Source organism: Rhizobium sp. LjRoot98, from assembly GCF_964252935.1.
In the GTDB taxonomy this organism is placed as follows: domain Bacteria; phylum Pseudomonadota; class Alphaproteobacteria; order Rhizobiales; family Rhizobiaceae; genus Pararhizobium.
Window position 1 is genome coordinate 1070294 of the sequence record NZ_CAXUPW020000001.1, and the last position, 53420, is coordinate 1123713.

General features: G+C 56.3%; 68 protein-coding genes and 1 riboswitch (2 of these 69 running past the window's edge). Of the genes, 20 read left to right on the plus strand and 48 right to left on the minus strand.

The genetic code is table 11. The annotated features are described in order from the left end of the window. Window positions 1-286, plus strand: partial view of a hypothetical protein gene (locus ACSQ3J_RS05270; protein ID WP_436038811.1) — the 3' portion only. It extends 185 nt beyond the left edge of the window; only the last 286 of its 471 coding nucleotides appear in the window; its start codon lies off the left edge, out of view; its stop codon occupies window positions 284-286. A gap of 34 nt (window positions 287-320) precedes the next feature. Next, on the plus strand, window positions 321-812 hold the full coding sequence (locus ACSQ3J_RS05275) for a hypothetical protein (protein ID WP_436038812.1): 492 nt from the start codon (window positions 321-323) through the stop codon (window positions 810-812). 20 nt (window positions 813-832) lie between these two features. On the opposite strand, the gene ACSQ3J_RS05280 is transcribed toward ACSQ3J_RS05275, so the two are convergent. The 5 genes from ACSQ3J_RS05280 to ACSQ3J_RS05300 all read right to left on the minus strand — a co-directional run bounded on the left by ACSQ3J_RS05280 (window position 833) and on the right by ACSQ3J_RS05300 (window position 2775). After that, the gene (locus tag ACSQ3J_RS05280) at window positions 833-1066 is read right to left on the minus strand and encodes a hypothetical protein (protein ID WP_436038813.1); all 234 of its coding nucleotides are present in this window, start codon (window positions 1064-1066) and stop codon (window positions 833-835) included. Continuing rightward, window positions 1063-1389, minus strand: coding sequence for a hypothetical protein (locus tag ACSQ3J_RS05285; RefSeq protein ID WP_436038814.1), 327 nt, complete (start codon window positions 1387-1389; stop codon window positions 1063-1065). Before ACSQ3J_RS05285 ends, ACSQ3J_RS05280 begins: the two co-directional genes overlap by 4 nt. A 134-nt stretch (window positions 1390-1523) precedes the next feature. Next, the gene (locus tag ACSQ3J_RS05290) at window positions 1524-1757 is read right to left on the minus strand and encodes a hypothetical protein (RefSeq protein WP_436038815.1); all 234 of its coding nucleotides are present in this window, start codon (window positions 1755-1757) and stop codon (window positions 1524-1526) included. Continuing rightward, window positions 1754-2047 (minus strand): hypothetical protein, encoded by a 294-nt coding sequence (locus tag ACSQ3J_RS05295; protein ID WP_436038816.1) that lies wholly within the window; start codon window positions 2045-2047, stop codon window positions 1754-1756. Before ACSQ3J_RS05295 ends, ACSQ3J_RS05290 begins: the two co-directional genes overlap by 4 nt. Continuing rightward, window positions 2047-2775, minus strand: coding sequence for an N-acetylmuramidase family protein (locus ACSQ3J_RS05300; protein ID WP_436038817.1), 729 nt, complete (start codon window positions 2773-2775; stop codon window positions 2047-2049). The genes ACSQ3J_RS05295 and ACSQ3J_RS05300 overlap by 1 nt, the downstream gene beginning before the upstream one ends. Before the next feature lie 69 nt (window positions 2776-2844). On the opposite strand from ACSQ3J_RS05300, the gene ACSQ3J_RS05305 reads away from it, so the two are divergent. Both ACSQ3J_RS05305 and ACSQ3J_RS05310 read left to right on the plus strand, forming a co-directional pair. Further along, on the plus strand, window positions 2845-3132 hold the full coding sequence (locus ACSQ3J_RS05305) for a hypothetical protein (protein ID WP_436038818.1): 288 nt from the start codon (window positions 2845-2847) through the stop codon (window positions 3130-3132). A gap of 47 nt (window positions 3133-3179) precedes the next feature. Further along, window positions 3180-3578 (plus strand): hypothetical protein, encoded by a 399-nt coding sequence (locus tag ACSQ3J_RS05310; RefSeq protein ID WP_436038819.1) that lies wholly within the window; start codon window positions 3180-3182, stop codon window positions 3576-3578. A 1-nt stretch (window position 3579) separates the two neighbouring features. Here ACSQ3J_RS05310 and ACSQ3J_RS05315 read toward each other — a convergent pair whose 3' ends face one another. The 27 genes from ACSQ3J_RS05315 to ACSQ3J_RS05445 form a co-directional block, all read right to left on the minus strand. Beyond that, window positions 3580-3960: a hypothetical protein gene (locus ACSQ3J_RS05315; protein WP_436038820.1), complete on the minus strand. Its 381-nt coding sequence runs from the start codon at window positions 3958-3960 to the stop codon at window positions 3580-3582. A 14-nt stretch (window positions 3961-3974) separates the two neighbouring features. Beyond that, complete coding sequence (locus tag ACSQ3J_RS05320; RefSeq protein WP_436038821.1) at window positions 3975-4523, minus strand: hypothetical protein; 549 nt, start codon at window positions 4521-4523, stop codon at window positions 3975-3977. Continuing rightward, window positions 4498-6216 (minus strand): hypothetical protein, encoded by a 1719-nt coding sequence (locus ACSQ3J_RS05325; protein ID WP_436038822.1) that lies wholly within the window; start codon window positions 6214-6216, stop codon window positions 4498-4500. The genes ACSQ3J_RS05320 and ACSQ3J_RS05325 overlap by 26 nt, the downstream gene beginning before the upstream one ends. A 150-nt stretch (window positions 6217-6366) precedes the next feature. Continuing rightward, complete coding sequence (locus ACSQ3J_RS05330) at window positions 6367-6687, minus strand: hypothetical protein (RefSeq protein ID WP_436038823.1); 321 nt, start codon at window positions 6685-6687, stop codon at window positions 6367-6369. 79 nt (window positions 6688-6766) lie between these two features. Then, entirely contained in the window at window positions 6767-7288 is a 522-nt protein-coding gene (locus ACSQ3J_RS05335; protein WP_436038824.1) for a hypothetical protein, read from the minus strand. A gap of 616 nt (window positions 7289-7904) precedes the next feature. After that, window positions 7905-8108 carry a hypothetical protein gene (locus ACSQ3J_RS05340; RefSeq protein WP_436038825.1) on the minus strand — a complete coding sequence of 68 codons (204 nt, stop codon included), beginning with the start codon at window positions 8106-8108 and terminating at the stop codon, window positions 7905-7907. Next, window positions 8105-9997, minus strand: coding sequence for a hypothetical protein (locus tag ACSQ3J_RS05345; protein WP_436038826.1), 1893 nt, complete (start codon window positions 9995-9997; stop codon window positions 8105-8107). Before ACSQ3J_RS05345 ends, ACSQ3J_RS05340 begins: the two co-directional genes overlap by 4 nt. Further along, a complete protein-coding gene (locus ACSQ3J_RS05350) occupies window positions 9997-10539 on the minus strand; it encodes a hypothetical protein (RefSeq protein ID WP_436038827.1) in 543 nt (180 codons plus the stop codon). The genes ACSQ3J_RS05345 and ACSQ3J_RS05350 overlap by 1 nt, the downstream gene beginning before the upstream one ends. A gap of 13 nt (window positions 10540-10552) precedes the next feature. Beyond that, complete coding sequence (locus tag ACSQ3J_RS05355) at window positions 10553-13021, minus strand: hypothetical protein (RefSeq protein ID WP_436038828.1); 2469 nt, start codon at window positions 13019-13021, stop codon at window positions 10553-10555. Window positions 13022-13252: 231 nt separating this feature from the next. Next, window positions 13253-13816: a hypothetical protein gene (locus ACSQ3J_RS05360; RefSeq protein WP_436038829.1), complete on the minus strand. Its 564-nt coding sequence runs from the start codon at window positions 13814-13816 to the stop codon at window positions 13253-13255. A gap of 60 nt (window positions 13817-13876) precedes the next feature. Continuing rightward, on the minus strand, window positions 13877-14683 hold the full coding sequence (locus ACSQ3J_RS05365; RefSeq protein ID WP_436038830.1) for a hypothetical protein: 807 nt from the start codon (window positions 14681-14683) through the stop codon (window positions 13877-13879). Window positions 14684-14699: 16 nt separating this feature from the next. Beyond that, complete coding sequence (locus ACSQ3J_RS05370; RefSeq protein ID WP_436038831.1) at window positions 14700-15170, minus strand: hypothetical protein; 471 nt, start codon at window positions 15168-15170, stop codon at window positions 14700-14702. Next, window positions 15157-15519 carry a head-tail joining protein gene (locus tag ACSQ3J_RS05375; RefSeq protein ID WP_436038832.1) on the minus strand — a complete coding sequence of 121 codons (363 nt, stop codon included), beginning with the start codon at window positions 15517-15519 and terminating at the stop codon, window positions 15157-15159. The genes ACSQ3J_RS05370 and ACSQ3J_RS05375 overlap by 14 nt, the downstream gene beginning before the upstream one ends. Before the next feature lie 120 nt (window positions 15520-15639). Beyond that, a complete protein-coding gene (locus tag ACSQ3J_RS05380) occupies window positions 15640-16683 on the minus strand; it encodes a major capsid protein (RefSeq protein WP_436038833.1) in 1044 nt (347 codons plus the stop codon). Between the two features lie 37 nt (window positions 16684-16720). After that, a complete protein-coding gene (locus ACSQ3J_RS05385; RefSeq protein WP_436038835.1) occupies window positions 16721-17242 on the minus strand; it encodes a hypothetical protein in 522 nt (173 codons plus the stop codon). Continuing rightward, window positions 17160-18257: a hypothetical protein gene (locus ACSQ3J_RS05390; RefSeq protein WP_436038836.1), complete on the minus strand. Its 1098-nt coding sequence runs from the start codon at window positions 18255-18257 to the stop codon at window positions 17160-17162. Before ACSQ3J_RS05390 ends, ACSQ3J_RS05385 begins: the two co-directional genes overlap by 83 nt. A gap of 445 nt (window positions 18258-18702) precedes the next feature. Then, a complete protein-coding gene (locus ACSQ3J_RS05395; protein ID WP_436038837.1) occupies window positions 18703-19026 on the minus strand; it encodes a hypothetical protein in 324 nt (107 codons plus the stop codon). Next, complete coding sequence (locus tag ACSQ3J_RS05400; RefSeq protein ID WP_436038838.1) at window positions 18983-20272, minus strand: phage portal protein; 1290 nt, start codon at window positions 20270-20272, stop codon at window positions 18983-18985. Before ACSQ3J_RS05400 ends, ACSQ3J_RS05395 begins: the two co-directional genes overlap by 44 nt. Further along, window positions 20272-20520 (minus strand): hypothetical protein, encoded by a 249-nt coding sequence (locus ACSQ3J_RS05405; protein ID WP_436038839.1) that lies wholly within the window; start codon window positions 20518-20520, stop codon window positions 20272-20274. Before ACSQ3J_RS05405 ends, ACSQ3J_RS05400 begins: the two co-directional genes overlap by 1 nt. Before the next feature lie 15 nt (window positions 20521-20535). Further along, window positions 20536-22713 (minus strand): terminase gpA endonuclease subunit, encoded by a 2178-nt coding sequence (locus tag ACSQ3J_RS05410; protein ID WP_436038840.1) that lies wholly within the window; start codon window positions 22711-22713, stop codon window positions 20536-20538. Window positions 22714-22715: 2 nt separating this feature from the next. Beyond that, window positions 22716-23360 carry a hypothetical protein gene (locus ACSQ3J_RS05415; RefSeq protein ID WP_436038841.1) on the minus strand — a complete coding sequence of 215 codons (645 nt, stop codon included), beginning with the start codon at window positions 23358-23360 and terminating at the stop codon, window positions 22716-22718. Window positions 23361-23539: 179 nt separating this feature from the next. Beyond that, complete coding sequence (locus ACSQ3J_RS05420; RefSeq protein ID WP_436038842.1) at window positions 23540-23893, minus strand: hypothetical protein; 354 nt, start codon at window positions 23891-23893, stop codon at window positions 23540-23542. Then, window positions 23890-24150: a hypothetical protein gene (locus ACSQ3J_RS05425; RefSeq protein WP_436038843.1), complete on the minus strand. Its 261-nt coding sequence runs from the start codon at window positions 24148-24150 to the stop codon at window positions 23890-23892. Before ACSQ3J_RS05425 ends, ACSQ3J_RS05420 begins: the two co-directional genes overlap by 4 nt. 8 nt (window positions 24151-24158) lie before the next feature. Further along, window positions 24159-24413 carry a hypothetical protein gene (locus tag ACSQ3J_RS05430; protein WP_436038844.1) on the minus strand — a complete coding sequence of 85 codons (255 nt, stop codon included), beginning with the start codon at window positions 24411-24413 and terminating at the stop codon, window positions 24159-24161. Beyond that, entirely contained in the window at window positions 24410-24754 is a 345-nt protein-coding gene (locus ACSQ3J_RS05435) for a hypothetical protein (RefSeq protein WP_436038845.1), read from the minus strand. Before ACSQ3J_RS05435 ends, ACSQ3J_RS05430 begins: the two co-directional genes overlap by 4 nt. A gap of 64 nt (window positions 24755-24818) precedes the next feature. Beyond that, complete coding sequence (locus tag ACSQ3J_RS05440) at window positions 24819-25079, minus strand: hypothetical protein (RefSeq protein ID WP_436038846.1); 261 nt, start codon at window positions 25077-25079, stop codon at window positions 24819-24821. 39 nt (window positions 25080-25118) lie between these two features. After that, window positions 25119-25379 carry a hypothetical protein gene (locus tag ACSQ3J_RS05445; protein ID WP_436038847.1) on the minus strand — a complete coding sequence of 87 codons (261 nt, stop codon included), beginning with the start codon at window positions 25377-25379 and terminating at the stop codon, window positions 25119-25121. A gap of 170 nt (window positions 25380-25549) precedes the next feature. Here ACSQ3J_RS05445 and ACSQ3J_RS05450 point away from each other — a divergent pair, with 170 nt between their 5' ends. Both ACSQ3J_RS05450 and ACSQ3J_RS05455 read left to right on the plus strand, forming a co-directional pair. Next, window positions 25550-26065, plus strand: a complete 516-nt coding sequence (locus ACSQ3J_RS05450) for a hypothetical protein (protein ID WP_436038848.1) — start codon at window positions 25550-25552, stop codon at window positions 26063-26065. Between the two features lie 29 nt (window positions 26066-26094). Continuing rightward, a complete protein-coding gene (locus ACSQ3J_RS05455; protein WP_436038849.1) occupies window positions 26095-26676 on the plus strand; it encodes a hypothetical protein in 582 nt (193 codons plus the stop codon). A 12-nt stretch (window positions 26677-26688) separates the two neighbouring features. Here the strand turns inward: ACSQ3J_RS05455 and ACSQ3J_RS05460 are convergent, their stop codons facing one another. Further along, window positions 26689-26991 (minus strand): hypothetical protein, encoded by a 303-nt coding sequence (locus tag ACSQ3J_RS05460; RefSeq protein ID WP_436038850.1) that lies wholly within the window; start codon window positions 26989-26991, stop codon window positions 26689-26691. 137 nt (window positions 26992-27128) lie between these two features. Here ACSQ3J_RS05460 and ACSQ3J_RS05465 point away from each other — a divergent pair, with 137 nt between their 5' ends. The 5 genes from ACSQ3J_RS05465 to ACSQ3J_RS05485 all read left to right on the plus strand — a co-directional run bounded on the left by ACSQ3J_RS05465 (window position 27129) and on the right by ACSQ3J_RS05485 (window position 30230). Next, window positions 27129-27446 (plus strand): hypothetical protein, encoded by a 318-nt coding sequence (locus tag ACSQ3J_RS05465; RefSeq protein ID WP_436038851.1) that lies wholly within the window; start codon window positions 27129-27131, stop codon window positions 27444-27446. A gap of 18 nt (window positions 27447-27464) precedes the next feature. Continuing rightward, window positions 27465-28046: a hypothetical protein gene (locus tag ACSQ3J_RS05470; protein ID WP_436038852.1), complete on the plus strand. Its 582-nt coding sequence runs from the start codon at window positions 27465-27467 to the stop codon at window positions 28044-28046. A gap of 27 nt (window positions 28047-28073) precedes the next feature. Beyond that, window positions 28074-28466 carry a hypothetical protein gene (locus tag ACSQ3J_RS05475; RefSeq protein ID WP_436038853.1) on the plus strand — a complete coding sequence of 131 codons (393 nt, stop codon included), beginning with the start codon at window positions 28074-28076 and terminating at the stop codon, window positions 28464-28466. Window positions 28467-28470: 4 nt separating this feature from the next. Then, entirely contained in the window at window positions 28471-29178 is a 708-nt protein-coding gene (locus ACSQ3J_RS05480; protein ID WP_436038854.1) for a hypothetical protein, read from the plus strand. A gap of 197 nt (window positions 29179-29375) precedes the next feature. Then, window positions 29376-30230 (plus strand): DUF3800 domain-containing protein, encoded by an 855-nt coding sequence (locus ACSQ3J_RS05485; RefSeq protein ID WP_436038855.1) that lies wholly within the window; start codon window positions 29376-29378, stop codon window positions 30228-30230. Window positions 30231-30428: 198 nt separating this feature from the next. Here the strand turns inward: ACSQ3J_RS05485 and ACSQ3J_RS05490 are convergent, their stop codons facing one another. The 5 genes from ACSQ3J_RS05490 to ACSQ3J_RS05510 all read right to left on the minus strand — a co-directional run bounded on the left by ACSQ3J_RS05490 (window position 30429) and on the right by ACSQ3J_RS05510 (window position 34820). Beyond that, complete coding sequence (locus ACSQ3J_RS05490; protein WP_436038856.1) at window positions 30429-31487, minus strand: RNA ligase family protein; 1059 nt, start codon at window positions 31485-31487, stop codon at window positions 30429-30431. A 90-nt stretch (window positions 31488-31577) separates the two neighbouring features. After that, complete coding sequence (locus tag ACSQ3J_RS05495; protein ID WP_436038857.1) at window positions 31578-32615, minus strand: nucleotidyl transferase AbiEii/AbiGii toxin family protein; 1038 nt, start codon at window positions 32613-32615, stop codon at window positions 31578-31580. 81 nt (window positions 32616-32696) lie between these two features. Further along, window positions 32697-33575: a hypothetical protein gene (locus ACSQ3J_RS05500; protein ID WP_436038858.1), complete on the minus strand. Its 879-nt coding sequence runs from the start codon at window positions 33573-33575 to the stop codon at window positions 32697-32699. Window positions 33576-33699: 124 nt separating this feature from the next. Next, a complete protein-coding gene (locus ACSQ3J_RS05505) occupies window positions 33700-34620 on the minus strand; it encodes a hypothetical protein (protein WP_436038859.1) in 921 nt (306 codons plus the stop codon). Next, window positions 34620-34820, minus strand: coding sequence for a hypothetical protein (locus ACSQ3J_RS05510; protein ID WP_436038860.1), 201 nt, complete (start codon window positions 34818-34820; stop codon window positions 34620-34622). The genes ACSQ3J_RS05505 and ACSQ3J_RS05510 overlap by 1 nt, the downstream gene beginning before the upstream one ends. A 1352-nt stretch (window positions 34821-36172) precedes the next feature. On the opposite strand from ACSQ3J_RS05510, the gene ACSQ3J_RS05515 reads away from it, so the two are divergent. The 7 genes from ACSQ3J_RS05515 (at window position 36173) to ACSQ3J_RS05545 (ending at window position 40783) form a co-directional block, all read left to right on the plus strand. After that, entirely contained in the window at window positions 36173-37777 is a 1605-nt protein-coding gene (locus ACSQ3J_RS05515) for a GAF domain-containing protein (protein WP_436038861.1), read from the plus strand. Further along, window positions 37774-38625, plus strand: coding sequence for a hypothetical protein (locus ACSQ3J_RS05520; protein ID WP_436038862.1), 852 nt, complete (start codon window positions 37774-37776; stop codon window positions 38623-38625). Before ACSQ3J_RS05515 ends, ACSQ3J_RS05520 begins: the two co-directional genes overlap by 4 nt. A gap of 193 nt (window positions 38626-38818) precedes the next feature. Further along, complete coding sequence (locus ACSQ3J_RS05525) at window positions 38819-39361, plus strand: hypothetical protein (protein ID WP_436038863.1); 543 nt, start codon at window positions 38819-38821, stop codon at window positions 39359-39361. Then, window positions 39358-39771 carry a hypothetical protein gene (locus ACSQ3J_RS05530; protein ID WP_436038864.1) on the plus strand — a complete coding sequence of 138 codons (414 nt, stop codon included), beginning with the start codon at window positions 39358-39360 and terminating at the stop codon, window positions 39769-39771. The genes ACSQ3J_RS05525 and ACSQ3J_RS05530 overlap by 4 nt, the downstream gene beginning before the upstream one ends. Continuing rightward, complete coding sequence (locus ACSQ3J_RS05535; RefSeq protein ID WP_436038866.1) at window positions 39716-40165, plus strand: hypothetical protein; 450 nt, start codon at window positions 39716-39718, stop codon at window positions 40163-40165. The genes ACSQ3J_RS05530 and ACSQ3J_RS05535 overlap by 56 nt, the downstream gene beginning before the upstream one ends. Continuing rightward, window positions 40162-40392 carry a hypothetical protein gene (locus ACSQ3J_RS05540; protein ID WP_436038867.1) on the plus strand — a complete coding sequence of 77 codons (231 nt, stop codon included), beginning with the start codon at window positions 40162-40164 and terminating at the stop codon, window positions 40390-40392. The genes ACSQ3J_RS05535 and ACSQ3J_RS05540 overlap by 4 nt, the downstream gene beginning before the upstream one ends. Further along, on the plus strand, window positions 40382-40783 hold the full coding sequence (locus tag ACSQ3J_RS05545; RefSeq protein ID WP_436038868.1) for a hypothetical protein: 402 nt from the start codon (window positions 40382-40384) through the stop codon (window positions 40781-40783). Before ACSQ3J_RS05540 ends, ACSQ3J_RS05545 begins: the two co-directional genes overlap by 11 nt. 135 nt (window positions 40784-40918) lie before the next feature. Here ACSQ3J_RS05545 and ACSQ3J_RS05550 read toward each other — a convergent pair whose 3' ends face one another. From ACSQ3J_RS05550 to ACSQ3J_RS05575, 6 genes are all read right to left on the minus strand, one after another. After that, a complete protein-coding gene (locus ACSQ3J_RS05550; RefSeq protein ID WP_436038869.1) occupies window positions 40919-41242 on the minus strand; it encodes a hypothetical protein in 324 nt (107 codons plus the stop codon). Window positions 41243-41670: 428 nt separating this feature from the next. Beyond that, window positions 41671-43251 carry a hypothetical protein gene (locus tag ACSQ3J_RS05555; RefSeq protein ID WP_436038870.1) on the minus strand — a complete coding sequence of 527 codons (1581 nt, stop codon included), beginning with the start codon at window positions 43249-43251 and terminating at the stop codon, window positions 41671-41673. Window positions 43252-43926: 675 nt separating this feature from the next. Continuing rightward, window positions 43927-44382, minus strand: coding sequence for a pseudoazurin (locus ACSQ3J_RS05560; protein ID WP_060500452.1), 456 nt, complete (start codon window positions 44380-44382; stop codon window positions 43927-43929). After that, window positions 44379-45182: an ABC transporter ATP-binding protein gene (locus ACSQ3J_RS05565; RefSeq protein ID WP_060500454.1), complete on the minus strand. Its 804-nt coding sequence runs from the start codon at window positions 45180-45182 to the stop codon at window positions 44379-44381. Before ACSQ3J_RS05565 ends, ACSQ3J_RS05560 begins: the two co-directional genes overlap by 4 nt. Then, window positions 45179-46207 (minus strand): FecCD family ABC transporter permease, encoded by a 1029-nt coding sequence (locus ACSQ3J_RS05570; RefSeq protein ID WP_060500456.1) that lies wholly within the window; start codon window positions 46205-46207, stop codon window positions 45179-45181. The genes ACSQ3J_RS05565 and ACSQ3J_RS05570 overlap by 4 nt, the downstream gene beginning before the upstream one ends. Then, on the minus strand, window positions 46204-47250 hold the full coding sequence (locus ACSQ3J_RS05575) for an ABC transporter substrate-binding protein (RefSeq protein WP_082562690.1): 1047 nt from the start codon (window positions 47248-47250) through the stop codon (window positions 46204-46206). The genes ACSQ3J_RS05570 and ACSQ3J_RS05575 overlap by 4 nt, the downstream gene beginning before the upstream one ends. Window positions 47251-47473: 223 nt before the next feature. Next, a riboswitch (cobalamin riboswitch) is annotated at window positions 47474-47706 on the minus strand. A gap of 263 nt (window positions 47707-47969) precedes the next feature. Between ACSQ3J_RS05575 and ACSQ3J_RS05580 the strand changes: the two genes are divergently transcribed. Beyond that, window positions 47970-48152 (plus strand): hypothetical protein, encoded by a 183-nt coding sequence (locus tag ACSQ3J_RS05580; RefSeq protein WP_060500458.1) that lies wholly within the window; start codon window positions 47970-47972, stop codon window positions 48150-48152. A gap of 244 nt (window positions 48153-48396) precedes the next feature. Here the strand turns inward: ACSQ3J_RS05580 and ACSQ3J_RS05585 are convergent, their stop codons facing one another. Further along, window positions 48397-49431, minus strand: a complete 1035-nt coding sequence (locus tag ACSQ3J_RS05585) for an IS110 family transposase (protein WP_436038871.1) — start codon at window positions 49429-49431, stop codon at window positions 48397-48399. 170 nt (window positions 49432-49601) lie between these two features. Here ACSQ3J_RS05585 and ACSQ3J_RS05590 point away from each other — a divergent pair, with 170 nt between their 5' ends. Beyond that, window positions 49602-49862 carry a hypothetical protein gene (locus ACSQ3J_RS05590; RefSeq protein WP_060500460.1) on the plus strand — a complete coding sequence of 87 codons (261 nt, stop codon included), beginning with the start codon at window positions 49602-49604 and terminating at the stop codon, window positions 49860-49862. A 14-nt stretch (window positions 49863-49876) separates the two neighbouring features. Here the strand turns inward: ACSQ3J_RS05590 and pdxA are convergent, their stop codons facing one another. The 3 genes from pdxA to ACSQ3J_RS05605 all read right to left on the minus strand — a co-directional run. Further along, window positions 49877-50860, minus strand: a complete 984-nt coding sequence (pdxA, locus tag ACSQ3J_RS05595; RefSeq protein WP_060500462.1) for a 4-hydroxythreonine-4-phosphate dehydrogenase PdxA — start codon at window positions 50858-50860, stop codon at window positions 49877-49879. A 68-nt stretch (window positions 50861-50928) separates the two neighbouring features. Continuing rightward, window positions 50929-52062, minus strand: a complete 1134-nt coding sequence (locus tag ACSQ3J_RS05600; protein WP_060501346.1) for an iron-containing alcohol dehydrogenase — start codon at window positions 52060-52062, stop codon at window positions 50929-50931. A gap of 439 nt (window positions 52063-52501) precedes the next feature. After that, window positions 52502-53420, minus strand: the 3' portion of a protein-coding gene (locus tag ACSQ3J_RS05605; protein WP_060500464.1) for a sialidase family protein. Its footprint extends 284 nt past the window's final position; only the last 919 of its 1203 coding nucleotides appear in the window; its start codon lies off the right edge, out of view; the stop codon is at window positions 52502-52504.

Here is a 53420-nt window from a genome sequence, read left to right on the forward strand (position 1 = left end):
TGAGATGGAGCTGCCAGGTCGAAAGAATACTGGAATAGTGTTGCTCTCGCTTTGGGCGAATGTTGCAGATCGTGCGATGTCAGGCAAAACCACCGCAGACATTTCCGGGTTGTCCGAGAGCCTCGCCATTGATGCTATGGAGGCACTATACTCCATAGGTCTGATGGCAAGAGGTGACGCTCGCGATGGGATCACATATTACAAGCTCACCGAAGCCGGATTGAACGCAGGTCGGTTCATGGCTCGCGACTGCCTTAAACTCAGCGACGCGGTACCATTCGATTGAAATTCGATATTTGAAGCGAGCGCGGAGGATTGGGATGGTCATGTGGCGGCGTAACAAGGAACTTGAGGTGCTGCCATGGTATCGACGGTCGGGCTACAAAGGTAATTTGACCGAAGCCCAAAAACGAAAACTTGACGCCTTTCGGATGGCCCCAAGCCACCCGGCCGCGACATTCGACGATCTACCGGAAGAAGTTCAATCCTATATCAGCAGCCTTCAAATCGAACTCTACGATAAGAAGCAGGAATCGCTTGCCAGTCGCACCTTCGGCGTTAGCGCAGTTGGGCTCGCATGGCTTTGTATTAGCTATTTTGGTTTCCCCGTTCCAACGATCTGGACATACATTTTTGGCGCAGTGCTTTTGGCCGCCCCATGGGTAATCTACCCCCTCGAATGGAAGCGGAACGCCGATGAGTTCCTCCCAAAGAGAGTTGAACCCGACGCCCTCTCGGCAACCAATGAAAACATCCGCACCGAATGGGAGCTAAACTACATCGTTGATGCCGACGTGAAAGATCGTGGCTGACCTCAGGACAAAGATGGCGATCAATTATGGGCTTCGATTTTCCGGACAGCCGCGAGTTTCGACCGGCAGTCGGCACCAGCGACCGCAACCTTGTCTGTAAACTCCAACAGATCGGCAGCCGAAACCGATGACCGCCCGATGTAGCGGGGTTCGTCCTTGCACGTCAGCAGAGCCGACGGGATCGTGGTCGCGCAGGACATGATCACCATGACGATAAACATCATGGAAGCAGCGGTTGCGATCTTGCCCATCATTGGCCGCCACCGAACCGCTGCAGGAACGCGTCGGTGAGAGGCTTCGGTAACTGGACGTCATCGGCGACCCTGACTTTCGCGACGGCTGTCTGAAGTGTTGCCGACTTCGATTGCTCGATTTCGGCCGCCTTTGCCACTTCATTCAAGGCTTCGACTGCGGCCTTGGCAGATCGCAGTTCACTTTCTTTGTCGGCAAGTTCGATCTTGAGCGACGACACTTTGTCGGTGAGGCCAGCATAGTGCCGGTAACCGAGGCCAACGACGGCGATGACCGCCACGACGGCACCGATCTTGAGATATGTCGACACACCGAAATCAAACATGGCGACGGTTCCACGCTCTGATTGCGGCAATTACCGCCACCGCTCCAATTCCATACGGGAGGCCAAGGCTCTCGGTACATGCGAAAACAACCCCCATCTCGCAAGCCGTATAGTCTTCACCTGAACTGAATAGCTTAGACATCCGGACCCCGCTTTCTGAACTTCAACAGCTCACTCGCAAGGATCGAACGCATGTCGAGGTGGCCGGTGCCCATATACAGCAGCAGGTGAGCAATCGCGGCTGAGCCGACGACCGTGATGACGTCGGCATCCGCGCCATAGAATGCAAGGCCGAAGATGCCGACAAGGCTCCACGCGGTCAGGCGCTTAGAATACGTGCGGGATTTTTGATGGCGAGGCTTGGTCATGCGGCCTCCATGCGACGGTACTGATCGCGCCGGTCCTTCGCGAGGCTGATGACCGGGAAGATTTCGAGAGCTTCACACATCGAAAACAAGCGTTTCTCACCGAAGACGACGCCGTCACGCATCATTTCAATGTAGCCTTTCCGGAAGGTCCGATAGTAGCGCATGACCTCTGCCGGACTGATGCCCAACTCATCGATGCGCTGCAGGATCAGAGTTGTAAGGTGCTCGCGGATCAGGATTGATGTGCGGGGGACATAGGGGTCCACTTTGTCCGGAATCGATCTACCCATTATTGTCTCCCAAATTTCTTGAAGGCCGCCGCCATCTTGGTGTCATAGGCGTTGTTTCGGTAACCAGGCCCATTGTACCGGCTCGCGAACCCGGCCCAGTCTTTGGCCTTCAGCGCTTTGTGCATCGCCGGACTGGCCCTCACGAAACCGCAGAATCCGAAGAGCTGCTCATCCTCGGACTGACAGGTGGAATAGACAAATGCCTGGACGGACGGATAACCTGTGGCGGCGAAGTTGCTACCGAGGAGTTGGAATGCACCCCAGCTTGCAGATGCCAACGCTGCGGTTTCATTGAGCTTCAGAGCCACAGCCAGGCGAGCGTACTGGTGCTCGCCACCAGCACCGTAGAGTGCCTTGTTCCACTTCCTGGAGCTGATGTTGGGATGGCTGACGTCGTATCTGTGGCCAGTTGCCGCCGAGAACTTGTGAGCCTCGAATAGGATTTTGGGACGGCCGCTTGAGAGATATCCTGAGCCAAGGGCCTCTACAGATGCGACCGCGCGGACATGGGCTTGGGTGACGGAAAGGAGTTCTGCAGCTTTTACAAAGGCACCGACGGACATTTTGGTATGCGGGCCGATGAAGTTTTTGGGGAGAGCCGAGGCGGTCGCTTCGACCCACTTGCATGCGGTCTCTTCGCCGCCGAGGCAGTCATGGACCGATTGTCGCCAGTCCGGCTGCTCCTCAATCTGGCCTTCATCTTTTCGGAATAAGTCGAGCAACGACACCGGAACTCCCATCGATGTAATAACGTTACATCAAGACTTGCCCGGTCGGCTGAAACGGCAAAGAGAATAATGCAAGATTTCGAGATCGACGAAAAACTGCTGCAAGATTTTAAAACCCAGGTCAGGGCAACCGGTGTCGGCTCCTTGCGTGATCCACGCTGGCCGTTCCGGGCGACTGTCGCGCGTGTCAGCGGCGGACATCTGATAAAGATCGAGGACATAAGGAAGAACTGGTTTGGCCGCGAGGTGGGGCGCTACAAACACCGACCGGAAGAGGAATCGAGTATCGTCGACAGCGGTCCCGCCATGATGGCCATCATGATGCTTGAGATGACCATCGGCAAAAAACCTGGTTGACGTGCGGTTGCATCATCGGCTCAATGCAGCACAACGTGGAGGGCGCAATGTTCGGCAAGCTATTTTCGAAAACGACTGCTGTGTCTCACAAAGCCGCTACGCTGGCAGGCTTCCAAGTCAACTTCGGTGAGACCGTTCCCGAGTGGGAACGACTGACTGACGTGTCGATCAAACGCGATGCCGACGTCGGCGGCGATACCCTGGACGTCTGGACCCTCACATTTGAGAAGCACGCATTCATTATGTTTTTCGATCAGGGCGAGCATAACCTGATGTCTCAAGGCGAAGATATGTTTTCGGTGCTGCGGCTGAGAGCACCTTTCGTGCGCGGCCCGGGCGAAGCAGATTTTGTCCCCGCTGAGGAACGGTGGTGGCACCGCCAGATCGATCAAATTCGCGAGACAGTGCTGCCGGGATTGAATGGACTGTATCCTGGCGACGCGTGAGCTAGGTCACGCGGCGTAATCGGAGCAAATCCCTTATCGATAAGTGGCCGATCATGCCTCCGACAAGCATCAATGCGTATGGCCATACCATGATCAGCAAGATGACAAGCCCGCCCTTTGCGTTGTGGACGGTACCGGCTACCTGAGCTTCCTTGCCCGCCAGCGGATTGTGCCAATCGATTGCTTGGTGAACGCCAATCGAGAAAACGTACAAGGATGCCAAGATAGCGAGCCAGCAGGCTGCTCTCAAAAGACCGAATTTCCGCAGCGAGGTGAGCTTCATCGCGAGCGACGGGTATGCGCCGAAGCTATATATAATACAGGCGAAAAGGACCCAGCCGTTGTAGACCGACGACATTGCGGATTGAAATTGTGCGAGCATTGAGCGGACCCCGGTCAGTCGTATTTGCAGATAATGGCCAGGTTTGGATTTGACGGGTCAACCTCGGGCTTTACCTTGGCCATGATAAAACCCACCCAGCCAAAACGCTTGTCGATATCTCTTTGCTGCATCAACGGGTGCTCTACATACTCCCAGGGCAACCATACGACGATGTCACCAGGAACGAGCGGCTGGCCACCTGGTTTGGCCGTCTGGCTGTTGACAATGAAGCCGCCGTCATCCGACGCAACCCTAAGAACAGCTTGCTGCGTCCCGTCGGGTTTCACCGTCACTGGCTTACTTGTGCCGAATTCTTTTTGAGCATCGAGGACCAACGCGACAATTCCGACCTTGCGAGGCTGGATGTCTGTGTGGCCATATTTACACTGGTATTCGAGGAATCCCTCAGGTTTGTAAACGAGCTTCACGCCCGCTTCCTTCTTCTTGCCAAACGGCCATATCATTGAATTGCCCCCAACCCCTGTCAGATTACTGACGTGATTGGAGGCGTTGTGCAAGTCGAGATTGCGGACTTCGTTAAGCAGCCAACCGCTGCACCTCATGGACATCTCCTGTCGCCTGGAAGCGTCCGTCGGCGTGCATCAGGATCATTGAACGCTTGCCGTTCCGATTTAAAACGATATGGGCATGAGCCCAGCGCGTCGGGCCTTTATTGTACCCCTGGCGTAACCGAGCCGAAAGACCGGCGACCCATGCTCCATCCATGATTGACGGCGAATGTGTGTGCCCTGTTGACGTGCGGCGGCCAAATCTACGGAACTGCTGAGGTGTGCCCCTCGAACCGCTGACACCGATATCTCCGTGAAGCCCGTGCTCGATATCGAGGATAGTGAAGCTCTCACCTGACCCGACAAAATCGATGTGGTCTCCGAGACCAGCAAGCCTGAGCGCTTCGTGGACGGGATTGAAGTCTTCATTTTCGGCTCTGATCTCCCGATGCCAGACGCTGTTCAGCAGATGCCAATAGTAGGCGTTTTCAGGGTCGAACATGCCTTCCGGGTTCTTCAGCCACTTATTGATCGCCGCATCGTGATTGCTCTCGACAACGACCGTGCGGCAGCCGTCACGTGAGATCGCATTGACGAACGCTGCAGCTTCCCTGACCTCGTCCTCGACATTCGAATTGGTGTGAACATTGATGCGGGCGCGTTCATGGGGGTCCGTCAGGCCGTGATGGTTACGACGACGGAAGTCGAGGGTGTCGTGCACAAACTCATACTCAGCTCGAAGATACCCGGCGAGCGACGATTGCGTCACAACACGCTTCTCTGCGGTGCAGTACCCCCAGGTTGCCATCGCAATCGCCGGGTCGAGCTGGTCGTGGTGCACATCCCCCCAAGTAATAGCCTTCACCTCGTTACCGACCGTGATGCTATCGCCATCGACTACGCGATCCAAGTGCTGAAAGGACCCGTCTTCGTCGGCTTGGAGATGGTGGAAGAAAGACTCTCCGTCGACATCGATTTCGATCAGTAGAGCGCCGAAAGTATGGTGGAACATGGCTTTCCGGCCAGCAGCTCGCGGCGTATAGGAGGGAAGCGTGCAGCAACCGGTGGAAATTGCGTAGCGAGGATCATCGTCCTGCATGCGCGGGATGCTTTCCAGCGCGATCCTGGTGGATGGCACGACGACGTGGCCACCCTTGTTTGCAGTCTGCCAGCCCTGCAAAGGGTTGGCGGTAGTCGGAAGGACATTGGCGTCACAGACAATGAGCAGGTCTGGGGTAAGCTGAATGCGTTCGACGAACAGGTATTCAGAGACCTCTTTGTCGTAGCAAGCCGTAGCGACCGCGTGGTCCTCGAACAGGCCTTTTTGATAGGTTAGCCCGCAGGTGATGATTGAAGCGCCCATCGCCTGGGCGTAGGTTTTTAGACTGGTCCAGAAGCTTTCGAATTTTGGCGTGTCGTCCTGGGCGGCTGTAACGATAAACCGATGGACTTTACCAGGCTCTAGGGTTGCTTCGATGACCGGCACCTTCGTAAGGCGCACCGGCTTCGGTTTTTCGGCTTTCGTCGATTTCGGCTCGATTTCCGGCTGTTTCGGTTCATTTTTCAGTGATTTTAAGGTTTCTTGCATCGAGCCGCTTTCGAGGAGCTGTGCAGCGACGCGGTATTGGTGGGCAGTGAAACCGGTGACCTGACGGATTTTGCTGCGTTTCTCACCGGCAGCCAGATGGCTAGCAATGACTGCGGCGTCAGCGGCGGAATCGAATTGTTTTGGACGACCTGTTCTCATTTGATTTCCTTTTTTATCCCGTTTTTACGCCACCTTTCTGGTGGTCGTATAAGAATGGGACCCCGAGAAACCATCGGCGGCAACAGGAAAATCGTTGGAAAGCATGGGGTTAAATGCTGTTTGGTTGACAACATCAGGCCCCGTCTAGACTTATAGGCCGAACTTTTTTTGGACGAGTGGCCAACCGAAAAGGAACAGACCAACGGCAGCAGAGACAACTGCCGATCCGCCCAGGACACGATTCCGGATTAACGAATGGGTGGATTTTATTGTGCTGATGTCCGCTTCAGCGCTGGCCATCCGCGTCTTGAGCCCGTCGATCTCACTTTGATGAGCGGATTGCCCCTGAATGAAGCCATCAATTTTGCCGTTGATGCTTGCGACGGCGGTTGCCAGGGCGACTGCGATGTCCTGCATGCCGTCTTTAACGTTCATGAGTTCGCGGATTAAAAAGTCCTCGTTTTGCGGCATGCTTATCTCGTCAACATTGTTTGTGCTGACGCTATCAGGGCATGCGGCGGTGCAAGATTCGAGGATATGGGGTCTTGAATTATTCCAGTAGCTGAGCTGCAGCCCGGTCGGGAAACCTTTTTCGCCAGTTATCGTCGGCGGTTTTGATAATATCCGCGTTGCCGTTGAGAACGGTCAGACCGTCAATGCTGAGGTCAGCAAATTTGTCAGTAAGCGTTTGATCAAGCCATTGATCGGTCAGTTCCTCGACGTCCATTTCCTTGTTGAGAGCCGTCCATTCGGAAAAGACCGCGCGAACCTCATCATTCAGCTTCGCCTGAGCTTCCTTTACATGATCGAGATAAAGCGAGTATTCGATCCGTGCCAGCATGATCGGGGAATGTTCGTCCTGGGCCCGGCAGCTATCGAGCTGTTTTTGCAGAACATCAAGATAAGCAGACCGCATCTGGCCATATCGCTCGTCAACGTACGTTTCGACGGCTGCGATCTGTGCCTTCGAGACCTCGCGCCCCTGTGTGTAGGCCGCCAGCTCCTCAGGAGAGATCGTGGACGCGGGTGGCTTGGGCTCTCGTCCGAAGAGCTTCCGTATCGCGTTAAACATTCTTCCCCCACTTTTCAGACCCGATTTTCGCCGTTCTCTGAGTCCTGTACTCCCCTACCGGTAAAGACTCGATGGCGATTCACGTGTAGGATTCGTCTTTAAATTCCCACCCTGCGGTGGAAAAAACCAACTGGAGTCTTGTTAAGTTTGACTTGACTCGCGATTTGTTGAAAGCTGTCCTTACAGAAGAAAGTGGGGAACCGGTGGTCTAGACCGATTCCCCGACAGCGTGATCGCTACTTCTTCTCGTCCACAGAGCCGTCTCGGTGATCCACTGAGACGGCTTCTTTTATAAGTTCGAAGGTATGGACGGTATAGTAGACCGCCATGGTAGCGAACGTGGCTGCCAGCCAAAGTTTTAAGAACATTTTTGTTCTCCTTTCTTCAGTGGCACACGTAGTAACGCCATTTCTGGGAATTGACGCAAGACCTGAAACCGTTAAATCCCGGCTATGCACAGGTTTCTAAAAAATATCTTTGTAAATCAATGGTTTACATCAATCGTGAATTTTAGGGATCGGGGGAAAACCCGCCCCCAGATGGCGAATCGGTCCGGTTTATACATGCCGATTTGTCGCTTGTTGCAGATTCGGCTAGGTGAATCTCTTGACGGTGTTCACGAATCAGCTTCCGGCGGCTCGTAATCAACTGAGGTCTGAATCACAGCATAGCTGACATCCGACCCTCCCCCAATCACCAGTTCCTGTTCAAGGTCATGGCTTTCGATCCGGATTGTCGACGTCCGGACACGAGGTCGGCTGATCAGGTCCTTGCGGGCCTGGTGTCCGATAAGTTGTTTTAGGGCAGCTACGGTGCTCATGCGATCTCCGGAGATAAATTAATGCCTTCCCGAACAAGGATTGGCTGAGTGTGAACGGATATCCGGCGAGTGATGAGGTCTTCCTGTCGCAACGGCTCGTAGTAAACACGCAGCTTCGTAGGATTCGCTGCGATTGCGGCAGCCGGATCACCGCCGCTTTCTGCCGCATCACGGGCGAATCCTGCCTGAGCATCAGCTTCGTTTTCGACGACAAGGATTCGAGGAGCTTGGCTGTCGAGAGTGTCGGCATTGACCGGAGCGTTAACCGCAGGCGCGGTGACATGGTAGACGATATCGGTTGTCTGCTGTTGGTCGCCGGTCGGCTCGGCCGAGGCGATGCCAGTACCGACCGAAACGCCCAGCCTGATGATCGCCGACCGTGATGAGCCCTCGATCTTGAGCTGGACGCCAATTACTTTACCGACAAGTTCTCCCCCCGGCCAACGGCGGTTCTCGACGCGGCACTCGTCGGCGCAGGTGATGGACCGGCCGACTTTCCAAGGAAGTTCGAAAGTCACTTCGGCAGCCCGGGCACGACGCTGGACGATACGATGCAGGCGACGCAACCCATGACGAACGGCACGCTTTCCCCGATTGCGGTCGGCAAAACGCGACGACGCGGCGTCGATGGCGGCTTTCTTAGGCGTCCTTACCCACAGGTTCTGGGTGATATCGCCGCTTTCGTTGTCGAAAAGATTGGCGGTAAATGCTTCGGTGGCATCGTGCTCAAACGTGCAGGCCCAGACCTTGCCGTTGGCCTGGCGACGGTCACCAACCACATAATGCATGATCTCTAAGGTGTCTGGGTCTTCGTACACCCATTCCTTTGTTGTTACATCAAGCGTGAGCGATGACAGCGTAATCTGGTCGACCGTCTCGATCTTATCGTCGCCGAGCACCGGCTGGACGCCAGCCGACATGTACAGGTCGATGATCTCCTCACGCTCCTGCGAATACTCGTAATGAGCCCGCATTCCAATAGTGACTTTCTTCGGCCGCATCCTGATCTTGTGATTTGTCGCGCCGAAAAGAGATGAGAAAGCGCCACCGCTGAAGGTCTGCGCCAGCAGGGTTTCGACACTTTTGACTTTGGCATCTGCAATCGTCCACCCCGTCGACGAGCCAATAGCTGTCCCCGCCTTCGGCAGATTCTCGATGAAGTCCTTATAATTGTAGCTGTCGATCTCGCGGGTGCCGAGGAACTCGGTCGGCTGATCGCCAGATGCAGACTGCGTCCACGAAGAAATCAGGCGCAGACGGCTCACAGCTTTCGGCGGATTCTTGATTGAAAGCCGCTCACTCTGATGGGTTCCTTCGGTCACTCCAGCGATCACATGCTGAACGACGCCGTTGATCAGGTGGACGCGCTCTGGGACCAGAGTCAGCCTGTTCCAGCGCCAAACATCCATCGTCCCGGCCAGGGCGTTACCTGGATCGTCTTCCGCTTCCGGCGAATAGAATAGTGGATCGTAGGCCTCGGCTGCATCGCGGTCCTGAGGATCGGCATCCGGATCGTAATCGACCTCCCCAATCCTCAGGACATTGGCAGCAGCTTTAAGGACATCGTCTTCGTCGGGTGGGACGCAGGTGAATTCCAGCTGGCAATCATCTCCAGCGAGTTCCGTTGGCAACGTCGACAGGCGGCCGCGAGCCAGTTGGATCGGAACGTCGTCGTCTTCTGCCTGCTCGGACAGGACGGCATATCGCGATGGCTGTGAAGCCAGCCAGGCGATACCTGGATTTTGGATCGTGACGTTGAAAAACGGCACAATGATATCGCCGTCCTCACGCTCTTCCAGCGATGCGGACAAGCAGAAGAACGCGTTTGCTTTGTGGGCCACCGGATCGAATGCTTGATCATGAGCGGTAAGAAACGTGAGGTAGAGCATCAGCCGTCACTCCCCACTTCCTCGGTGACAAGACTCCAGGAAACCTTTCGATCAGAGGCCCTCTCGGTCCACTTTACCGGCTCCGTCACAGCGACATGAAGCACTGGGCGATAAGAGATGCGGACCGGCGTGGCGGCAGCCGACGACAGGGTCACCACCCTGCCAGCAGTCGAGAACGGAGCATCGGCCCACCCCAGGTCTTTGACGCGGACCGAGCCCGGATGTGGCCCACGAATGAGGCTCCGGACTGTTCCCCCGGCAGGAATGAAATCCTCGAAGTCCGCATCGATGACGATCTCGAATTCGTCACCCGGCATAAGCCGAGTAAGCGCTGGCGTCATGTACTCGCCGTCGCCGGACGAAAGTTCAACGCGATAAAGCCGAAAGGCCGGGTCAGCAAAATTACGGATACGACCGTTCCAGCTGCGGCGCATGTCAGCAGCATCGTCGATCAGCGAGATGTTGGCGGTCAGGTCTGTGCCTGACTGCCAGCCGAGAGGCATCGCAGAGCAGACGATCTTCGAAGGAGACCCATTATACATGTCGACGATCTCCTCAATAAGCTCGTAGATTGCGGTTGATGTCTTTCAGAATCTCGGCGTTCGTTTTGTCGACTGTCGCCTGCACAGTCTTGCCGCCGAGCGTAATGTTGAGGTTGACGGACTCACGGATACGCTGGTCATTGACCGCATACTGGCCGATGATGCCAGCCCGTGAACGAGCCTCGTCAGCGAAGCTTGTGCCCCGTTGACGGGCAAGCTCAGCGAGCTGCTCGCGGCTAGAAAGAGCTACGCCGCCAAAGCTGCCCTGGAACGCAGGCTTTGCGCCGAACCTGGTCTGATAGGTCTCGCGTGCTTTGAGCTGGGTCTCGGCTTGGATGCGCATGAGCTTGACCTGAGCTTCAAGGACTTTGTCCGATGAGGCCTCGGAATAATCGAGCAGAGCTTTGCCGCCAGCGAGGACGCCGGTCGCGACGAGTCCGAGCAAGCCGAATTTGGAGATGAGTGAGACGACCAATGTGCGGACGCCGATCAGTGCGCCAGCCAGGCCACCTGCACTGGCGGCGGTTCCAGCAGCGCCGGTTACGGCAGCAGCTCCACCGACAGCGGATGCTGCGCCACCGATGCCGAGTAGACGTCCGACGAGACCCGAAGCGAGCGTGGCAGCCGTTCCGATACCGGTGATGGCAAGTGCGATCCTCGCGAAGATACCCACCAAAGCGATGGTCGTGGCATCACCGCCGAATAGGCCGACGATTTTTTGGAATGCGGAATGCACGACTCCGAAGGCGTCCTTCACGACCGTCAGCGCATCTTTGACCTTGGTGGCGAACTCAGAGACCGCCGTCGACCAGTCGTTCAGGAAGCCAAATCGCTGGGCTTCACCGCCGGACAGAACCGCCCACACGTCAACGGCCAAGTCTCTGACGAATTTTAGGCCGTCGCGGACGGTATTCAGCCACTCCCAGTCGCTGTCATCGCCGTTCCAGACCTTGCGAACTTGCTCCGGGATAGCCGTGATCGCAGACCAAATCCATTTCAGCTGGACCATTGCCGTGTCCAAGAATGGAAACGATTTGGCTTTGCCGCCGAAAGCGACGCGGAACGCGTCAGCGATGAATTTGACGGTCGTAACGACGCTATCGCGCAAAAGGTTCAGCCATTCCCAGTCTGAGTCCTTGCCGCTGAAAATCTTCCCGAGCTGGTCTCGGAGCTTCCCTGCGAGTTCGGCGGCATATAAAAGCGTCGGCGCAATGGTGTTTAGCCATCCGTTACGGAAGCCGCTGGACTGGCCGTGGAAAAGATCGATGATATCGAGGAATAGGTTGCGGGTCTCGACGAAGGCCGCCTTCATTGTATCGGCGATCCACTTGCGGTTCGTCGCCAACCATTCGGTCAGCTGCTTCTGGCTCTCGATCAGGAGCGGCGTGATGCCACGATCAAGTTCCAGCCGTACGCCCTGAAGCGCGAGCTTTGTCTGAAGAACGCTATCCTTGTAGTCGGAACCCCGTTTAGCGTCGGCAGCCGTCACAGTCCCGCCGAGACGGTCAATTTCGCGACGGTATTCTTCGATGCCCTGGCGACCCGATTCCAGCACGGTTACCATCTTCGCGCCCGCATCTTCGCCAAAAAGCTGCATCGAGATGCGGAGCTTGAGAGCCGGGTCCTGGACTTGGCGGAATGCCTCGCTGAGCGCGGTCAGACCTTCAACGCCGCCCTTAATTGCTTGGTCAAAGTCGAGGCCATAATCCTGCAATGAGAACAGCGCTTGTCCTTGCTGACCGAGTCCCTGGATCAATTGAAGGCGAGCGGTCTCAAGCTCTTTAAACTGTTGAACAAGGCGAACGCGCCCAGCGTCATCGCCAGGAGCGGCGGCTATGATCTGCTTCCGGATGAATGCTTGCTGGTCTGCAATGCCTGCAAACGAGCCCCCTGCCGCCTCCTGGTTTCCGGACATTGCATTTGCGATAGCCCCCGGCGTTCTACCGGCGGCCAGGACCTGTGCGAAATTCCAAGATTTCGTTTTAGCGTAGGCGGTGTCGGCAGCATCGATCTGCTGACGAATGGCTTTAAATTCGTTTCCGATGTCCGATAGAGACTGCAGGACTTCGTCAGGCTCGACGCCTTGCTTTTCGAACCCGTAGCGAAGAGCCGACAGGTCCTCGGCAGAGATACCAAGCCGTCGACTGTCTTTTGATATCTGATTGGTCAGCTCCGTGATGCCCCGAGTGCTCTCCAGCGCAGCGGCAGCAATAGCTTTGATTTTCAGGGATGCGAGGACAGCGCCAGCGGCAATGCCCTTGAATGCGAGGGTTGCGGCTTGCTGAAGCTTCTTGAACGAAAATGCACCGATCTGTTTCAGGCCCGCGATGATCGGCGCAAAGTAGCGAGCTGCACTAGCCCGCATAGCCTGGAGGTTCGCACGAAAACCGCCAGCAAGGGAACGCAGGCTGGCAAGCGCATTCTGTGTGCCGCTCAGCGTAAATCGCGTTCCGATGGTTCTGGTTACGTTGCCTGCTGCCATTATCGATCACTCACAAAATCAGTTTCTCAGCTTCTTCATCTCCAAAGGCCCCGGCTATAGCCGCCGTCACCGCCCGGAAAAGGTCCTCCCGACCCCGGCTACGAACGTCGTCCAGTGCCTCCAACCTCATCCCCAATTCGCCCGGAGTCAGGTCCCAACCAATCTGTCCGGTAAGGGACCGGTACAGCTGGTAGCTGCGGAACAGCTCGGCGAGCCCACCGAAATTCGGTATCACGCGGCCTTTGACGAGATCGTTTTCACTTGGCGATTTGCCTTGGTAGCGAGCTTCTTCTTTGCCTGACCGCCCCTGCGGATTCCCATTTTCTCGAACTCGATAAGAAGCCCGGTAAAAAAATCCTGGGGCGACTTACCTCCGAAGGTCGCGGTCAAGCTGGCGTTCAGAAGACCAAGGAGAACATCGTTTCGAGCAGCCTGCAGGTCTTTTTCAAAAGCTTCGTCATCGCCCTTGCCGAGGCAGATCGCTGCATAAGCAGCTCCTGCGTCATCTCCGATATCGATCAGGATATCGATGACGGTACGGCTGTTGAAACTGGAGATCAGGTCCTCTGCCTGCTTGTCGCTGCCGAAAACCACGTCGGCGATGTTGTGCACGAGAGCACGAGCTTTCGGAAAACGCTTGATCAGCTTGAATAGATCGAAGGCGTTCGCGCCCCGGATTTTGACCTTCTTTCCGGCGACCTCGAAGAATTCCTCCGGCGGCATGATGGCTGCCAAGAAATCGTCTGGCGACAGGAAAGCGGCATTGTCAGTTTGCTCTAGTTTGGTTTCAGTCATTCATTTTCTCCCTAAACTCATGGTGGAGACGGCCCCTGTGCGGAGCCGCCGTTGTTTGAATTAGACGGTAGCAACGGGACGGACGTAGCCGTAGCCAGCCCCTCCAGTGTTGTAGACGGTGCCCGTAAGCGAGGCGGTGTTCAGCGCGGTCGCATCCTTGAGGCCCAAATCACCTTGAGGGCGGAATTCGACGTCGTGGAAGATGTAGTCGACAGCGTCGCCCGGCAGACCGCCGTCAACAACGCCGAGCACCTGGAGTTCGCCACGGATGCCAGACGTCCGCATCATGTCGTATTCGACGATCTTGTCGGCCTCGGTGACCGCCGCGAGAGCGTAGGTAACTTTCGCATCGGCACCAGCATCCTCGGGGATCGCAGTGAATTCGAGGAAGCCACGGCTGCGCTGGTAGATATAGTTGCCGTTTCCAAAACCCGTCACGTCTTCCAGATAGGCGACCGGGTCGGATGGTGCACCGTCGGTGACCGATGTGACCGTTGGCTTGATGCCTGGGATTTGGATGACGTCACCAACCGCAACGTCCTCAACGAGCAATACAGCCGATGCGACAGCCGATTGGGTTTTGTAGCCCTTTACCGCCAGGAACATTGCTTCGTAGATCGTCTGCGTCCACATCTGGATATCGGCAATGTTGACTGTCGCGTCGGTTTTGACGACCCAGTTGCCAATCTTCTGCGACGTGCCGGATTCGTCACTCCGGCTCTCTACTTCCTCCAGTGTCGGAGTGACGGTGACCGCGCCGACTGGACCGATCTTGATGAACTTGTTGGTGCCTTTCGGCTTGAAAACCACGATGCCGCCCATGATACGCTGGCCGGTTGTGAGTTGCTTTATTGGCGAAGTTGCCATTTTGTTCTCCTAAAAATTATGGGTTGATGTTCCGGCTAGGATCGGTGTCCAAGGTGGAGACGGTGAAGGTGATCGGCATCACGACAGACATGAGCAGCGTGTCTTCGGTCAGAGGCTCAAGCTCAGGCGCAGAGGTCGCTCCGACTTTCCAACCCCAGTGCTTTCCGAAGCCGAGGTCGCCAGGCCTCACGAGGGCCTTTTCGAGTCGGAGGCACATGGCATCCACGCGATCCTCGACATCTTCAAAGGCGGTACGCTCGGATACTTTAAGGGACACTGTGATGTCGCGCTCGACGATGGGGGCTGTCGGATCGGCCGATGGCCTGGGGATATCGGTCACAGCGATCAGGACTAACGGAAAATTATCTGACTGAAACGACCGCACGATCCGGCTGGCATAGTGCACATTCAGGTCACCAACAGCCGCCGCCAGGTGCGCCTTAACGCCCTTACGGACCTGCGTGCGAATGTGCTCAGCTGCTGCCATCTATCGGACCGATCAAACTAACGTTGATCCAACCATGACTGTCCGGGCTGCAAGATTCGATGATGAAGGTTTTGCCGTTGACGGTAATTTTATCTCGGCCGTCATTCCTAAAAAGCTGACCCGTGCGGGTGGGGTCGATTGCCAGGACATCGGACACCTGAAATGTCGCCTTTGCCGTCGCGTCGGACATACGGATACCGTCGGCGGAGATGTCTTCCCAATTCGATATGAACTGGCAATCCAGGTAGTTTGGCTGGGTCTGTCCCTCCCGGAGCCATAAGGCACCGCCCTCCTCCCGAAAGACCCGGAAGAGCGCTTTGCTGCTGTGTGCGAAGAGCTTCGAAACCATCGTATTTCCTGGATTTCTGGTCCGCTTATGGAAGCTAACCTCAGCTAGGTTCCAATCTCTGGCATGATAGTTGACGGCGGAAAGTAGGGAGCCTTTCCGCCGTCGGAAACGCAGGCCCGCTTAGGACTGCGTAACTTTCACGATGGCTTCGAGGCGCGAGCACCAGGAAACCGGGTTAGTCTGAGCTTCGAATTCGACGCCCTTGCCGTGCTTCAGCGGCTCAGCCGACACATATTCCGGCAGCCCAGGCTTGCCGAGGTCGAACATCGAGGTGCCAGGTCCGAAGCGCGTTTCGAACATGCCTTCATCGACCAGCGGCACAATGTACATGTCGTCGTCGCCGATCAGCGTCAGGCCGCCGACGGTGGCGCGATTGTATTTGACGACCTGGATATCGGACGCGATCTGGAACCCGTTGACGCCCAGGTCGTCACGAAGATGCGAACCGTCGTTGTAGCGCTCGAAGGCCTTCTCGAACTTGGGGTGGTCGGTGATCGTAGCGAAGCGGTTCTTACCGCAGACGGCGACGTAGCCACGGGCAGAGAGATCGCCGAGCTGGGCTTCGGACTCGTCGCGAGCGCTGATTAGAGCAGACCTAATGTTTGTGTTCGAAGAAGCGAAATTGATCGCCTTCGTGGTCTGAACGAGTGGAGCGCCGTCCTTGCCTGTAAACGTGTTGTACCAGTTGCGGTTCACGACAATCTGGCCATCGCGATTGACGCCGATCACTATGCCGGTGATCGCCCCCATGCGACCGATTTCCCAGATCAGGCGATTGGCACGGCTGAGGCGAACGAGGAATTTATCGCGCTCCGTCTCGACGGTTTCTTCGAGTTCCTGGCCGACGGCACGAATGCCTTCGAACTGAACAGCAAGAAGGGTCTCGCGGACCGGGTGATGGGGAATGATGATGGGCGTAGCGTTGCGTTCGTCACGGTCGAGCACGATGCCGTCGGCACCACGTGGGGCTTCTGGGATGACAGCCAGCTTGCCTTCGTTACGCTCGATGATCAGGGTCTTCTGAGCAACGCCCTCCGAGTTCCACTTAAACCACTTCGAGGCTAGCTCGGGGACGTATGGCTGTTTGTTGACGAAGCCGGTAACTACGGCCGTTTCCCACAGCTCTTGGCCGGGCGAAAAGACATTTGCGATATCGAAACTCATTGCGTGTTTCTCCTACTATTGTTCATGTTTTGTTCGATTAACGAACAACGATGTGCTGGAAATTAAGGTGCTTGAAGACGTCTTCCTCGCCAGCGACGGCGGGCGACTGTGTAATGACTAGGTTCTTGCCCCAAACTTCCGTGTCTTTAACGAGAGCGATGGCTGGACCTGGCACCGATCTGTTGACAAGGACTGCGAGTTCCAAATCGCCGAGTTCCGCGCCCGTCATTTGCACGTCGGTGAGCGGCTCGTATAAGGTGCCGTGTTTGACGACGACGGTGTTGGCTTCGTAGACCGTAAACGGCGCGACGAAGATTGCCGCATCACGTGTGGCGTCGGCAGCACGCAGTGTGATGGTGTCGTATGAAATCCTACCGTTGCCCTCCGAGAGGATTGCTAGGCCATTTGCCGGGCCTTTGTAGATGGTTGCCATTTCTGGAATCTCCTGTTTGACCACGATCACCGTGGTCTGATTGTTAATTGCTGCGAGCGCCACCAGCGTTAGAGCGACCGTTGATATTGTCGTAGACAGATCGGTGGCTGATTTTCGTGTCGACATCGCGCTGTCCTTTGGTGATGGCCGTTACGTCCTGGGTCTGAGCCGGGATGGCGGAGCGGGCGAAATACGCCGTGCGCAGACCAGCGCGGATTGTCTTGGCGGAAGAACGAAGCTTCACGCCGTCATCAACGATCTTCGAAAGGCCGAGCGAACGAGCCAGAGCGCGAACCTCCTCGATCTCTTTCTTCTCTTCGTCGGTGTCTTTGGCGTCGTCGTCGGCAGACGCAGCTGGGGCGTCGTCCGTCTTTTCAGGCTCATCGCCTTCGGCACGCTTGGCGCGGATGGCCTTGGCGCGGGCTACGACTTCCTCCGAAGCGCCCTCGTCCGAGGCGTCGACGACAGCTTGGGCGGCAGCCGCAGCGGCCATCTCCGCATCCTCGGCCTTGGTGACCAGTTCTTCGAGTTCCATGGATTTCTCCTCATTGTTTTGGGGTTCGGCCGAACGCTTCTGGCGCTGATCGGCACTGAATTTTGTTCGGATGCTTGCGTACGGATCGGCACCAATTGCGACGAGACTGGCCTCTTGAAGGGTCCAGCGCTTTGCGATGGCGAGCAGTCTCTGCCCTGGCCGCTCGACGTATTCGTATTCCTGTACGGAATACCCGGCAGACACCTGACCGTACATTCCGCGACGGATGTCGGCGGCCATGTATTTGCGGACAGATGAGAGTGTCGCCCGGGCTACGATAGACTGGCCCTCGGCGCGGACATCCTCGACTAGGCCGAGAATTTTATCGATACTGGAGTGGGCATCGTGGCTGTCGAGCAGCGGCATTCGAGGCGTGCGGCTATAATCCAGGCCAGCGGCCTCAAGGACCTCGTCGGCTTCGACGCACTCCATCCATCCGAACTCGTCGGGCGGGGAATTGGGTTTTGGCACCCATGTGACGACTGGGGTTTCCGTCGTCACGATGATCTCGAAAGTGCCTTCAGCCTCGTCCACGGATGTCGGAGCCCCGGCAAAAGCGCGGTGCTGTAAGTCCGACGACCTGAGTCTGAGCTGTGCGTTTGGCATTCACTATCTCGAAAATAACTGTCGAGATCAGTCTGCGCATCGGCGGCTGCAAGATTCGATGATGGCCGCCGATAAAAAATTCTCATGAAAAAAGCCGGGCTGCTAACCCGGCTTGGACTTCAGTAGGGTCGCGGTTCAACCGGCGGGATGGGCCAGACACCCATCGCCGTATATTTTTTCCTGAAGTGGCGCTTACGGCACTGCCGCTCAATGACTCTTGCAAGCCGTTGAAATTCCCTTGGCCAACCAATTCTTGAGCACCGGTAGAACTTAACGAGGTTCGCAGACGTAATATTTTCGGGAATGATTTTCACTTCTAATTTCCGGGTTTCGATGACTAAGCGTGACTCGCAAAATTGGTTGACGCAACCCCTAAAATGGAGGTTCCCTCAACTAACCCCATTGTAATTGTTGACATTTCTAGTAAGGGGCGGAATTGAATGGATTATTCCTCCGCCCCCCGACCTGTGTTTTTTTCGGTGGCGGCCATTGCCTGCTGCTTTTCCGTCCATCCCTCGAAGACGGTGTAGAAGAGGCCCATTGCCTTTGACCGATCAAAGCTTTCCTTGTTCTGCAGATCGATCTCTAACGAGTTCAGACCCATTTCTGCCGTCGCCTGCTGATGGCTGAGAATACCAGCTTTAACGGCTTCAACGAGAGCCTCGATTTCCTGGACAGGATGAACGTGACCACGAGGCGGCGGCATCCATTCTGGATACATGAAGTCATTGATTGTCTTCCCGGCTGGGACTTTCCAGGCACCTGACATAACAGCGGCGGCTTAGGAACCTGCGCCAGACTTTGCCGAAGCATTGGACGATCAAGTGGTAGATGACGCTGTCCAAGAACTTGCCGACCTGCAGCATCATCGCGCGATATCCACGGTCGGTCAGGTTCTTGAAATCTAACGTTAGAAGTTCGTAGCAGAGGCCAAGGCAGACAGCGACTTCGCTGATGATCGTCCGGTTGAAGCCATCCCAGTTGCTGTCAGTTGCGGGCATCTGAGCAAATTCGGCCTTGTAACCTTCTGGAACTTCAACGGCCGACCCGATCTCAGGATTTACGAAGTCCAGCTCTTCGTCACTGTTGCCAGCGAAACCGCCCTCCTCGTTCAACGGCCTGGTGTAGAACGTGGTGATTTTAGACTGGATCGCCTTTTTGGCGACTTCGCCGACATGATACTCTTCGAGGAATTCGAGCTTGTTCAGCGCTGCGGCACCCCACGGGATACCCCTCTCAGACGTCGGCCGCTCCGGCAAGAACAGGTGGCAAACGTCAGCGGCATCAATCGGCACCGGCTGGAAAGCATTGATGACACCGCGCCAGTCAGCCGGGTGACGAGGATACAACCAATAGCGGGTAATACGCTCGATGGCGTTTCGCTCGACGCCGTCCAGGGTGTAATTGCCGTTCGGCTCCTGCCGCGTCCAGCCCAGTGGTAGATGGTCTGCTTCCATGATCTGAAGCTGCAGCGGTACGCCCGATTGCATATCGCCGTCGATGCGATCTCGCATGCGGAATAGGACTTCGCCGTCCGTGGCGAGGGCTTCAACCGCATGCCACTGCAGGCCGTAGAATGAAAAATGACCCCGAGCATCGGCCTCGTTGACCCATTTGTCCCAGACCTTCTCCAGGTCATTGTCGACGATAATCGGACGGATGCCGTAGCCAACACAGTTGTTAGCGATCTGCCGGATCGCTTGCTTGAAAAAAGCGTGGTTGGCCTTGGCATACCGGCTGCGAGCGCGGATGACAGCAATCTCGGCGTTGTGGGAGTTGGGTCCCACGTCCATCGGGATGCGCAGCCGAGGGTTCTGGGTGGCAGCCTGATAATAAGTCCGGCCGTTCGATCTGAAAAAATCGAGAACGGTCTTAACGGCGCTGCGGATGCTGCCACGGCGCGGCGATCTCAGCGTTTGGGTTTGCGTGGTGACGACCTGAGTAGCGACCGGAGCCGCTGCTGTTGACGATGCCAGAGCAGCCTTGTTCAGTGTAATGGTTTTACGCTCGGCCATTAAAACGTCCCTCCGGAGATACGCTGATGGATCACGCGAGGGCCGGTCCTGTCGGCGGGTTTACCGTCAGCTTCGTCGAGCCGGGCATAGAGAGATCGCAGGATGCGGAAGCCGTTTTCGGGAGAGCTAAACTGGATTGAGCCCTGATCTTGCGTTGACGACGACTGGACGCCGTTCGCGAGGCTAGTCTCAAGGAAATCGATAGTCTCCGCGATACGCGCACGCGACCAGTTTCTGAAAAGCTTCATCCGCACCTCCCGCCGCTAGCGGATGATCCCGCCACGCCGACGCTTCCTTGTCTGCTCGCCCCCAGCTTGAGCAGCCGCCATCGGCTGCACTGGTGCATGGTTCACTTTTCGTTCTTTCAACGGATGCGATCCTTCGACCTTCACCGTTCGGAACACATGCTGCTCGATCTGTGGGAACTCATCCGGGGCTTCCTTGGCCATGACCGATTGGTCCGCGCCGTCGTATTCCCACATCAGTTCGTCCGTCTCTTCATCGACAGCGATATCCGGTACTCCGAGCTTCTTGGCTGCAAGATTCAAGTCGCGCCATTGTGGGCGTTTCCGGCATAGGCCCTCGTATGCCGCGTAAGCGTAGGCGATGGTGACCCACTCCTCCTCGGAACGGCGACCTTTCTTTGGTTCCCAGTGATATCCGCCGTTCTTCTGCTTGACCTGGTGCTCGCTGGTCACCTTCTCGAAGTAGTCGTCTGGTACCGATGATGGGAAGATTGGAGCATGCGATCCGGACAGCACGAGCTTCTCAGCGGCCCTGTCACGGGCCGCCTGAGTATCGACGGTGTAGAAATACAGCTTCCGCTTCTTCCTGACGGCGGTTCCGATATCCTTCGGCCATAGCGATGGCAGCCTTGTACCTTCTGCCGGGCTCGCCCCACGAATGGCAAACATCGCGTTCTTCGGCGGGAAGGACGCTGCAAAAATCATGGTTTGGTCGCCATGGTGGCCACCCATGTCCATAGCCCCGGCTTGCACGAACCACTTCGATCCGTCGCGTTTGTGGTAAGGCCGGTCGACATAGTGCCGGTAGATCGCGTCGGCTGTCTCTTCTCCGACCTCGCCGGGGATGATCTTGTGTAGGATCAGGCGCGGTTCCTTCCGGCGGTTCAGACCGACGACGGAGATTTCACGAGACGCCAATTTGAAGACGGCATCCCCCTCTTTGTTCGTCTGGTCGTCGCCACCGAGCAACAGAACAACGACATCATCCGGGACTTCGGCGGGATAGGATCGCGTCTTGTCAGCCAAGCGCTCGCCGACAAACGATCTGGAATCGAACTCGTCCCAAGGCTCGGCCATGTTGAACATGACAAATTCCTTGAGCTTTTCGACATCGCCCTGGGCGTTCAGCCACTTCTGCGCCAGGACCTTCCAGGTGGCACCCGGCGACATCGACAGCCAGGAAGGGACGTGGAGACCTACGTTGCCAGGGACCTTCGCAACGGTCGTAGCCTTGAAGATACCGGCATCGATCATCTCTTCTTTGTCGATCTCTTCGATGCGACAAACCTGTTCCTTGGTCGATGAGATGCAACGGTAATATCCAGCAGACACACGACCATTGTCATCAAGGTCCCACGCAAAGCCGTTCACGGTCTTGTCAGAACCCCAAATAAGCTCCTGTTCTGCCTGGCAGTGCGGACATTTGACGTAGAGTTTACTCTGGTCACTGGTCAGCCACTGTTGCCAGATAACCGAGATGTGGCGGACACCGGGTGTCGATCCGACGATGAGCTTAGAACCCACAAGGTCAACGCCACGGTTGCGGAGCTGTTCAAGCTTGTTACCTGCGGAATCCTTCTTCGGCTGCCAGCCGGAGCGATCCACTTCATCAGCCATCATCAGCCAGGCCGTGAAGGACTGGAGATCGTCCTCATTGAAGGCTGCGCGGAAGTAGGCGATGGCACTGTTGATAAAGCGCTGCTCGTTCCAAGTGTCCTGTGAAACCCCGCGTTCCAGCTCGCGAGTGATCTTGGACAGCTCCGGCACCGACTGATACATGTCGGCGATCTCGTCCTTGTAGAACCGCTTGACGTCACGCTGGGTCGGGAAGACAACGGCTACGCGCTTAGCCATGTAGGCAACGACATAGGCAAAAATGATCTTTAGGGTCTTGGAGTAGCCAATCTGTACGCCTTTGAGAATCGTGATCTGTCGGACGGCGGTCGATGTGACCAGTCGCATCATCTCTCGCTGATAGACTGATGGCCTGAATGGGCCGGGACGCGACGTCTCTGAGGCCGACAGGGCAATGTTGACATAGGCCCAATCGACCGGATCAACGAAGACCGGTATCTGTAGAAACTCATTCTTGAGTTCTTCAACGCTTGCCCTCAACTCATCAAAGCCGATGGAAAAGTCATAGGCGTCGAGCGCGGCGCGGGCTTCTTCCCGATTCTGGACAAGGTCTAAAGGCACCCTTAGACCCCCTTGCTGGCGGTCTTGTCCTGGATTTTCTGCACATCCGCATCCGCACGGAGGGTCAGGAGAGAAGACGCGATCTGTTCGGTGATCTCGCGCTTGACCTTTTCAGCGGTCTTATCTTCGAACTTGGCTGATACGGCTTCAGCTACGGCCATCAATCGAACCCGCAATTCGGAATAATCCCGCTTGAGCAGCGCGAGTATGTCGTGAATTCGAGCGACGACGCCGATGGTTTCCGCCATCTCGGCCTCGGTCGTGTACATCTTCGCAGCCTTTGTGCGCTTCTCGATGACGTCGAGGGAAGGCAGGATGTCGAGCCCATCACCCATCTTGGCGCTCACGTTTTTGGCGGCCCGCTCTTCCAGCCACCGTACGCACTCAGCGATGTCCAAGACCCATTGCAAGCCCCGATCCCGATCAGCCTTCTCAACGAACGGCATGTCCTGGTCGAGATATTTCATGATCGTATTGCGGTCACGGTTGATGAGTGTCGCCAGCTGTTTGAGGGAGACGTGTCGCTGCTTTGCCATCTCGCGTCTTGTCAGTGCGGGTGATGAATCGGAATCGAGGGGTGCTGAGAATTCCTCAGCTTCATCGACAGAATTCAGCAGTGGGTCTCTCTTGCGCGGGGCTTTGGCCATCGTGAAATGCTTCCGTACTCTCTGGAAACATTGGGGCTTTGCGGGCTGCAAGATTCAAGGCGCGGTAGCTTTCCGCGCGAGGTGCTGATGCTGACTTGATTTTTCAAATGTCCGATCCGGAGACAAGATGCGGCCTCCAATCCACCGCATGGCAGGGAAATGGCCAGGGGCCCCGTCGGCTAAAAATCGAGCGAACGCGGCGTCTGAAGGATTGGAGCAGGAGCCACTTGCCATGTGCTTGTCGTGGGCTTGGTTGGGCCGCCTTCGACCTTTTCGCTGACAAGGTATCGTTGCCAGTCATCTTCAAACCAACACTCAAGACGGTCTACACCATCGACCGGGATGACCATGCCCTGTGGCGTCACCAAATGATCCACGCGGCTCAATCCAGCGCTTCGATAGCTGAAAACCACCTTCCACCCGTCGCGAGCCGGAAATGAAACAAGCGACCACTGAAATCGACCATCATCGATGTACTCAGGAGCTGGCGAGCTATTGACGATATCGAGGAGGTAGAGGTCTGTGTAGATCATGCCTTCACCTCAATCGTAAGGCTAACCTGCTCGTCGCTGCCCTCCAACTCCTCATGACTGACGACAACCATCTCACGCACATCGAGCGGATGCGGCTGATCATCCTGCCTGAACCGCAGCGTATCGGCGAACACCAAGTATTCCTGCTTATGGTGGGTCGCGGTCCACACGCCGCCGCGCACGCGGACAAAGCGGTCTGTCAATGATCCCTTGCCGAGCAGTACAACGGGCTCATAGTTGTTACGATAGTCTGTCATGCGTTCACCTATCTCTCTATACCGGCCCAGGTGAGCAACCGCTGACGGCTCTCCGTGCCATTGTCGTCCCAGCTACCGACGTGTCTGCCAGCAGGCGAAATGATATTGCTAAGGTAATCGGGCTCGCCAGCATTGTAGAAGACCTCTACCTTCCAACCGTCCTTGGCATCGAACAACTGATCCCCTGACATCTCTTGATCGAAATCTGGGCAGTCGCAGGAATTGACGATGTCGAGCAAGAATTCGTCTGAATATCGACTCATGCCGCCACCTCAGGCTTTTCCATGCGCCGGATGTCGTACATGATATTGGTGATGATCTGCTCGATTTGACTTGTCTTCATGTTCGCGGTCCTTAGAAGTTCACGCCGTGAAAAGTAATCAGCATCATTGTCGGCGTTGAACGCGATGGCCTCAACTCCCGCCTGAAACTGCACTCTACCAATCTCTCGAATTGCGTTTACAGCGGCTATGGCAGCGGCTTGAAATGGGATATCGGAGGCATGGACGCCTTCTCGCGCTAGTCGACGCTCAATAAATGACCGAGCGTCGTCAAATGTGGCTTCAAACCTAATGTATTGCGCGTCGGCCTCTGCATCAGTCATCCCGCGTCTCCCTAACGCGTTTCGATGCAGTAATGATTGGCTCACAAACTGTCGGCCGCAAGGACTATTCGAGGGATCGCAGGAAAGCAGCCTCGTCTAGCTCGTGCGCCTGTTTACCCAGCTCGTTGTCCGCACTGACATCAAACGAATCCGGTTCGCCATCCATCCTGTAACGCATCGTATCGGCAAACACTAAGTAGCCATCTTTTACGCCATTCGTGTAGGCAAGGTGAATGTCCAAGAACCGTACCTTTACGAACCGGTCGCTCAGATCGCCTTTCCCAACGATCTCCACCATGCCGTAGTCGTTATAGAGTTCGGTCATTCCTTCACCTCAACATCACGGCCTTGCAGTCCTGGTAACTCAATCCTGCAGAGCATCCCGCGCAGAGGCTTCGGACAGCAGGTTTGTGGCACCGCATTTGTGGCAGTCACAAACGACATTCTTGTTGTCCTGCCCATAAAAATAGATTTGCGCGGACTTTTGGCTAATGCCTTTGATGATCTCGGCTCCGCACTGGCCGCAGACGATCACGTCATCGGTCGGTGCTTCTACTGTAAAGTTGGACGAATGTTTTACGTCTGTCTCAGGGTTGAACGTAACGGCTTTCGCTTTGTATTTCATATACATCTCCAAGTTTTAGAATGTCGAGATTTTTACTCTGAAAAGTTGATGTCGTCGAGAAAAAGTTGGAAACGGCTCAAACCGTAACCGGGTGGTAAGGCGGCTTTTCGCTCACAAGGGAACTCTAACCTTTTACGGCTAGAAGTTGCCAAACAACCGGAGAAACACGGATGCGACGCATCGCTTTAGCAGCCACCATCATTGCCACTTTGATCTCGTCAGAGGCCTCGGCCGCCTGGTTTGCTCGGCTCGATAGCGCGGGGAAGCTGGTGGTCACAGGTGTTGCCACCAATCCCGACGCGACCAGCACCGCCATTTATCTGACTTGCAATGGCAACCGTCTCGATATCGAGGTTCTGACCGTGATGAACGCTAAACCGGACGAGCTGACCTACTTCAAAGGAACCAAGATGCTCTTGGGCTACAAGATCAAGGGTGACCAAAAGGAATTGGGTGTCGATGCCGAACCTGTCGTCTCAGCAGGCGGGGCGCTTTCCATCAGAGCCGATCTGACGCCAGAGCAATCGGGGGCGATAGCGGACTCAATCGGTCGAGGTTATCGTCTCGATGTAGCCGTAGTCCATCCGGAGCTGGGCGACGATAAGGGATTTAAAGCAGTTATGTCAGAGGGCTTTACGACGGCGACGCTCGCGTTGGCTGAGCACTGCCCTGGGCTCGGCCTTTAGCTGCGCCGATCAGATTGCGAGCTGTAGCGATGGAAAAGCCAACAAAGACCTTCGGGATGGACGAGCCCATCCACCTATACCGGAAACTCTTATATGACATCGAACGCCTCCGTGTCGAAGAGGCCAGTCGGGCCGCACAATACGCTGCGTTCGACTGTGCGGTCGATGCTTTCCATCTTATCGACTGGGTCCTCCACGCCGTCGATGATGAAGCCCACCAGCGCCTGACGGGCAAGGGGCGCGGCAAGCATGGCGTAATTCCAGGCTTCATTACGACGAATGCCATCCGACTGCCTGACCTGGAACTGTGTCGCCAGATCGCCAACTCGGTCAAACATGTCGTCATGACATTCGGCCCGAAAATGGACAACATGTCGACGGGCTCGACCGTGAGATTCGAACCGCCCTTTGTGGCCTATCAACCATTCCCACCCGGTTTCAGGATGTTCGCTTGGGCGTATATCGAGCTTGACGGCACCAAGTATGCCGTCATCGAACTGTTCGAGCGCATGGTGCGGGAGTGGGAGGTATTTTTACGGCAAGAAGGCCTGTTTGTTGAGGAGTCGCCGGATTGGGAACCGGATGACGAGGAGCTTGAAGACGAAGCTTGACGCTAGTGGCGCTTACGCTGCCACCTCAAGGCTCTTCATCCGATAGATATCGAACAACAGGTCAATGATCGTTTGGATGAACATCTGGTGCAGGTCTTCAGCAATAACGGTATTGCTGCCCAAAGCGCGTTCGTCGCCCCTGACGTTCTTGAGATGGTGGATAACGCTCATCAGCGTCATTGCCGCCGCCTGAAATTCAACCTCGTCGGCTGGGTGGGCTTGCTGGACCAAGTGCGTTTCAAAGCGGGCGCGGATAAAGGCGAAATTATAGAGGCCTTGACCGACGACATATGCGGGGCCGTTCTTGATAGACATGGACGCGTCTCCCTACGCGTTTCGATACCTAATGATTGGCTGACAATCCTTCGGCGGCAAGCCCAACCCATTGATTTTCTTTTTCGGCCATGCAATCTCTGGTCGCGTATATTGGAAACGGGGGAGCGCAACATTCCATGACGATTTCGGCACATTTGATTGAAAAAGGTAAGTTCAAGGCCACCGTCACCCTGCCTGACGAGCCTAATGAGGCTGACTTGATCATTGCTTTAAGCGGCAACGAGAGCGACAGGGCAGCATACGAGTGTGGAAGGATCGGTATGTGGGAAGTTCTGTATGTCCCAAGCCAGCCTGATCTCAGGCTGGTTATCGGCGCAGCTCCATATAACGATGCGGCGGTGAAGACTCGCTTGAGCTGCGGTTTGACGAGTGACCAAGCCGAAAATTTGGTGAAAGGTATTGATTGGATGCGTGGAATGTTCGGCGGCAACTAGGCAGCGAATTCAGCCGGAATGAAGCAGTTCGCTGAATTGGGGGCATTAATGCACAGAATTACAACGTGGGTCATGACCGTGCTCGCCACATTGCTTGCCAATGCAGCGTTGGCGCAGGAAGGGCCAACAGCTCAAGGATTACTGGAAAATATCTGTATCGGCGGCAAGCTCGATGAGAAGCTGCTAGAGCCGTACGTCCATCAGACGGGTGACTTCTTCAAAATGAAGATAACCAAGCTGCCCGCCGAGGCTCTACCAACGATCAATCCCGACGCCACTTCCGCGTGGGGGCTGTCCGGTACGGATCATTCTTTCGTTGTCGCATTTGCCAGGAAGACGGCCGATGGATTTACCAGCTCCAGTTGTTCTGTAGCTACTGAAGCCGACGATGAGATGGCGAAGGCTGTGAAAACTTTTATCGAGACCAAATACACCGTCCGCACCATCGCCGACCAACAGCAAGGCAGCAGCACTCTGACGGTTTATAGGGGTGAATTACTGGGCTTTGACGCTCCGAAAAACTTCAGCGTCCAGCAAGTTCATGCCGGTGGCGGGGTTTCAGGAATGCTTATGGTGTCGTTTTTTGACAGCGCTCCGTGATCGTACGGCCGCCACTGGAGACGCTGGATGACTATTTTTCCGACCGGCAATTACTTTGAAAACGCGGGCTGCGACTACAGCGCGATAAAAGAAAACGCGAAGCTGAGGGAGTCCCTGTCGGGCACTCCTGTGGACGCCGACAAGGAATACGGCGACTGCGTGCGACAGGTCATGAGTATGGCCGACGAAGCTCGGCGGCTCGCTCTGGAGCAACAGCAATTCAACCGGATTGTGCTTGGCGGCGTGATCGCGGCCATCATCGCCATTTTGGTCATCTTGTTTATCTACAGGAAGCCTATCCGAGCGGCCTGGGAGGCGGCGTTCGTCAATGTTGCGGCAAAGACGATTTCCAGTCGTCGAAACCTCAAAGAGTATCGCGCGGATATGGCTCAACGAATTCGTGAAAAGTCTGGGGAATGATGCTGTGGATTGGCTGAAGGAGTTCGCGAAAGACGACTTCGGTCGGGTGGTTATCACCGTGTGCGGCACGCTTCTAGTCACCGCCTTTGGTGTCTTCATCGGCGGCGCAAAGGACATTTTCACCGACTGGTGGAAGCGTCGGCGGCTTGTGAAATACCAAGCTATGCTACTCGCCACCACGCTCGATCATTTCATTACCCAATGCGTCGACGTGATTGACGAGGAAAAATATGAAGACGAACATGGCGTCGTCCACGGCACCGTCCCCAATCCCTCAATCAAATGGCCGGAAGAAATTGACTGGCCGTCGATACCATCGGAACTGATGTACCGGTGTCTCCTGCTTCCAGGACGAGTTAAAGCAGCGTCTGAGACCGCCGCTTTCGTCGCCGATCACGTGAGCGGACCTCCAGACTACAGTGAGTATTTTGAGGAGCTGGAACAGCGATTTTCCGAGGTCGGCCTTCATGCGGCTCACATATTGGACCGGCTGAAAGAAGCCTACGACGTCCAGTCACAGGATCGATACGAAGACAATCCCATAGACATTTTTCAGCGGACAATCGCCAAGATCAAGGCCTCGAAGGAAAAGCAGAGAATTGAACAGGCAGCTATGATGGCTCGTATGGAAGAAGATCGGAAAAAGCGGGCTGCGACTGTGATCGCGGTCGTAGCGCCCACCTCGCCAGGCTCATTCGACCGTTCATCCTGACAAGACTTGGGCTTCAGCGGCCTCCGAACTCTTCTTGCAGCTGTGAAAATGGCTATGGATTGCAAGAATTGAATTTTAGCAGTGCAAGACGCAGAAACGTTCACTTTCAGCAGAGCCGGATCACGCTTCACCAAAGTATTACGGGGACCACTTTGGGATAATTCGAAAATATCGGAGAATTGCGGGATGTTGTGTAGGTGACGGCAACCATGCGGGTGTATTTATGGCCACCACATGAATCGGAGACCATCGCCATTTCGCTTCCTGAGCCAGCCAAAAAAGCCGTCATGCCAGAGCGTGCCGACCTCCTCTACATTTGCGACGAGTCCAGCCAGACAGCTGACGAATACCTTGCAGTCGCAGGGTTAGCGTTGCCGAAGAAGCATGTCGATGAGGTCCTAAAGCGCATGGATGAAATCAAGACGGCGTTCGGGAAAACTGGCGAGGTCAAGTGGAACAGGGCAAGTTCGCAAGGTGGGGCTCTGCACAAGGCTTATATCGACCTGGTTTTCGATCTCATCGCCGAAAACAAGCTCCACTTCCATATCCGCTTTTCGAAGACTGCAGATTACGACGACAAGCTATCCGGCGACCGTCGGCGTACGGACACTGTCAGCAAGGCGTTCTACCAATTGCTTCTCCACCGTGCGGTGGGCCTGTATTGCAGTAGGTGGATCGTGGATGTCATCTGCGACGGCGGCGACTGCACGGCATTGCTGCCTGGTATGATCGGGGCGTTGAAGACGCACGAGCGCCGACGTTACAACACCAAGCTCGATACATGCATCCGATCTATCAAACAACACTCGTCGTCTGAGACCCCATTACTTCAACTGCTTGATGTGGTCCTGGGTGCGCTGACGTCATATCGAAACGGACGACATCTTGTGGCAGGAGCAAACGCCACGAAGACATCCCTTGCACTTCATGCCTTCGAGCGGACCGGTTGGCCAAGTATCGATGGCAGTTGTGCGAACGGTGCGAGAGAAATCGTGAGATGGAATGCGCGGCCAACAATCAAGCTCAAGGCAGTGAAGGTGGCAACTGGTTGAAGCTATCTCGATTAAGAGAGGACCGGCGTGTGCCAGAACTTCGCTCCAACCAGCCTATCCAGAAATAGGGTTGTTTGCGGGATTCGCAACAAGAAAAAGGACAGAACGTACTCTTGTTACCAAATATGATTTCTGAGAATTGAACGAGCCCGAGGCGGCTGAGTCAGTTGCTAGGAAAAGGGCCCCAAGGCCCTCTGACTATGCTGCGTCTGTTTCCGGGTCGGTCCAGATGCGGTTCTTAAAGCGTTGTGCTGCGGCGCTGCCGATTCTCCTGCGAACCTCAGCGTCGACCAAGCAGTTAGCGGCAATGGTGTCAGCCTCTTCCTTGAAAACGTCTCCGATGACCCACCGGATATAATCGCCTGTGGATGTCACGTCGATTGCCAGACCGTGTTCACGCAGGAAGTCCAACCCCTGATTAAGACGGGTATCGGAAAGAGCCCTGTCGACGAATTCCTTGATCGTGTCGATGCTCTCGGTCGAGATAGAAGCCAAAGTCTTCACTTTGTACGTCGAATGCTTCTCTCCCTTCACCTTGAAACGGATGCGGTGACCGGACACGTCGGCAGACCAGACGACGCCTTCACCAATGCCAGAAATTCCAAAGGCTTTTCCAACTGGACACTCGGCTTCAACCGCATTGGTGATGTCGACGAGCGCATTCTGAGATAGATGCGGGTTCTCCATGTCGATGGTCATCGTCCAAGTCGGGAAGTCGGTGATGAGGTAGGTGTCTGCTGGGAGGCGGTAGATATCGCATGAAGGATGAATGCGGTTGATGTGCAAAGGCGTTCCGTCGGTAGCCACGATCTCGAAAATGACGAAACGCTTCGACAGCTCGCTGATCGCAACGCCAATCTGAATGTTCTGGCCGATCCATTCGCCGAAGATCGCAACGCCTGTCGGGGAAACGTAACCAGGATTGGTTTGTCCCCAGTCTGCGAACTGCTTGGCAAGTTTCTTCCAATCGTCCTCATGCTGTGACGCCCAAGTTGCAAAGCCCATATTATCATCATCAGGCGTCAGGATGCGGTTTCGGGACTGATAGGAAACATTCCCATCCTTGACGACGACGGCAGCGTTGGTGCCATGAAGCTTGACGGTGCCGGTGAACTCGACCGGAGGAAAGGTCCAGGTGCGCGGCTGGCTCTCAATAAGCTCGCCAGACGCGTCTCGCTTGCCAAACTGCGAGCGTGTCAGCTTTTGGACGGTATGAATAGCATTTCGGAATTGGTCGATTGATGGGTATTTGATCACCAGAATTCTCCCTAGATTGGTGCCTAAGGATAATTCTGCTTGTCGGCGGAGAAGGAATCTATTCCTATTTTGTTGACGTAAATTCCACGGCTACATCTTCGGCCGATAGCGGGACGCACTGTGTTCTTGCGGCCGGTAGTCGCCCAGTCGCACGACACGCTGCCCCTGGTCGATCACGCGCTGGGCTTTGACGCGCAGCTGTCGGATTTCCTCGACGGTCGGCTTGTGACCGGCACGCTTGTGACGCTCACGACGATTTTCTAGGGTAGTCGCCATCGCCCGTCGGACATCTAGATACAGGTGACGGCCGTCGCACAAAACGTCGGTGAAATCGTCCATCTGTTTGGCATTCTTGTCGCGCCAGTGCTCCCAGACCTGAGCCTTGTCGAGCGCAAATTCGTAAGCGAACACCTCAGGAGCTTCTGGTAGCAGCGCCATAATCTCGTCGTCGCTGACGATTTTCCGGCGCAACTTATGGACCAGTTCCGCGCCGATCAGCGAGGCATCGAGTTTCATTGCGAAAAGCATCGACAGGTCGCGGAAGTCCTTCCACCGGGTCGTTGTAGGGTCTAGCACGACGGCTGCAAGCTTATCTGCTGCCTGGCTTTCGAAGCTTTGGTAGAGACCAAGGAGCGGTACCTGGTCGCGGAAGAAAATGCTGCCGTGGCGGCGTTCCGGCCGGAATTTCGGGAAAAGATCGGTGCCTCCAGTAACGTCCAAATGCGTATTGATGCGAGTTCGGCCAGCTTTCGCGACGATGTCGTAGCGATCACCACCATTTCCATCGATCCAAAGAGGCTTCGGCGTCTTGGAATAAGCTTCCAGGACGATACCCTTGGCGGCAAGGTCGGGCTTCATGGCTTCCAGGGCACGGCACATCTCGTGGGGCTCGATCTTGCGTTCGAAAAGAATATCGAGATCGCCCGTCTCGCGGGTGATCTGCGGCCACAGAAGGCCGCCTTTGACCATGTGTTTTGGGATGAGGTGCTTGGATAGGCCCCGCGAAATCTCTTCACAGAGCATACGCTCCGTTGCCTTGCGAGTGTCGATGCCGTGGTAGCAAGCTGCCCCGCGTATGCGGTCGATGAGACGGCATCCAGGGCTGATGATTTCGTCGTTGTTCGACATGGTCGCTCTCCCAAAAGCGTTGTTGGGAGAAGCGTGCGTTCGGCCGATGCATACGACGAATGTCGGCGGATCGGCCGACAGCTATGGCCGGTTCATAAACCAGGCCTTCTTATCCTGAAGGACCCTCACGAAATTGGCCTCGGTCATCTGTTGCAGATATCCGGCGTGCAGAGCAGTGTCGTAGTGTACGGTGACAGGTGCCCGCACAGTCGGCTGGAAGGCCAGCAAGAGCTTCAGTCTCGACCCCGGCTTGGTCCACGAGAGATTGGAGCCTCCGCGCGATCCTGCGGTGACCTGACTCGCATGAAAACGAAAGCTTGGGATGTGCCCCGCTTGAGACCGGGCTGCGTTGATAAGGCCGTTTCGCTCTGCTCGGGAATACCGGTCGGGTCGCTGCCAATAGCCTTTAGTGCCGTTGACGGTTCCAAAGAACAATCCAGGCGCATTGCGTGAAGATTTCACCCACCTGAGAGCGTCTGGTAGCCGTCCTTGGCCGCGATGAGCTACCCGCTGGACCCGCAGCGCCGCTCGACCTGTAACTTCCTTCCGGTGTTTCTTGGAAATCGCTCTAAAGCGTGGCTTGTTAAAGGCACCGCCGAAAGAGGTCGGTTGGGCGGCAAAGGTCATGATGTCGGTTCGGGCAGTTCCGGGGTCGCCGGGGTGACGAGTGGCCCCAGTGATCGGAAACCAGAGATAGTCGGCTTGCTTGTCCTGCATGTCGACCGAGGCGAACATCCGGTCGCCGTCCTGCCATCTGGCCTTAGTGACCTTCATTGGCCTCAGAGTGAAAGGCTTCGGGTTGCTGACGGAACGACGCAGCTCATCGACCACTTTCCGCGAAACGAGGAACGCCGTCGCATTGAGCTGCTCGGCCAAGGCCCGAGGCAAGACTCGCTGGCCGATGGCGTCCAATTCCTGCCGGATGGCGGCCGAATTGTAACTGAAACTTGCCCTGATCATTGGTTACCCCGCTCAGAAAAATGGCCCGGCAGCGGAGTCGCGCACAGGCCAAGATAGCCGGAAAGGAAATGAACCGGCGGGGAAAGGTAATGGTGAGTCCTGGCGGCGCACGATGCAAGTGTCATCATCCCGCGACCTCCAAGTCGTTCACCCTGTTTGAAAGATCGGCGACTTGGGAAAGAAGGTCGTTGACTACCCCCTCCAACAGCTCAACCCGACCCGTTAATGCTGAAATCTCGGCGCTGTCGTCGCCGCCGTCAGGCATGGAGACCTCAAATTCCAGGGCAGTCACCCTGTCCGTGAGAGAACTGATCTCCGGACCGTAGTCATGGCCGCCGTCACCACCCCCTCCGCTGCCCGTTTCGACGACGTCAAACAGGTATGAGATGTCGGATTTCATGCCGTCGATATCAGCTTGCATAGTCGTGACGTCGCTCGTGATGCTCGTGATGTCGCCCTGCATGGTCACGATCTGAGCCTGGATCGGGGTCTCCGAGATATCCGACGGCGAGCCAAAAACACGATCAGCGAAGGACAGTCCGAAAAACGGTTCTTCGGCAATGGCCGTCAGCATCTCCGGCGATCCGAATACCGTTCGTGCAAGCGATCCTTCGGCGTGCGCGATGATCGGCGATGCGAAATCGTAGTCGCCATCTGAGCGGCCCATGACGATGTCGGCGATGTTTGACGCTGACCCGATCCAGCGTGTGTCGGTCGCGGTCATGAGGAGTTCGAAAAGCGGTTTGCCCCCAGCGATCAGGTAGTCGCGGACTTCCTCGCTTATACCGAAAACGGAATAGTGCAGCGAACCGTTGACGTCGTCGAAGATCGTCGGGGCCGCAGGGTCGCTGGACGAAAGAGATGACTGAGCACCCTGGAGAGTGATTGTGTAGAGCCGATTGAGTTTGGCCACCAATGCCGTCAGGTCAATCGGCTCGACCGGCGCTGGCGGTGTGTCCCGCAGGCCTTTGACGACAGCTTCAAGGTCGCCAACCCGGAGCGCAATTTCGTGGGGCTTGGTTTGGCCGGATGTGTATTCCGTCATCAGCGGACGCTCCTGACGGGCTGACGCCGGTTGCGTATGTCTTTTAGCGCGACAGTCGCCGCAACTCGATAGAGCTGACCGTTGCCGCGCTTCGCCGCCTCAACCTCCGATGTCCGGTAGAAGGCAAGATTTTGCTGGAAACGGCGCTCGTAATCAGCAAGCTCCGTCGGTGATAGGTCGGTGAGATCGAAAACGGTCATGTCGGAGCCCGGAGCTTGGATGACCTATGTTTGACCGGTCGGCGGAATTCGCAAACAGGAATTTGATCCTAGACGTCGAGAGCGGCTTGCGCAGGAGGCCGTACTTTGAGCGATACGGGCAGTTGGCGGTCATATTTCTGCGCAAGTTGCACTGCCAAAGCCGCGAGGGCGAAATGTTTGACCACTGATTCCTCCGGGCAACCGGCAAGGTTATGACCACGCCGCACGTCGGATCGGCTGAAGCCTTGTTTGTTGGCCTTCTGAGCGTGATCAAGGTCTAGCGACGCCAGGTACCGGACTGCTCGATATGCGCGACGCACGGCCCCTTCACGGTCACCAGGTGATGGTTGATATCCGTGTTTGAAAGCTACGAAGTAATGGGGAGAGAGCCTACCGCTGGTCATAGAGGCCTCGCTTGGTCGGCCAGTCCGCAGACGGGTTTTTGATTGCTTCCTTGAGCCAGGTTAGCCGACGGTGCATAAGGCGACCGGACAATGGAGCAGAGTAGCCCTTCGACTTGAGATCAGCGACCGCTGCTTGAAGTAGGCGGGTCAGCGTTTCCTTCGCTCCGCCCGTTACAGAATTAGTTTCCAGGTCCACAACAAGCTGGGCAATGGCCGTTGCCGCTGCCGTATCCAGCTCGGCGACCTCCGGCTCTCGCTTCGCAGCCAGCCGGGCACGATAGCGCTGCTGTCGAATCCGTGCCCCCTCGTTCTTCCCTGAGACTTGTCTCGGCATCATCACACTCCCCACGCGTCACTACGTGCTGTAACAACGTTACGTCGCCGCGATGCAAGAAACGTGCGAAACGTCGCCCGCCGTTGTGGGACTTGCGCCGCCCGCGCCGACGACACATGATCAGTCTCAGGCCGAGCCTCTTGCTCCGCTCCAGAGCCCAGCTCCGGATGTCCGATAGGACCCGACGGAAGAAGCAGAAACGCAGTGCCAATAGCACTCTCTGCACTTCGTCAAAAAAGCCAGCGCAGCGACCGGGAAAATCTAAAAACAAATCAAAGCCTAATATGCTTACTCTGTATTGGGCAAATACTGTGGACGTCACCTAACAAGAAAGTTAGTGGTCGCCAATCGTTGTCCACATTCTTTAAATCCAGGATTCCCCAAAAACCCGGGCACTCAAATTTCGTTTAAATCCAGGATTTCCCAAAACCAAATTCAGACAAACCGTTGACCGAGAAACATGTGCCAGTTTCGTGAGTTAACAATCAAATCCCAAAATATGTTGACGAGAATTGGAACAGTCCGCGTCCAAATCCCTGTCAACAAAATCACGGATTTAATCTCTTGCATCCTGCTCCGCCGACAACAACACTTAAGTAACAGGGAGCAAAAAAATGAATTACAGGCCACCAATACAAATGCCAGCACGGCAATCGTTCACGCCGCAACCACAAGGTAGCCTCAGAAAAATTGAGGAGACACCATCCAATTTCCTGGAGATCGCACCAGCAAGTCCGCGCCCGCCGGAAATGATGACCGGTGTCACCGTATGCAAGGGAGGCGACCTGACCGTGTTCGACGTGGGTGTCTGGGAAATCATGCTGTCATACGCGTACGAGACTGATCAGCCCATGCAACAGCTCGAATATTCGGTGTCCTTGAAGGCTGTTACCCGGTTTCTCGGCCAAGACGCCCGCAAAGAATTGGTCGTCAAGTCGGTCCAAAAGCTGCGTGAGGTCACACTCAATTTCGGCGATAGCGAGAAGCTAGACCGGCGGTTTGTCGATGTGCCCATGGTAACGACCTGGGAAGAACTTGGTAAAGATGACCACCGTATCTGCTACTCATTCCCGTCGCCGATCCGTCAGCTCATGAGGACGATGCCGAGATATGCATATGTGGAGCTTGCTGCGCTCACCGACCGAGCGATGTCATCCAAATATTCTCCGGCGCTCTATAAGCACCTGGCACTAGAGAGCCACGGTCGCCAGTGGCAAGCGGGTCAGGCCAACGAGGTCTTCGTCCAGCTCACACCCGATCAGCTCGCAGACATCATCGACTTTCCAAGGGGATCAGTAGGCAAGCTCAACGTCGGCAAGCTCAAGGACTTTGCAGAACGTTCAATCAAAGACCTTCAAAAGGTCCGGCGTTTCCGCACCTCGCTACAGGTTATCCACGAGCCAGGTCGAGGACGCACGGTTCGGTACTTCGACTTCGCCCTCAAACTTCAGCCGCCGCGCCCTCAGCTCATACGTGGCGCTCGCGTCGATATCGCGGTCGGAGGCTCAGACGACGCACGATATAGGATTGACAGCGGGGTATGGTCCAAAGCCGTGAAGCTTTTCGGCAGGGGAACCGTCTTCGGCGGCTACATTGAGAAGAAGTTCTTTGAGTTGTGGTTGACCGTCTTAAAGGAGGCTCTGGATAAGAAGCCTCGCTCTGCTGGCTACGAAGACCGTGTGTTCCGGGGCGAAAGCCTGCTTACTGCAATCCAGGAATTTGGTGCTGAGCAGGCCGCCTGGTCGTTTTTCGCGGAAGAAGATGCCAGCCCTGATCTCGCTGCTACGACCTCGGTTCGAGATCGGATGGAGAGCCAGATCGCCCGCATTGAGCGAATGGGAGGCAAGGCCCGTAAGCTGAAGAGTGTTGTCGCTGCCGATATCACCGCCGAGCAACGACGTAAGGACCGAGCTGCTCAAAAAGCGAACGCCGACGCGGAAGCCCGGGTTGTAGTTCCTGTCGGCGCTGGTGGGGAAACGTTCGAGGAGTGCAAAAAAGCGATCATTGAGCTGCGTGGCCTTGAAGACCTCCACTACCGCAACATCCTTGAACAAATCGACGCTACGGACTGGTCGGGAGACAGACAGGTGATCTTACGCCTCTCTACACCTGTGGCGGATCAGCGGACAGCAATCAAAGTGAAACCGACAAAGACTGAATGGTCGAGCCTGCTGGCAGACCTGACACCGCTAATGACAACGGAGGTATCTTACCAATGAGTGATACAATCTTCCCAGCTATCGTGTTCAAAATAGACAGAGAGCTTCCGGTACCCGATCTTAAGGAATTGATGAACGAAATTCGGAGAATGACGGCAGAGTGGAACGGCGAACCGGCTTATAGGGGTGTTCTCGCCTTCCCGGTAGGAAGTGACCGAAACAACACCCCCATCAGCGGGCTTTTGCTGCCAAATGACGCCGACGGTATGGAAGACGTTTTGCTATCAATCTCGGAATTGACCCGCGTGCACATGGTAAAAAACTATGACCTGATGGCCGTCTTTGATCGCTCGCGTAAGCCGAAAAGCCGAATTAAAAAGTCGCCGAAACCGGACGTCGATCTAAGTAACACCCGGTACGGCTTTGATGAAAGCAAAATCGGGCCCGAATACCGTTACATGCTCGAAGACGACGCTCACGCCGAGGGAGCCAGGTGGGCTGAACTTCTTCAAGGTTTCCCGTTTGCCGATAAGACCGCTGTCCAAAATCAAAGATGGATGGACATCGATGTGATCGGGAGCCTCCGTGCGAAATTTCCTTTAATCGAAGAAGCTAATAGGCTTCTCGGCGGCAAGATCGTTGCGACCCTACGCAAGATGTCTGAGCCTCAAAACCAAGTTCGTCTTCCCACGCACTGGCATCAGGCATTTGGACGGATGTTTATGCGCGGCCGCCCGCCAGGAGCCAGCTATATTCCCGCCTGCAATTTCGTGACCGATCATTTCTTCATGCTGGATTACATCGCGAAACACGGGAAACCTACGACGCAAGGCATTGCTAGCCGCTACAGCGAGCAGATCATCGACCAGATCGATCCGATCACCGCGACAGCAGTAAGCTACGGTTAACCAGGCTGATTTTTCCGCTTGAACCGGGGACTCCCTTGTGGTTGTATAACGGAGTCCAAACGCGCCAACTGAGGCACATTGAAATGCGAGTTCTTTCGATCAGAGACCTACGAATAGACCTAGCCTAACCGCTGGATCGCCCGTTTGCGCGGGTCACGTAGACTGGATCGACTGGATTAAAAGGACTCGCACCATGGCGTTTACCCAACAATTTTTCACCGCCGACTCTCATTTTGGGCATCAGTTGATGCTCCAGAACCGTCCGTTTTCATCGACCGATGAGATGGATCGCCACCTGATCGAGACCTGGAATGACACCGTCAAACAGACGGATATCGTCTGGCATTTGGGCGATTTCAGCTACCTCGATCCCGCTCGCACTGCGTCCATTTTCGGCCAGCTGCAAGGCCGCAAGCGCCTGATCCTTGGCAATCACGATTTGGACAATCGCGGCGACGTTCGTAAGTCGATTGCCGGACTCGATTGGGATCAGCCACCGACGCACTACGCGGAAACAAAACAAAACGGCGAGCGCGTTATCCTGCATCACTATGCAATGCGAACTTGGAGCGCGAGCTGCCACGGGTCTTGGCATTTTTATGGTCACTCGCACGGTCGTTTGCCCGCGTATGGTCGCAGCCGCGATGTTGGCGTTGATTGCCCAGACACAGCCTACACCCCACGGACATTCCAGCAGCTGACGACGGGAATGCAGGACGTGGAGATCGCAGCATGAAGACCGATATCGCCTCCCTGCTGAAGGCTGAGTACGGCCCAATGTGGCATGATACAATGTGCGATCTGCCCGACGGTTGGGTCCAGCCGCTTGTAGACCTGCTTGAGCGCCTTTACCGTTTGTCGTCAATCGACCCAATCCGTGATCGCACGGTTTATTGGGTTGCCGTCCGCGTCGACGTTTACGATAGCAGCGCAATGGCTTTTGCTAGCCCGATCATGCCGTCGCATACCTGGACACCGGGCCGCGCGATGGCATGTGTCGAGGCGCTGACTGAATTCACCGGCCGCACTCAAGAAACCTGCAGCGTTTGCGGCTCCGATGGCTACCTGCGGACTGCCATTTTGGGCGACCATGGTGAAGGCGTTTTCTGCGACGAGCATGCTTCGGGAGACTCGTATGCTTCCTGAGAATTTCAGCCGCGACCAGTTCATCGCCGATATGCGTGCCAAACATTCACGCATCCTGCCTCCCGAGGTTGAGTTCTCCGTGGGCGAGGGATGGCTGCCAATTATTGCCGATAGTCTCCGTGATATCGAGGTCAGCCTCGAAACACACGGCTGTTTGCCGCGTGCCTCAGTCCGCCAGATCAAGGAAAAATTTGGCGGTCTCCGCATCTATGTCCGCCCGCAAAATGAAGCCGCTCATTTTCCGTCAGCACTCGCTGCCGAAATTCTGGCGATCCGCGACCGCGCCGAAAGCCTGAGCATGCGGACGTGTGAACTGTGTGGCGATCCTGGTGAATTGATCACGTCAGGCTACATGCAGACTCTTTGCAGAAACCACGCGGGAGACCGGGCATGAGAAAGCTTTTTCCCCAGCATGATCGGGCGATCACCGGCGCTGTCGTCGACTATTTGATGTCCGGCGGGCATCTCGGTGATCCCAGCCAGCATGATCATTTCAGGGATCGCTTCTCCCATCTCGCTGGGCTTGAGCAACGGGTGATTATCACGCGTTGTAAGATTGCCGTTAGTCGATTGATTGTCGGTGCGATCCGCCAGGAAATGGAGACCTATCATGCCGGATGACCAGGATGACCCGGTTCGTTCGGCAGCCGACCGGATCAAACGGCGGTCGCTGATCACCCCTGAGACCAAAGGTGTGGACCCCGCCGACCTGCAAGCCGCTCGTCGGCGCTACTATTGCGGCTCCGGTTGGCACGCCATCCTCGACAAGCTGATGCACGATTTGTCCGAGCTAACAGGTGTTCGTTTCGTGGCCGCAGGGGAAAAGTGGAGCGCCCTCGAAATCATGTACGAGTGCGAGCCGGAGCAAACTGATGCCGTTTATGCGGCAACTAGTAAGGCAGTAGCGGCCGCTGCGATTATCTGCGAAACCTGCGGCCAGCGGGGGATCGTCCGAAAAACTGGATGGTGGAAGGTCCTGTGCGACGAGCACGCCAACGGTGATCCGAAATGAACGATGATGCGCTGATCGACTACCTCGTCCAGGCGCTTCGTTTTGACACCGACAGCGTCAAGAAAACCCCCTGAATTTCCGGGCACTTTGACATCGCTATGGTAGCTAAACGAGGTTAGCTACCGATCACTCTTATTAATGCCGGACTTTCCACGATGCCGGTTGCCGCAGTTCGACGGGTACGTGTTCACCATTTCGCCACATGCGAACTGCTTCTGCGCCGCGCTCGATCTCTGCTTGATCCAGCTCCGGACGCTCGATTTTGTAGACGGACACGGCGGTGTAGAGCACGCCAAGATAATTGACATCGAGCGATTCCATAGCCTCGTCGCGGTCGATGCCACCTGCCACGTACCGCTCTAAGACGTCGGCGATCTGCTCGTCTGTCAGGCGGCCACGGATTTCCGATATTGCTTTCAGGTAAGCTGGGTCAAGCGCTGAGAGATCGGGTCCTTGCATGCGATTTTTCCAGTTACGGCCGACGGGATTCTGACTCAGACTGTCTCCAAGGACAAGACATTTTGGAGACGAAAATGCGGGAGGATTTCTGGAGCAAGGCGGACTTCAATTTGCTAATCAGGCTGTACCGCGAAGGAATGACAACTGCCAACATCGCCCGTGAACTCGGCCGTTCATCGGCTGCAGTGGCAACAAAAGGTTCCCGGATTGGCTTGTACGCACTGACGCGGGAAGAACTGTCAGGCCCCCGCGTTTCGGTGAGGGACTGCATAAATCCGGTAGGACCCCACCCTTTTGTTTCGCCCGGAATTCATATCCGGACCTGCGCTGAATGCAAGAGATCGGCGATTTTTCAGGCTGCGTAGGCCCGATCAGTAGCCGATGTACTTTTTGGGCGCGGCTACTGATCGTGTGTAGATTCAAGCTACTTACTCAGCAGCTTCCTTGAACGAGGCAAGACCTTTTTGCCGGTCGTACTCGTCGAGAATTGCTGTAGTCCAGACTAACATGCCTTCCTTTTTCAGCTTGATATATTGAGCACCGCCGTAGGCAAGCTTTGTAACCCGGGCAGTTCGAAGCCGCTGAAAGTCCTCACGCTGGCGTTCAGAAGGATTAACGCCAAGCTTGTCTGTCTCGTGAATATCGTGAGCAAGTATCACCGTCGTTCCGCCTGGCATCCCAGCCAGATCGAGGCATGTGTTCAAAGCACGCCGCAGGTCATGCGGACTCCACCAGAGAATCCCGTTCAAAGCAAATAGATCGATTATCTCCGTCCGCTCACGCAGCTTGTACGGGCCTCTTCCGTTTGGTTTTCGCTCAGCTGCGGCTCGCGGCTTTTCCGGTTTGTCTCTCGCTGCCAGTCGATACAGCACGCGATAAACACCGGACTGAGTCACGTGAACGTCCGATTTCTTTTCTGAAGGAAATGCCCACTCCTGTCCCTCAGCCGTCAGGTTTTCATTCTGTTTCCGGAAATGATCCACCATCGCCCACGCTCGCTTCGGCACGGGCAGGGCGTGCGCCATCCCGGCCTTCATAACGTCAGCGGCCCATGCGACCAGCACGAAGTTTCCATCCTCCGGGTCTTGAACGACATCGTGCGCCAGTAGCGAAAGCCCAGCGTCAGCTCGTTGACAGGTTAGGATGAGCCACCAAAGTCCCGCCAAGGTGCCAGCGTTGGTCCCATTGACGCCCTGGATTCGGCCGGGCAGTGGCTTGTCTAAATATTCCTCAGCCAGAATGACCGATTTGACGATGTCTTCGATGCTTGGCTCTCGGTCTCGCGGCGTGATCTCCCACTGGGCGCTGACCATTCTCCACCACGGTCGCCCTTGATCAAGGCCAGTCTTTTTCGAATAGGTTCTCGTGCAATAGTCCAGAACCGCTCTCGAATACGTCACGGCTTTCAAGGCCGCCGAGACACCCGACGCTTTCTGGATCGCGTCACGAGCATCTTCAATGTCGCCAGGAGTAAGCAGGACAGCTGGTTTTTTAAGCATCTCCTCAAATGCCGGGCGACCGAACGTGAGGTGGTAGTCTTTTTCCGTGCTTTCTGAAATGTAGTTTTTGTTTCCAGGAGTGCGTTTGTCGGAGATCGTACGGCTAACACACTCCCCGAAAGTCCACGTATCGATATCGACCTTAGGAGGCGCATTGATCGCTACTTCAATCTCTTGAAGAACGCGCTTGATCAGCCCTTTATCATTCTTCTCCTTCGAAGCCGCTGCAGACCGGTGATATGTCGAGATGAGCTGCTTTACCCAGTGCGTTTTTCCGTCTTCTAAATAGCGCACGACGGCTTTTGCAAGGTCGCGCACTTTCGACATTGCGACGATGTAAGGGCTCTTAGGGTCATTATCTGGCCATGCGTATCCAATTGTAATCGTGACGGCTGGCGTCCGCACAATCCATGCGGCTTTCTTGCCTTGCACTCGCAGCTGGAAACCGGGGATGCTGTTGTCTTGGAAAATGAATATCTTTCCGTCCGGTGTCGTTCCTGTCTTAGCCATATTCTTTGCACGAGTAATGTGTGGGTCGTCGATTGCAACCTTAACTCTGGCCATTAAAGCCCTACTTTCTATACCAGCCCCATACCCTTTTCTAATCCGTTGACAAGCGTCGTAAAGTCGAGCCGTTTGTAGTCGTGGATTTCGAGAGTAAGGATCGTAATTGTTGACATGTCACTGTTTTCACAGCGGGTTCTCAACTATGGTTGCCGTAATAGCTGGTCTTGTCAACAGGATTTGAAACCGGCTAAAAGCCAGGAATTCGGATTGAAAATCCGCGTGTCGGTGGTTCAAATCCGCCTCCGGGCACCATTCACTTGCTGAAAACGCCAAGTCTTTGGAAACCCGTTGATCCCGCTTACGCTGGCAACACGTTAATGAACGTCCAAAATACCTCTGCAAAACTGCGTTTTTCCTTCAAGGCCTTGCTTCGGAAAAATCGAGCCTCGTCTGTCTGTACCCGACTGACAGGAGAACTGTGACATCTATCCGATGCCACAGCAGATCCTACTATATCGTCAGCGGATTTTCGCAGGCCGGGTGCGGATTGCGCCGGACATGCGTCAAACTCGGCTCTGCAGGTATGCAACGCCAGAGATCATCATCGAAGGTTTTCAAGCGCGCGCGCCAATAGTCCTGGTCTCCACCTTGAGGCCCGAGTTTGACCGGGAGCGATACTCACCTCAAAGCCGCCTTCGCGTCGATCTCCGCGAATATGGCATCGAATCGTGACCGGGCGCGGGCTGGGACCTCCAATGCCCGGATAGCGCTGGTGAGTTCGGCTTCACCCACCTTGATCAGCATGATCATGCCCATGGCGAAATGCGGTGAGCACTTGATGCCGTAAAAACCTGCTTGGTCGAAGGTAACCTCGATCTCCTCGTTGATCTTGCCCTTGAAGCCGGCATAACCCTCCGGAACCATGCCATCGATCGACGCGGCATTATGGCTCTTGTTGGTGGCAATGAACTTGACCCGATCACCGGGCTTCAACTCGATGTAGTCGGGCTCGAAAACCATCGACCCCTTCTCTCCGCGATTGCGCATCTTGACCTCGAACGTCTCGGCCAAAGCGGGGAGCGAGGTCGAGAACAGGAGAGTTGCCGCAATAAGGGTTCTTGTGATTGAGATCATGATATTCTCCGGATGGACTGCTGGACAGGAACGGACGTGCCCGGCGCGCGATAGCGGATATGGCACCCGGTTTCCCCCTCATGTTCGATGTCGGCATCCACGCCGAACACGCGCTTGATACAGTGTGCATCCAGAACCTCGCGCGGGCTGCCGAGTGCCGCCAGACTGCCCCTCTCCATGACGGCGATGCGATCACAGAACATGGCCGCATGGTTGAGATCATGCAGGGCCGCGACCACGGTAAGGTTCTGCTCGCGCACGAGATGCAGCAGGCCGATCTGATGGCCTATATCGAGGTGGTTTGTCGGCTCGTCGAGCAGCAGGATGGAGGGCTGCTGGGCGAGCGCCCTGGCAATGTGCAATCTTTGACGTTCACCGCCCGAAAGCGTATGCCACCATCGCCCGGCAAAGCCTTCCATATCGACATTGCGGATCGCCTCGTCGACGATTGCATCATCACTCTTCGACCAGGGTGATAGCGGGCCGAGATGCGGGGTCCGGCCAAGCTCGACGGCCTGGCGCGCAGTGATGCGCTCAGCGGTTTCGGCCTGCTGCTCGACAAGTGCTATCCGCTTGGCGATCTCCCGGCGGCCAATCGAATGGATTGGCTGACCGTCCAGCAAGACGGTGCCCGAGTGGGGCTTGCGGATCCCCGACAGCAAAGACATCAGGCTGGTCTTGCCCGAACCGTTGGGGCCGACAATACCGAGAAACTCGCCGGGGACGACATCCAAAGACACGTCATGAAGAATGGTGGCACCACCGGCCGACCACGAAACGTTTTGCGCGGAAAGGTTCACGCCGGCGCCCTCCTGCGGCTGAGGATCAAGGCGAAGGCTGGGGCGCCAAAGAGCGCGGTGATGACGCCGATCGGCAGGACCTGCCCCGGTATGATGACCCGCGATATGATATCGGCAGCGATCATGAAGACGGCGCCGATGAGGGCAGATGCAGGGATAAGCAATCCATGCCGCACGCCAACGACCATCCGGGCAGCATGCGGGATCACCAGCCCTATGAAACCGATCGAGCCGACAATGCTGACCATGACCGCCGTCATCAGTGCCGACACGCCGATCAGGATGGCGTAGACGCGGCGGACATGAATGCCCAAAGAGGCGGCCGATTCCGAGCCGAAGGTGAAGGCGTCAAGCGCGCGCGCCTGCCAGAGGCAGACCGCAAGGCCGATCACGGCGACGGGAAGCGCAAGCGAGACGTCAGTCCAGCGGACACCGGAAAGGTTTCCAAGCAGCCAGAACATGATACCGCGGGCCTGCTCCGCATTGGCCGCCTTCGTGACAATGAAGGACGTCAGCGCATTGAAGAGCTGCGAACCGGCAACACCGGCCAGAATGATCGCGCTGGTGCCCCGTCCGGCGCGCAAGGCGAGCAGGCTGACGAGGCCAAAGGCGATCAGAGCTCCGGCGAATGCGCCTGCAGGCATCGTCAGAAAACCCGCTCCGAAGCCGAGAATTGCCACGCCGACCGCGCCGGTCGAAGCCCCGGCGGAAATGCCGAGAATATAGGGATCAGCCAATGGGTTCCGGAGCAGCGCCTGCAACACGACACCGGAAACCGCCAAGGCCGAACCGCAGCAAGCGGCGACAACGGCGCGGCTCATCCGGTAGTTCCAGACAATACCCTGATCGAGCGGATCGAGCGGATAGCCCGCGTTCCAGAGCCGATTGGCCACGGTCTTGGCGACGATGTCCATGGGAATGGCAGTCTCGCCGATCGCCGCGCCCAGCCAGAGCGCTGCGACCAGAACGACAAGCGCCAGCAGGATGGCGCTTGTCTTTGAGAGGGAAGAGGTGATGGCGATCACTTGTTGAGGCCGGATGCGGCGATCGCGTCAGCGAGCACCTCGATGCCCTCGATAGTGCGGATCGTCGGGTTCATCGCCTGGGCGTCCATGACCACCACGTGCCCCTCCTTGACGGCAGGCATCAGGCTGGCAACGGGATCGGTCGTCAGGAATTCCTGCTTGACCGCGATGTCATCGGCCGGAAAGCGGCGGCGGTCCAACGCGCCCGCCACGATGATGGTCGGGTTTGACTTGGCAATCGTTTCCCAGCCGACCGTCGGCCATTCCTCTTCGCTGTCGATGACGTTCTTGATACCGAGTGTGCGGAGAATATAGCCCGGCGCACCATTCCTGCCCGCGACATAAGGGTCGATGTCCTTCTCGGCGCTTGAGAACCAGAACACGGCAGAGAGCTTGTCGTTGGCGGTGGTGATCTTTTTGCGAGCCGCCTCTTCGCGCGCCTTGAGATCGGCGATGACCTTCGCGCCCTGGTCCTGAACGTCGTAGATTTTCGCGAGTTCGGCGATTTCCTGATAGATCAGGTCCATGGTGAAGACACCTTTGCGGACACCGTCGCCACCGCTCGAATTGTCCTTGCCGACACAATCCGATGGCGAGACATAGACGGGGATGGCCAATTCCTCAAACTGCTGCGGCGTACCAACGACGCCTTCTGGGCCAATCATCCACTCGAACTGGGCTGTCACCAGATCGGGTTTCTTGCCGATGACGCTCTCGAAGCTTGGATCATTATCCGCCAACCGTTCGACCTTGGCATTGATCTCCTCGTACCCTTTCAGAACAGGGCCGATCCACAGCGCCGTGCCGACCATTTTTTCGTGAACGCCGAGCAAGTAAAGGATTTCGGTGGTGCTTTGTCCGATTGAAACAGCGCGTTCTGGAGCCTGATTGACGGTAACCTCACGGCCGCAATTGTGGAATGTCAGCGGATACTGGGTCTTCTCGGCAAAGGCCTGCGTCGATGCAAGGGCCGCAAGAACTGCGGCATTGGCCAGCACGACCAGCGATTTGCCGATATGCCGGGATGTTTTGGAAATGAACATTTAGTCCTCCGGATGAATCACGCCTCTGGACGGATTCTGTGAGGGCAAAGACGTCGTGGCGAACAACACCAAACACGGCATGTTCGCTGCCGAAGCCTTTCAGCCCGCGATGAAACAGATGCCGCGTGGTGGGAAATCCGGGAGAATACGTATGAATACGCTGTTAGGCCGGCAGGAAACCGTCATCAAATTCTCCTGTTCAGGGCATCCCCGCCCGTGACGTTGGATCGATCTTTTGACGGCAGGTCTCCTGGCTTACGGATATCTGCATCTCATCTGCCTTCCCGGGAGTTCTCCCAGTGGCATGACGCATTTTCGCGTCACGAGGATGAGCGGCAATCCGCTTACAGTTGCGGGGGCAGCCACGGTCTAGGTCCCTGCTGGGTCGTCCTCACCGTGTTCCCTATTAATCCCCTCGGAGTCATCGCTCGGGGAACCGTCGGCGGCGAGTTAGCATCAGGCATCAAGGCGCGTCAAGGCGAAACAGATGGCGTCTTGCGCTTTACGGTTGATTCTCGATTTGCTCTCAAAACCGGCTGACTGAAGCTTGGCCGACGAAGCTTCTTCCCCAAAACCAAGCGCCTCAGGCCGAGTTTATCAGTCCATTGACTCTTGCTTGAAAATGGAACATAAAGTGAACAAATGAGGCAATGCAGGCCGGCAGGCATCGTATCCTTGCTTGGCAGGATCACTCCACCGGATAACCGTTGAGGTAAGACATGAGCCATGTTGATGAAATTACGGCGCGGACACAGGCGGTTCTGGCGCGGTCGAGGGCATTCCGGGAGCGTTCGCAGGCGATGCGGGAAGAGCACAAGGCTCTGATCGAGCGCGCCTCGATCAAGTCGGGCCAGCTTCATTTCGTCTTTCCCGCGTCAAACCAGGACAGACCCAAGCACTAGGAACGTATGGCCCGCCCTGTTTGCAAGTAGTTTTTTAGATTCCTGTGCAGTCTGCTTCAACGTATTCGGTCTCACGGTCACGCCGTGGCCAAGATGGATATCCGCACGTCCAGAGCCACGATAACCAACACGGTTTCAATGAACCATTTCCACGCCTGGGCTTTCTGAACGCCGATTGACTGTCAGGCCATCTGTATTCCTTCTCGCAAACATCATGGGCTGCGTGTAGGCGCAGCCAATCCTGTTATGCTGGCGTTACGCCGAAGGTACTTTCATACGGTTGCTCCTTGCGTAAAATCGCCCAGGCAATACGCGCAAGCTTGTTTGCAAGGGCCACGATCGCAACATTACGGTGAATACCGCGGGAAACTAGCGCTCGAAGCCACTGGCCGACAGGCGTATCGCTTTGACTGAGTACGGGCATCGCCGCTCGTGCGCCGTGCACAAGCAAAGTTCGGAGGTAGTTGTTGCCGCGTTTCGTTATTCCGAGCAGACGTGGCTTGCCTCCGGTCGTGAACTGTCGTGGAACGAGCCCCAGCCACGCGCCGAGATCTCGCGCATGTTTGAAGCTGCTGGCGTCGCCGATCGCGGCAACCAGGGCTGTGGCGTTAAGTACGCCGATGCCGGGGATAGTCGTTAAACGACGCATCGCAAGATTATGCCGCGCGAGCGACACGAACTCAGCGTTCAGCGCTGCAATCTTCGTATCCAACACTTTCCACTCGTCTCGCAAGTCAAAAATCAGTTGATGCATGCGCGGAGACAAGTTGGCCTCTTGATCATCCGGAAGGACATCTAGGGCAACCTCAAGCTTGCGACGACCGGCAGCAAAAATGAGACCGCGCTCAAGGAGGATCGCCCGGATTTGATTGATCAACGTGGTTCTTTGTGCGACGAGGCGCGATCGAACCCTGTGCAGCGACTGAATATCGAGCTGCTCCGCACTCTTGAGGTCGACGAATCGCATTGTTGGACGCGACGCGGCTTCCGCGATGCCCTCCGCATCCCTGTCGTCGTTCTTCTGCGCTTTAATATAGGGGCGAACATACTCGGGCGACATCAATCGCACTTCGTGTCCTCGTGCCTCGAAAAGTCGCCCCAGGTGGTGAGCGCCGCAGCATGCTTCCATAGCAATGATGCATGCCGGCATCTTGCCTACAAACAAAATGAGCGTCTGACGCCGCATCGTTCGGCGGACAATCACCGCACCTTTGTCGTCAACTCCGACAACGCTGCAGCTGTTCTTTCCTATGTCGATGCCAAGTATCGAAATCGTCATGATCTGGCTCCTCTTCCTTCAATGACGAGACATCATACTCCATGTTCTCGGAAGGGCGGGCCATCCCATAACCAACTCAGCGCCAGACCTTCCGCCGCGAACGGCCACGCTTGAATGTGCCGCCAATACCGCTACATTCTTTCGATGAATGCCCTCGCGGAGTAGACCCGATGAAACCTCTCATTTTCCTGAGTGTAGCCGCGCTGATGCTGGCCTCGTGCACCGCGCCGGATGTCGAGCCGATCCCGGGCAGTATCACTTATGGCGGCCAGCCGCGCACGAAGCTGACGAAATCACCGGTCGGCAGTGTCGTGCACAATTCGTTCCGCACCGTGACCGGCGTTGCCTACGAAACCTATATCATCCAGCCGGATCGCTCGCTGAAGCTGATCCGCCGCGAAATCCGCAGCGACTTTTTCGATCAGAATTGAGCTCCGGCGCCGCTTCAAGCCGCGGGTGCAGCTCTTGGCGACCGCGCCACCAACCGCGCATAGTCGATTGCCGATAGCATATTGACGTGATTGGCCTTTCCCGTACCCGCGATGTCGAAGGCCGTGCCGTGGTCGACCGACACCCGGTCGATCGGCAGGCCGAGCGAGACGTTGACGGCGGTCTCGAAGGCAACCAGCTTGATCGGGATATGTCCCTGGTCGTGGTATTGCGCGACGACGAGATCGAAGGCGCCGCCATAGGCGCGGGCATAGACTGTATCGGCGGAAATCGGGCCGACCACATCGATGCCCTTGGCCTGCGCCAGTTCAACTGCAGGCGCCAGGAATTTCGTGTCCTCATCGCCGAACAAGCCGCCCTCGCCGCAATGCGGATTGATGCCGGCGACGGCGATACGCGCCTTTTTGCCAAGACGCAGAAAATGGCGGTGCCCCGCCTCGATCGTCGCCAGCACACGCTCGACAGTCGCCCGTTCGATGGCGGTGCGCAGCGAAACGTGTGTCGAGACGTGGATGGTGTTCAGGCGCTCGGATGCCAGAAGCATGAAGGAGCTTTTCGATCCGGTCAGATGCGCCAAAAGGCCGGTATGGCCGTCGAAATGATGGCCGGCGAGGTTCATTGCTTCCTTGTTGATCGGCGCGGTGACGATGCAATCGACTGCGCCGGACATGGCCAGCTCAACCGCGCGCTTGATGTAACGTACGGACGCATCCCCAGCGACCGGGCTCACCTTGCCGATCGCAGGCAGGCTGCCATCAATCGCAACTTCATCGACGGCGATCGTGCCTGCGGCGGGCGTGGCGGAAAAATGCAATTCCGTTCCCGTTACCCTGTTGGCCCGTTCCAGCGCCTCGACATTACCGACGATGACGAAATTCGCCCTGTCGGCTTCGGGCAGCGCGGCCAGCGCCTTAACGATGACTTCAGGCCCGACGCCGGCCGGATCTCCCAGCGTAACGGCTACGCGCGATGTGCTCATGTTCAGTCCTCCGTGCGGCGCAGCGGCCGTTCCTGCGCTCCGGCTTGGCCGCGGCAGGCCTGTTCCAGTCAATAGGCGGCTTGATAGATCGAAAGAATGTCGGCGCGCTCAAGATCGCGCGGATTGTTGTCCAGCAGGCGGCGGATGGCAAAGGCATCATCAGCCATGACACCGAGATCCGTTTCCGGTACGCCCAAGGCCGAGAGCCGCATCTCGATACCGAGTCCCGCGCAGAAACCGGATGTGGCGTCAAAAACAGAAGCCTGATCCGCACCAGCCTTGAGATTGAGTGCCGCAATCACCTGCGCCGTCTTGTCCACGACGGCCGGAGCGTTGAAAGCCAGCACGTGCGGGAAGATCAGGGCATTGGCGGCGCCATGCGCCACATGCCAGCGCGTGCCGAGCGGATAGGCAAGCGCATGGCCACCGGCAGTATTGACCGGGCCCAGACAGAAACCGCCATAGAGCGACGCAAGCGACAGGCCCGCCCGCGCCTCGGCGTCAGAACCATCAGCAACGGCGCGAGCGAGATAACGGCCGACGAGACGCACGCCCTCTATCGCATAAAGGTCGATCATCGGATGCGCCTTGCGATTGGTAAAAGCCTCGACACAATGGGCCATGGCATCGACGCCGGTTGCAGCAGTCGTCGCAGCAGGCACCGTGAAGGTCAGACCGGGATCGATGACTGCAATGTCGGCGAGCATATGGATGCTCTCGACGGCAAGCTTGGCCTGCGTTGCCGGATCGGTGACCAGGGCGCGAATACCCGCTTCGCTGCCGGTTCCGGATGTGGTCGGCACCTGCGCCAACCCGGCACGGCGGCGCGCAGCCACCTTGCCCGCACCAACGACGTCGCGCAGCGTCTGGGTAGAGCCCGACAGCACTGACACAAGCTTGGCGAGGTCCATGGCGCTACCGCCGCCGAAACCGACGATCAGATCGGCCTGCGCAGCATTGGCTGCCGCAAGCACCAGATCGAGATTGTCCGCATCCGGCTCAGGCTTCACCTGTGAGAAAACAGTGACATCTCCCGGCAACTCAAGCAAATCGACACGGGATGCGTTGAACGCATCGGATATGACGAGAATGCGCGCGAAGCCCTGACTTCTGGCCCAGCTTCCAAGCTTTGCAGCCACACCGACGCCAAACTCTATGATCTCCGGCCGGATAATCGTGATGGGAGCACTCAAGCTGGTCATGGACATGTCCTCGTTGTTTTCGTCGCCAGATCCATCGAGGACCGCAACCAACATGTAAATTTGTTACATATAACCGCTATACATGGCAAGCACCAAGCTGCAGCGAGACCGCATTTTATCTCCATCCATATGCATTTTCCGAATTCAGGATGGTGCACGACAGAGAAAAAACTGCTGTTTTTATTGGGATATTATCGTTTAACTCATAAGATTCTTCGCCAAGCGCGACAAATCTTGTAGCGGGAGGGGAGCATGTCAAAACGGATGAGAGATCTTGTAAACAGACGTACGAATTCCGTGTCAACCGCCGCGGAATTCGTCAAACAGATACATACTTGTCAAAATTCTACCTGGGTGGTGCCCGATTTTTCACAGTTGTAAAAACCTCTTTTTCGTCTGCAACCCGGATGCGCCGCGCGTTAACCACTGCAACAGGGCCTCAAAAACCGTATCCGGGCTCCAGCCGCACATATTTGATCGCCCGGCGATAATAGGTGTAGGCGATATGGAGCGCGCCATCCGGCCCCTCGACAATCGATGGATAGGAATATTCGCGGTTGAGGGCATCCTTGGAATTGTTGGTGAGACAATAACCATCGCCGGTTTCCAGATAATCCGGGATACCAAAGGTCTCTCCACCATCACCAGAAAAAACAAGGCTCATCGGCGCACGAGGCACACCCCAGATCGCCCTCGGCCGGCCATCGGCGGCAGATACCGTCTCAGCTGGCACGGCCTGCGCCCCCTCCTCCGCCTCGATCTCGTCATACAGAGAATGGCGCCGGTCACTCGATGTCAAAGCATTGGAATGATTATAGATCAGCGCGATTCGGCCATCCTTGAGGGCCGCCGCCTGGATCGATGAATTGTTGTTGGGCAGCCCGGTTTCCGCCGGTGCGCTCCAGGTGATGCCATCGTCATCGGAATGGCTACACAGGATCTGCGCGGCAAACCGGTTGCGGAAAAAGGCGACCATTCGTCCATCACCGCGCGGGACGATATTCATGTGGACAGCCCCGACACTGTCAGGCAGGTCGATCATATCCCAGCTGGCTCCAGCATCACGGGAGATCAGAACGGCGGCGGTATCGGCATCACCGGTCCAGCGCTGGCCGGGCTCGCCAATGCAACGGAAAACAGGCAACAACCAATCGCCCCTCGCGGTGACGATAATCGGCTGGCGCACGAATGTGCCGGGATGATCGCAGAGAATCTCGACGGGACCGAATGTGCGCCCGCCATCAGTGGAGACCCGCCGTTTGACGACAGCACCATCCTGGTTTCCGGAGGTCTGCGACGTGAAGATCAGCCAGATATCGCCATCCGGAGCCGTGAAAATCAGCGGGTTCTGCTCGGAC

What these genes read in the sequence shown, in the direction of transcription:
- ACSQ3J_RS05365 (WP_436038830.1), bottom strand. Translation starts at nt 14,683, where the DNA reads ATGGCAACTTCGCCAATAAAGCAACTCACAACCGGCCAGCGTATCATG.
- ACSQ3J_RS05600 (WP_060501346.1), bottom strand. Translation starts at nt 52,062, where the DNA reads ATGACCAGCTTGAGTGCTCCCATCACGATTATCCGGCCGGAGATCATA.
- ACSQ3J_RS05440 (WP_436038846.1), bottom strand. Translation starts at nt 25,079, where the DNA reads ATGACCGAACTCTATAACGACTACGGCATGGTGGAGATCGTTGGGAAA.
- ACSQ3J_RS05380 (WP_436038833.1), bottom strand. Translation starts at nt 16,683, where the DNA reads ATGAGTTTCGATATCGCAAATGTCTTTTCGCCCGGCCAAGAGCTGTGG.
- ACSQ3J_RS05305 (WP_436038818.1), top strand. Translation starts at nt 2,845, where the DNA reads ATGCAAGATTTCGAGATCGACGAAAAACTGCTGCAAGATTTTAAAACC.
- ACSQ3J_RS05435 (WP_436038845.1), bottom strand. Translation starts at nt 24,754, where the DNA reads ATGACTGATGCAGAGGCCGACGCGCAATACATTAGGTTTGAAGCCACA.
- ACSQ3J_RS05540 (WP_436038867.1), top strand. Translation starts at nt 40,162, where the DNA reads ATGAGAAAGCTTTTTCCCCAGCATGATCGGGCGATCACCGGCGCTGTC.
- ACSQ3J_RS05465 (WP_436038851.1), top strand. Translation starts at nt 27,129, where the DNA reads ATGACGATTTCGGCACATTTGATTGAAAAAGGTAAGTTCAAGGCCACC.
- ACSQ3J_RS05400 (WP_436038838.1), bottom strand. Translation starts at nt 20,272, where the DNA reads ATGGCCGAGCGTAAAACCATTACACTGAACAAGGCTGCTCTGGCATCG.
- ACSQ3J_RS05355 (WP_436038828.1), bottom strand. Translation starts at nt 13,021, where the DNA reads ATGGCAGCAGGCAACGTAACCAGAACCATCGGAACGCGATTTACGCTG.
- ACSQ3J_RS05340 (WP_436038825.1), bottom strand. Translation starts at nt 8,108, where the DNA reads ATGAGCACCGTAGCTGCCCTAAAACAACTTATCGGACACCAGGCCCGC.
- ACSQ3J_RS05295 (WP_436038816.1), bottom strand. Translation starts at nt 2,047, where the DNA reads ATGGGTAGATCGATTCCGGACAAAGTGGACCCCTATGTCCCCCGCACA.
- ACSQ3J_RS05385 (WP_436038835.1), bottom strand. Translation starts at nt 17,242, where the DNA reads ATGTCGACACGAAAATCAGCCACCGATCTGTCTACGACAATATCAACG.
- ACSQ3J_RS05425 (WP_436038843.1), bottom strand. Translation starts at nt 24,150, where the DNA reads ATGACAGACTATCGTAACAACTATGAGCCCGTTGTACTGCTCGGCAAG.
- ACSQ3J_RS05415 (WP_436038841.1), bottom strand. Translation starts at nt 23,360, where the DNA reads ATGGCCAAAGCCCCGCGCAAGAGAGACCCACTGCTGAATTCTGTCGAT.
- ACSQ3J_RS05395 (WP_436038837.1), bottom strand. Translation starts at nt 19,026, where the DNA reads ATGTCAGGTGCCTGGAAAGTCCCAGCCGGGAAGACAATCAATGACTTC.
- ACSQ3J_RS05515 (WP_436038861.1), top strand. Translation starts at nt 36,173, where the DNA reads ATGAATTACAGGCCACCAATACAAATGCCAGCACGGCAATCGTTCACG.
- ACSQ3J_RS05290 (WP_436038815.1), bottom strand. Translation starts at nt 1,757, where the DNA reads ATGACCAAGCCTCGCCATCAAAAATCCCGCACGTATTCTAAGCGCCTG.
- ACSQ3J_RS05590 (WP_060500460.1), top strand. Translation starts at nt 49,602, where the DNA reads ATGAAACCTCTCATTTTCCTGAGTGTAGCCGCGCTGATGCTGGCCTCG.
- ACSQ3J_RS05445 (WP_436038847.1), bottom strand. Translation starts at nt 25,379, where the DNA reads ATGAAATACAAAGCGAAAGCCGTTACGTTCAACCCTGAGACAGACGTA.
- ACSQ3J_RS05370 (WP_436038831.1), bottom strand. Translation starts at nt 15,170, where the DNA reads ATGGCAGCAGCTGAGCACATTCGCACGCAGGTCCGTAAGGGCGTTAAG.
- pdxA (WP_060500462.1), bottom strand. Translation starts at nt 50,860, where the DNA reads ATGAGCACATCGCGCGTAGCCGTTACGCTGGGAGATCCGGCCGGCGTC.
- ACSQ3J_RS05335 (WP_436038824.1), bottom strand. Translation starts at nt 7,288, where the DNA reads ATGTTTAACGCGATACGGAAGCTCTTCGGACGAGAGCCCAAGCCACCC.
- ACSQ3J_RS05510 (WP_436038860.1), bottom strand. Translation starts at nt 34,820, where the DNA reads ATGACCGTTTTCGATCTCACCGACCTATCACCGACGGAGCTTGCTGAT.
- ACSQ3J_RS05310 (WP_436038819.1), top strand. Translation starts at nt 3,180, where the DNA reads ATGTTCGGCAAGCTATTTTCGAAAACGACTGCTGTGTCTCACAAAGCC.
- ACSQ3J_RS05325 (WP_436038822.1), bottom strand. Translation starts at nt 6,216, where the DNA reads ATGAGAACAGGTCGTCCAAAACAATTCGATTCCGCCGCTGACGCCGCA.
- ACSQ3J_RS05555 (WP_436038870.1), bottom strand. Translation starts at nt 43,251, where the DNA reads ATGGCTAAGACAGGAACGACACCGGACGGAAAGATATTCATTTTCCAA.
- ACSQ3J_RS05285 (WP_436038814.1), bottom strand. Translation starts at nt 1,389, where the DNA reads ATGTTTGATTTCGGTGTGTCGACATATCTCAAGATCGGTGCCGTCGTG.
- ACSQ3J_RS05405 (WP_436038839.1), bottom strand. Translation starts at nt 20,520, where the DNA reads ATGAAGCTTTTCAGAAACTGGTCGCGTGCGCGTATCGCGGAGACTATC.
- ACSQ3J_RS05330 (WP_436038823.1), bottom strand. Translation starts at nt 6,687, where the DNA reads ATGCCGCAAAACGAGGACTTTTTAATCCGCGAACTCATGAACGTTAAA.
- ACSQ3J_RS05585 (WP_436038871.1), bottom strand. Translation starts at nt 49,431, where the DNA reads ATGACGATTTCGATACTTGGCATCGACATAGGAAAGAACAGCTGCAGC.
- ACSQ3J_RS05470 (WP_436038852.1), top strand. Translation starts at nt 27,465, where the DNA reads ATGAAGCAGTTCGCTGAATTGGGGGCATTAATGCACAGAATTACAACG.
- ACSQ3J_RS05535 (WP_436038866.1), top strand. Translation starts at nt 39,716, where the DNA reads ATGGTGAAGGCGTTTTCTGCGACGAGCATGCTTCGGGAGACTCGTATG.
- ACSQ3J_RS05460 (WP_436038850.1), bottom strand. Translation starts at nt 26,991, where the DNA reads ATGTCTATCAAGAACGGCCCCGCATATGTCGTCGGTCAAGGCCTCTAT.
- ACSQ3J_RS05320 (WP_436038821.1), bottom strand. Translation starts at nt 4,523, where the DNA reads ATGAGGTGCAGCGGTTGGCTGCTTAACGAAGTCCGCAATCTCGACTTG.
- ACSQ3J_RS05450 (WP_436038848.1), top strand. Translation starts at nt 25,550, where the DNA reads ATGCGACGCATCGCTTTAGCAGCCACCATCATTGCCACTTTGATCTCG.
- ACSQ3J_RS05495 (WP_436038857.1), bottom strand. Translation starts at nt 32,615, where the DNA reads ATGTCGAACAACGACGAAATCATCAGCCCTGGATGCCGTCTCATCGAC.
- ACSQ3J_RS05375 (WP_436038832.1), bottom strand. Translation starts at nt 15,519, where the DNA reads ATGGTTTCGAAGCTCTTCGCACACAGCAGCAAAGCGCTCTTCCGGGTC.
- ACSQ3J_RS05390 (WP_436038836.1), bottom strand. Translation starts at nt 18,257, where the DNA reads ATGCCAAACGCACAGCTCAGACTCAGGTCGTCGGACTTACAGCACCGC.
- ACSQ3J_RS05455 (WP_436038849.1), top strand. Translation starts at nt 26,095, where the DNA reads ATGGAAAAGCCAACAAAGACCTTCGGGATGGACGAGCCCATCCACCTA.
- ACSQ3J_RS05545 (WP_436038868.1), top strand. Translation starts at nt 40,382, where the DNA reads ATGCCGGATGACCAGGATGACCCGGTTCGTTCGGCAGCCGACCGGATC.
- ACSQ3J_RS05525 (WP_436038863.1), top strand. Translation starts at nt 38,819, where the DNA reads ATGGCGTTTACCCAACAATTTTTCACCGCCGACTCTCATTTTGGGCAT.
- ACSQ3J_RS05530 (WP_436038864.1), top strand. Translation starts at nt 39,358, where the DNA reads ATGAAGACCGATATCGCCTCCCTGCTGAAGGCTGAGTACGGCCCAATG.
- ACSQ3J_RS05430 (WP_436038844.1), bottom strand. Translation starts at nt 24,413, where the DNA reads ATGAGTCGATATTCAGACGAATTCTTGCTCGACATCGTCAATTCCTGC.
- ACSQ3J_RS05505 (WP_436038859.1), bottom strand. Translation starts at nt 34,620, where the DNA reads ATGACGGAATACACATCCGGCCAAACCAAGCCCCACGAAATTGCGCTC.
- ACSQ3J_RS05560 (WP_060500452.1), bottom strand. Translation starts at nt 44,382, where the DNA reads ATGATCTCAATCACAAGAACCCTTATTGCGGCAACTCTCCTGTTCTCG.
- ACSQ3J_RS05580 (WP_060500458.1), top strand. Translation starts at nt 47,970, where the DNA reads ATGAGCCATGTTGATGAAATTACGGCGCGGACACAGGCGGTTCTGGCG.
- ACSQ3J_RS05275 (WP_436038812.1), top strand. Translation starts at nt 321, where the DNA reads ATGGTCATGTGGCGGCGTAACAAGGAACTTGAGGTGCTGCCATGGTAT.
- ACSQ3J_RS05550 (WP_436038869.1), bottom strand. Translation starts at nt 41,242, where the DNA reads ATGCAAGGACCCGATCTCTCAGCGCTTGACCCAGCTTACCTGAAAGCA.
- ACSQ3J_RS05575 (WP_082562690.1), bottom strand. Translation starts at nt 47,250, where the DNA reads ATGTTCATTTCCAAAACATCCCGGCATATCGGCAAATCGCTGGTCGTG.
- ACSQ3J_RS05345 (WP_436038826.1), bottom strand. Translation starts at nt 9,997, where the DNA reads ATGCTCTACCTCACGTTTCTTACCGCTCATGATCAAGCATTCGATCCG.
- ACSQ3J_RS05280 (WP_436038813.1), bottom strand. Translation starts at nt 1,066, where the DNA reads ATGATGGGCAAGATCGCAACCGCTGCTTCCATGATGTTTATCGTCATG.
- ACSQ3J_RS05475 (WP_436038853.1), top strand. Translation starts at nt 28,074, where the DNA reads ATGACTATTTTTCCGACCGGCAATTACTTTGAAAACGCGGGCTGCGAC.
- ACSQ3J_RS05520 (WP_436038862.1), top strand. Translation starts at nt 37,774, where the DNA reads ATGAGTGATACAATCTTCCCAGCTATCGTGTTCAAAATAGACAGAGAG.
- ACSQ3J_RS05360 (WP_436038829.1), bottom strand. Translation starts at nt 13,816, where the DNA reads ATGACTGAAACCAAACTAGAGCAAACTGACAATGCCGCTTTCCTGTCG.
- ACSQ3J_RS05350 (WP_436038827.1), bottom strand. Translation starts at nt 10,539, where the DNA reads ATGTATAATGGGTCTCCTTCGAAGATCGTCTGCTCTGCGATGCCTCTC.
- ACSQ3J_RS05315 (WP_436038820.1), bottom strand. Translation starts at nt 3,960, where the DNA reads ATGCTCGCACAATTTCAATCCGCAATGTCGTCGGTCTACAACGGCTGG.
- ACSQ3J_RS05420 (WP_436038842.1), bottom strand. Translation starts at nt 23,893, where the DNA reads ATGATCTACACAGACCTCTACCTCCTCGATATCGTCAATAGCTCGCCA.
- ACSQ3J_RS05500 (WP_436038858.1), bottom strand. Translation starts at nt 33,575, where the DNA reads ATGATCAGGGCAAGTTTCAGTTACAATTCGGCCGCCATCCGGCAGGAA.